52 protein-coding genes (1 of these 52 running past the window's edge) are annotated in these 57,671 nt (G+C 59.2%); 22 read left to right on the top strand and 30 right to left on the bottom strand.

What is annotated here, in order from left to right; genetic code table 11:
* The 7 genes from ACWIKB_RS31220 to ACWIKB_RS31190 form a co-directional block, all read right to left on the bottom strand.
* On the bottom strand, positions 1–112 hold the 5' portion of the coding sequence (locus tag ACWIKB_RS31220) for a DUF2058 domain-containing protein (protein ID WP_475271301.1). Its footprint begins 431 nt before the window's first position; 112 of the gene's 543 nt are visible here — the first part of the coding sequence; the start codon lies at positions 110–112; the stop codon falls past the left edge of the window.
* 28 nt (positions 113–140) lie between these two features.
* Positions 141–974 carry a nucleoside triphosphate pyrophosphohydrolase gene (mazG, locus tag ACWIKB_RS31215; protein ID WP_475271300.1) on the bottom strand — a complete coding sequence of 278 codons (834 nt, stop codon included), beginning with the start codon at positions 972–974 and terminating at the stop codon, positions 141–143.
* Between the two features lie 131 nt (positions 975–1,105).
* Complete coding sequence (gene relA, locus ACWIKB_RS31210) at positions 1,106–3,349, bottom strand: GTP diphosphokinase (protein WP_463258199.1); 2,244 nt, start codon at positions 3,347–3,349, stop codon at positions 1,106–1,108.
* A 125-nt stretch (positions 3,350–3,474) separates the two neighbouring features.
* The gene (rlmD, locus tag ACWIKB_RS31205) at positions 3,475–4,827 is read right to left on the bottom strand and encodes a 23S rRNA (uracil(1939)-C(5))-methyltransferase RlmD (RefSeq protein ID WP_475271299.1); all 1,353 of its coding nucleotides are present in this window, start codon (positions 4,825–4,827) and stop codon (positions 3,475–3,477) included.
* Complete coding sequence (cysM, locus tag ACWIKB_RS31200; protein ID WP_042932649.1) at positions 4,827–5,729, bottom strand: cysteine synthase CysM; 903 nt, start codon at positions 5,727–5,729, stop codon at positions 4,827–4,829. The genes rlmD and cysM overlap by 1 nt, the downstream gene beginning before the upstream one ends.
* A gap of 239 nt (positions 5,730–5,968) precedes the next feature.
* Positions 5,969–7,399 carry a histidine kinase sensor domain-containing protein gene (locus ACWIKB_RS31195; protein ID WP_475271298.1) on the bottom strand — a complete coding sequence of 477 codons (1,431 nt, stop codon included), beginning with the start codon at positions 7,397–7,399 and terminating at the stop codon, positions 5,969–5,971.
* Positions 7,386–8,108 (bottom strand): response regulator transcription factor, encoded by a 723-nt coding sequence (locus ACWIKB_RS31190; RefSeq protein WP_475271297.1) that lies wholly within the window; start codon positions 8,106–8,108, stop codon positions 7,386–7,388. The genes ACWIKB_RS31195 and ACWIKB_RS31190 overlap by 14 nt, the downstream gene beginning before the upstream one ends.
* A 214-nt stretch (positions 8,109–8,322) precedes the next feature.
* Here ACWIKB_RS31190 and ACWIKB_RS31185 point away from each other — a divergent pair, with 214 nt between their 5' ends.
* Positions 8,323–11,073, top strand: coding sequence for a response regulator (locus ACWIKB_RS31185; protein WP_475271296.1), 2,751 nt, complete (start codon positions 8,323–8,325; stop codon positions 11,071–11,073).
* 67 nt (positions 11,074–11,140) lie between these two features.
* Positions 11,141–12,130, top strand: coding sequence for a 2-hydroxyacid dehydrogenase (locus ACWIKB_RS31180; protein ID WP_475271295.1), 990 nt, complete (start codon positions 11,141–11,143; stop codon positions 12,128–12,130).
* Between the two features lie 6 nt (positions 12,131–12,136).
* Here ACWIKB_RS31180 and ACWIKB_RS31175 read toward each other — a convergent pair whose 3' ends face one another.
* A complete protein-coding gene (locus ACWIKB_RS31175; protein WP_475271294.1) occupies positions 12,137–12,577 on the bottom strand; it encodes a hypothetical protein in 441 nt (146 codons plus the stop codon).
* A gap of 134 nt (positions 12,578–12,711) precedes the next feature.
* Between ACWIKB_RS31175 and ACWIKB_RS31170 the strand changes: the two genes are divergently transcribed.
* Both ACWIKB_RS31170 and ACWIKB_RS31165 read left to right on the top strand, forming a co-directional pair.
* The gene (locus tag ACWIKB_RS31170) at positions 12,712–13,146 is read left to right on the top strand and encodes a hypothetical protein (RefSeq protein WP_475271293.1); all 435 of its coding nucleotides are present in this window, start codon (positions 12,712–12,714) and stop codon (positions 13,144–13,146) included.
* Complete coding sequence (locus ACWIKB_RS31165; RefSeq protein ID WP_475271292.1) at positions 13,146–13,550, top strand: META domain-containing protein; 405 nt, start codon at positions 13,146–13,148, stop codon at positions 13,548–13,550. Before ACWIKB_RS31170 ends, ACWIKB_RS31165 begins: the two co-directional genes overlap by 1 nt.
* Before the next feature lie 157 nt (positions 13,551–13,707).
* Here ACWIKB_RS31165 and ACWIKB_RS31160 read toward each other — a convergent pair whose 3' ends face one another.
* Positions 13,708–14,175, bottom strand: coding sequence for a redoxin domain-containing protein (locus tag ACWIKB_RS31160; RefSeq protein WP_475271291.1), 468 nt, complete (start codon positions 14,173–14,175; stop codon positions 13,708–13,710).
* 114 nt (positions 14,176–14,289) lie between these two features.
* Between ACWIKB_RS31160 and arsC the strand changes: the two genes are divergently transcribed.
* The 3 genes from arsC to ACWIKB_RS31145 are packed head-to-tail and all read left to right on the top strand — an operon-like array spanning position 14,290 to position 15,663.
* Complete coding sequence (gene arsC / locus ACWIKB_RS31155; RefSeq protein WP_475271290.1) at positions 14,290–14,643, top strand: arsenate reductase (glutaredoxin); 354 nt, start codon at positions 14,290–14,292, stop codon at positions 14,641–14,643.
* On the top strand, positions 14,640–15,236 hold the full coding sequence (gene wrbA / locus ACWIKB_RS31150) for an NAD(P)H:quinone oxidoreductase (protein ID WP_133840441.1): 597 nt from the start codon (positions 14,640–14,642) through the stop codon (positions 15,234–15,236). Before arsC ends, wrbA begins: the two co-directional genes overlap by 4 nt.
* Position 15,237: 1 nt before the next feature.
* The gene (locus ACWIKB_RS31145) at positions 15,238–15,663 is read left to right on the top strand and encodes a DUF2069 domain-containing protein (protein WP_201205873.1); all 426 of its coding nucleotides are present in this window, start codon (positions 15,238–15,240) and stop codon (positions 15,661–15,663) included.
* A 117-nt stretch (positions 15,664–15,780) separates the two neighbouring features.
* Here ACWIKB_RS31145 and ACWIKB_RS31140 read toward each other — a convergent pair whose 3' ends face one another.
* Together ACWIKB_RS31140 and ttcA are read right to left on the bottom strand one after the other, a co-directional pair.
* The gene (locus ACWIKB_RS31140) at positions 15,781–16,455 is read right to left on the bottom strand and encodes a DNA-3-methyladenine glycosylase I (RefSeq protein ID WP_123407098.1); all 675 of its coding nucleotides are present in this window, start codon (positions 16,453–16,455) and stop codon (positions 15,781–15,783) included.
* A gap of 178 nt (positions 16,456–16,633) precedes the next feature.
* Entirely contained in the window at positions 16,634–17,458 is an 825-nt protein-coding gene (ttcA, locus tag ACWIKB_RS31135) for a tRNA 2-thiocytidine(32) synthetase TtcA (RefSeq protein ID WP_475271289.1), read from the bottom strand.
* Positions 17,459–17,839: 381 nt separating this feature from the next.
* Here ttcA and ACWIKB_RS31130 point away from each other — a divergent pair, with 381 nt between their 5' ends.
* Both ACWIKB_RS31130 and ACWIKB_RS31125 read left to right on the top strand, forming a co-directional pair.
* Positions 17,840–18,442 (top strand): Yip1 family protein, encoded by a 603-nt coding sequence (locus ACWIKB_RS31130; RefSeq protein ID WP_123598032.1) that lies wholly within the window; start codon positions 17,840–17,842, stop codon positions 18,440–18,442.
* Between the two features lie 143 nt (positions 18,443–18,585).
* Entirely contained in the window at positions 18,586–19,080 is a 495-nt protein-coding gene (locus ACWIKB_RS31125; RefSeq protein ID WP_054054846.1) for a SprT family zinc-dependent metalloprotease, read from the top strand.
* Between the two features lie 137 nt (positions 19,081–19,217).
* On the opposite strand, the gene ACWIKB_RS31120 is transcribed toward ACWIKB_RS31125, so the two are convergent.
* Positions 19,218–20,399 carry a CaiB/BaiF CoA transferase family protein gene (locus ACWIKB_RS31120; protein WP_475271288.1) on the bottom strand — a complete coding sequence of 394 codons (1,182 nt, stop codon included), beginning with the start codon at positions 20,397–20,399 and terminating at the stop codon, positions 19,218–19,220.
* A gap of 144 nt (positions 20,400–20,543) precedes the next feature.
* A complete protein-coding gene (locus tag ACWIKB_RS31115; RefSeq protein ID WP_475271287.1) occupies positions 20,544–21,878 on the bottom strand; it encodes a dicarboxylate/amino acid:cation symporter in 1,335 nt (444 codons plus the stop codon).
* Between the two features lie 339 nt (positions 21,879–22,217).
* Between ACWIKB_RS31115 and ACWIKB_RS31110 the strand changes: the two genes are divergently transcribed.
* A complete protein-coding gene (locus ACWIKB_RS31110; protein ID WP_475271286.1) occupies positions 22,218–23,216 on the top strand; it encodes an AraC family transcriptional regulator in 999 nt (332 codons plus the stop codon).
* A 130-nt stretch (positions 23,217–23,346) separates the two neighbouring features.
* Here ACWIKB_RS31110 and ACWIKB_RS31105 read toward each other — a convergent pair whose 3' ends face one another.
* The 3 genes from ACWIKB_RS31105 to ACWIKB_RS31095 form a co-directional block, all read right to left on the bottom strand.
* Entirely contained in the window at positions 23,347–24,693 is a 1,347-nt protein-coding gene (locus ACWIKB_RS31105; RefSeq protein WP_475271285.1) for an ATP-binding protein, read from the bottom strand.
* Positions 24,690–25,367: a response regulator gene (locus ACWIKB_RS31100; protein ID WP_475271284.1), complete on the bottom strand. Its 678-nt coding sequence runs from the start codon at positions 25,365–25,367 to the stop codon at positions 24,690–24,692. Before ACWIKB_RS31100 ends, ACWIKB_RS31105 begins: the two co-directional genes overlap by 4 nt.
* A gap of 120 nt (positions 25,368–25,487) precedes the next feature.
* On the bottom strand, positions 25,488–26,090 hold the full coding sequence (locus ACWIKB_RS31095) for an outer membrane beta-barrel protein (RefSeq protein WP_054054834.1): 603 nt from the start codon (positions 26,088–26,090) through the stop codon (positions 25,488–25,490).
* Positions 26,091–26,236: 146 nt separating this feature from the next.
* On the opposite strand from ACWIKB_RS31095, the gene ACWIKB_RS31090 reads away from it, so the two are divergent.
* Complete coding sequence (locus ACWIKB_RS31090; protein ID WP_475271283.1) at positions 26,237–27,028, top strand: dienelactone hydrolase family protein; 792 nt, start codon at positions 26,237–26,239, stop codon at positions 27,026–27,028.
* A gap of 158 nt (positions 27,029–27,186) precedes the next feature.
* Entirely contained in the window at positions 27,187–27,906 is a 720-nt protein-coding gene (locus ACWIKB_RS31085) for a 4'-phosphopantetheinyl transferase family protein (RefSeq protein ID WP_475271282.1), read from the top strand.
* Between the two features lie 116 nt (positions 27,907–28,022).
* Here the strand turns inward: ACWIKB_RS31085 and ACWIKB_RS31080 are convergent, their stop codons facing one another.
* Both ACWIKB_RS31080 and ACWIKB_RS31075 read right to left on the bottom strand, forming a co-directional pair.
* A complete protein-coding gene (locus ACWIKB_RS31080; protein WP_475271281.1) occupies positions 28,023–29,633 on the bottom strand; it encodes an ATP-binding protein in 1,611 nt (536 codons plus the stop codon).
* Entirely contained in the window at positions 29,630–30,355 is a 726-nt protein-coding gene (locus ACWIKB_RS31075; RefSeq protein ID WP_475271280.1) for a winged helix-turn-helix domain-containing protein, read from the bottom strand. The genes ACWIKB_RS31080 and ACWIKB_RS31075 overlap by 4 nt, the downstream gene beginning before the upstream one ends.
* A gap of 733 nt (positions 30,356–31,088) precedes the next feature.
* Between ACWIKB_RS31075 and ACWIKB_RS31070 the strand changes: the two genes are divergently transcribed.
* A complete protein-coding gene (locus ACWIKB_RS31070; protein ID WP_475271279.1) occupies positions 31,089–33,983 on the top strand; it encodes a ribonucleoside-diphosphate reductase subunit alpha in 2,895 nt (964 codons plus the stop codon).
* 157 nt (positions 33,984–34,140) lie between these two features.
* Here the strand turns inward: ACWIKB_RS31070 and ACWIKB_RS31065 are convergent, their stop codons facing one another.
* The 7 genes from ACWIKB_RS31065 to ACWIKB_RS31035 form a co-directional block, all read right to left on the bottom strand.
* Entirely contained in the window at positions 34,141–39,276 is a 5,136-nt protein-coding gene (locus ACWIKB_RS31065; RefSeq protein WP_475271278.1) for a beta strand repeat-containing protein, read from the bottom strand.
* Between the two features lie 531 nt (positions 39,277–39,807).
* On the bottom strand, positions 39,808–41,154 hold the full coding sequence (flgE, locus tag ACWIKB_RS31060) for a flagellar hook protein FlgE (protein ID WP_475271277.1): 1,347 nt from the start codon (positions 41,152–41,154) through the stop codon (positions 39,808–39,810).
* 31 nt (positions 41,155–41,185) lie between these two features.
* Positions 41,186–41,911: a flagellar hook assembly protein FlgD gene (flgD, locus tag ACWIKB_RS31055; RefSeq protein WP_475271276.1), complete on the bottom strand. Its 726-nt coding sequence runs from the start codon at positions 41,909–41,911 to the stop codon at positions 41,186–41,188.
* A 15-nt stretch (positions 41,912–41,926) separates the two neighbouring features.
* Positions 41,927–42,370, bottom strand: a complete 444-nt coding sequence (flgC, locus tag ACWIKB_RS31050) for a flagellar basal body rod protein FlgC (protein WP_046046514.1) — start codon at positions 42,368–42,370, stop codon at positions 41,927–41,929.
* 3 nt (positions 42,371–42,373) lie between these two features.
* Positions 42,374–42,781, bottom strand: a complete 408-nt coding sequence (flgB, locus tag ACWIKB_RS31045) for a flagellar basal body rod protein FlgB (protein ID WP_475271275.1) — start codon at positions 42,779–42,781, stop codon at positions 42,374–42,376.
* Positions 42,782–43,145: 364 nt separating this feature from the next.
* On the bottom strand, positions 43,146–43,973 hold the full coding sequence (cheR, locus tag ACWIKB_RS31040) for a protein-glutamate O-methyltransferase CheR (RefSeq protein ID WP_475271274.1): 828 nt from the start codon (positions 43,971–43,973) through the stop codon (positions 43,146–43,148).
* Between the two features lie 46 nt (positions 43,974–44,019).
* Complete coding sequence (locus tag ACWIKB_RS31035; protein ID WP_054054814.1) at positions 44,020–44,952, bottom strand: chemotaxis protein CheV; 933 nt, start codon at positions 44,950–44,952, stop codon at positions 44,020–44,022.
* Positions 44,953–45,037: 85 nt separating this feature from the next.
* Here ACWIKB_RS31035 and flgA point away from each other — a divergent pair, with 85 nt between their 5' ends.
* From flgA to ACWIKB_RS31015, 4 genes are all read left to right on the top strand, one after another.
* Complete coding sequence (gene flgA, locus ACWIKB_RS31030; RefSeq protein ID WP_475271273.1) at positions 45,038–45,799, top strand: flagellar basal body P-ring formation chaperone FlgA; 762 nt, start codon at positions 45,038–45,040, stop codon at positions 45,797–45,799.
* 150 nt (positions 45,800–45,949) lie between these two features.
* Positions 45,950–46,276 carry a flagellar biosynthesis anti-sigma factor FlgM gene (flgM, locus tag ACWIKB_RS31025; protein WP_123407131.1) on the top strand — a complete coding sequence of 109 codons (327 nt, stop codon included), beginning with the start codon at positions 45,950–45,952 and terminating at the stop codon, positions 46,274–46,276.
* Between the two features lie 48 nt (positions 46,277–46,324).
* Positions 46,325–46,792, top strand: a complete 468-nt coding sequence (locus ACWIKB_RS31020) for a flagella synthesis protein FlgN (protein ID WP_475271272.1) — start codon at positions 46,325–46,327, stop codon at positions 46,790–46,792.
* Positions 46,793–46,883: 91 nt separating this feature from the next.
* Positions 46,884–47,630, top strand: a complete 747-nt coding sequence (locus tag ACWIKB_RS31015; RefSeq protein ID WP_475271271.1) for a flagellar brake protein — start codon at positions 46,884–46,886, stop codon at positions 47,628–47,630.
* An 81-nt stretch (positions 47,631–47,711) separates the two neighbouring features.
* Here ACWIKB_RS31015 and ACWIKB_RS31010 read toward each other — a convergent pair whose 3' ends face one another.
* The 4 genes from ACWIKB_RS31010 to ACWIKB_RS30995 all read right to left on the bottom strand — a co-directional run bounded on the left by ACWIKB_RS31010 (position 47,712) and on the right by ACWIKB_RS30995 (position 52,910).
* Positions 47,712–49,088 (bottom strand): MFS transporter, encoded by a 1,377-nt coding sequence (locus ACWIKB_RS31010; RefSeq protein ID WP_475271270.1) that lies wholly within the window; start codon positions 49,086–49,088, stop codon positions 47,712–47,714.
* 71 nt (positions 49,089–49,159) lie between these two features.
* Positions 49,160–50,401 carry a glutamine synthetase family protein gene (locus tag ACWIKB_RS31005; RefSeq protein WP_475271313.1) on the bottom strand — a complete coding sequence of 414 codons (1,242 nt, stop codon included), beginning with the start codon at positions 50,399–50,401 and terminating at the stop codon, positions 49,160–49,162.
* Between the two features lie 218 nt (positions 50,402–50,619).
* Positions 50,620–51,309, bottom strand: coding sequence for a sensor histidine kinase (locus ACWIKB_RS31000; protein ID WP_475271269.1), 690 nt, complete (start codon positions 51,307–51,309; stop codon positions 50,620–50,622).
* Positions 51,306–52,910, bottom strand: a complete 1,605-nt coding sequence (locus ACWIKB_RS30995; protein WP_475271268.1) for a response regulator — start codon at positions 52,908–52,910, stop codon at positions 51,306–51,308. Before ACWIKB_RS30995 ends, ACWIKB_RS31000 begins: the two co-directional genes overlap by 4 nt.
* A 303-nt stretch (positions 52,911–53,213) precedes the next feature.
* Here ACWIKB_RS30995 and ACWIKB_RS30990 point away from each other — a divergent pair, with 303 nt between their 5' ends.
* The 4 genes from ACWIKB_RS30990 to tnpC all read left to right on the top strand — a co-directional run bounded on the left by ACWIKB_RS30990 (position 53,214) and on the right by tnpC (position 56,823).
* Positions 53,214–54,584 (top strand): lysozyme inhibitor LprI family protein, encoded by a 1,371-nt coding sequence (locus ACWIKB_RS30990; RefSeq protein ID WP_475271267.1) that lies wholly within the window; start codon positions 53,214–53,216, stop codon positions 54,582–54,584.
* Positions 54,585–54,734: 150 nt separating this feature from the next.
* A complete protein-coding gene (gene tnpA / locus ACWIKB_RS30985) occupies positions 54,735–55,058 on the top strand; it encodes an IS66-like element accessory protein TnpA (protein ID WP_475271266.1) in 324 nt (107 codons plus the stop codon).
* Positions 55,055–55,363, top strand: a complete 309-nt coding sequence (gene tnpB, locus ACWIKB_RS30980; protein ID WP_475271265.1) for an IS66 family insertion sequence element accessory protein TnpB — start codon at positions 55,055–55,057, stop codon at positions 55,361–55,363. Before tnpA ends, tnpB begins: the two co-directional genes overlap by 4 nt.
* Positions 55,294–56,823 (top strand): IS66 family transposase, encoded by a 1,530-nt coding sequence (gene tnpC / locus ACWIKB_RS30975; RefSeq protein WP_475271312.1) that lies wholly within the window; start codon positions 55,294–55,296, stop codon positions 56,821–56,823. Before tnpB ends, tnpC begins: the two co-directional genes overlap by 70 nt.
* Positions 56,824–56,861: 38 nt before the next feature.
* Here tnpC and ACWIKB_RS30970 read toward each other — a convergent pair whose 3' ends face one another.
* Entirely contained in the window at positions 56,862–57,344 is a 483-nt protein-coding gene (locus ACWIKB_RS30970) for a GNAT family N-acetyltransferase (protein ID WP_475271264.1), read from the bottom strand.
* An 86-nt stretch (positions 57,345–57,430) separates the two neighbouring features.
* On the opposite strand from ACWIKB_RS30970, the gene ACWIKB_RS30965 reads away from it, so the two are divergent.
* On the top strand, positions 57,431–57,671 hold a 241-nt coding region (locus ACWIKB_RS30965; protein ID WP_475271263.1), incomplete at its 3' end, for a hypothetical protein.

The raw sequence follows: 57,671 nt of genomic DNA, 5'->3' as shown, positions 1-57,671 counted from the left end.
GGCCTTTATGGACCAGACGTTGCTGCTTCTGTTTGTCTTTGCCGACCTGTTTGGCCTGCTTTTGGTTGACCAGCCCTGCTTTGAGCAACTGGTCGCGAAGGGAAATGCTCATGGTGCTTATTTCTCACTTAGGCAACTGCTCAACCGCAGCTGGGCAAATTCTTTTCCTGACGTTTGGCTTCGCCCCACAGGGCGTCCAACTCTTCGAGGGTGCAATCTTCTATGGGACGGAGGGTGTCGCGCAATGCCTGTTCGATAAAACGGAAGCGTCTTTCGAATTTGCTGTTGGCGCCGCGCAAGGCGGTTTCCGGATCAACCTTCAGATGTCGCGCCAGATTGACCACGGAAAACAGCAGATCACCGACCTCGTCGGCAATCGCTGCCGAGTCGTTATCGGCCATGGCTTCGAGTACTTCATCGAGTTCTTCGCGGACTTTGTCCAGCACCGGCAAGGCATCCGGCCAGTCGAAACCGACCTGCCCGGCGCGCTTCTGCAACTTCGCCGAACGGGACAATGCCGGCAACGCGGCGGGTACGTCATCAAGCAAAGACAATTGTTCGGGCGCGGAAGATTTCTCGGCGCGCTCTTCGGCCTTGATCTCTTCCCAACGCTGCTTGACCTGTTCTTCATTCAGACGCGGGACGTCCAGCGGCGCGTACAGATCGCCGGTGGGGAACACGTGAGGGTGACGGCGGATCAGTTTGCGGGTGATGCTGTCGATGACCCCGGCGAATTCGAAACGCCCTTCTTCCCGGGCCAGTTGGCTGTAATAAACCACCTGGAACAGTAAGTCGCCCAACTCGCCCTGCAAGTGATCGAAGTCACCGCGCTCGATGGCGTCGGCCACTTCGTAGGCTTCTTCGAGGGTGTGCGGGACGATCGTGGCGTAGGTTTGCTTGATGTCCCACGGGCAGCCGAACTGCGGGTCGCGCAGGCGGTTCATCAGGTGCAATAAGTCTTCAAGGCTGTACATCAATTTCTCTCACTGCAAAACCCATTGTGGGAGCGGGCTTGCTCGCGAAAGCAGTGTGTCAGACAACATTGTTGTCGACTGACGCGCCCTCTTCGCGAGCAAGCCCGCTCCCACATTGGATCGGGGGATCATCACGGCGTGCGGTTACGCCGGGTTTCGATGATGTTCGGCAACTGGGAAATCCGTCCCAGCAACCGACCCAACGCATCCAGCCCCGGGATCTCGATGGTCAGGGACATCAACGCGGTGTTGTCCTCTTTGTTCGAGCGGGTGTTGACCGCCAGCACGTTGATCCGCTCATTGAGCAGCACTTGCGAAACGTCACGCAGCAGGCCGGAGCGGTCGTAGGCACGGATGATGATGTCCACCGGATAGGTGAGCACCGGCACCGGTCCCCAGCTGACCTGGATGATCCGTTCCGGCTCGCGCCCGCCCAGTTGCAGCACCGAGGCGCAGTCCTGGCGGTGAATGCTCACACCGCGGCCCTGGGTGATGTAACCGACGATTGCATCTCCCGGCAGCGGCTGGCAGCAGCCGGCCATCTGGGTCATCAGGTTGCCGACGCCCTGGATCTGGATATCGCCGCGCTTACCCGGTTTGTAACCCGTGGCTTTACGTGGGATCAGCTCCAGCTGTTCGTTACCGCGTTCCGGCTCGACCAATTGCTGAGCCAGGTTGACCAGTTGCGCCAGGCGTAAATCGCCGGCACCGAGGGCGGCGAACATGTCCTCGGCGGTTTTCATGTTGGCTTTTTCGGCCAACTTGTCGAAGTCCACCGCTGGCAGGCCAAGACGCGTGAGTTCGCGTTCGAGCAAGGTTTTACCGGCCGCGACGTTCTGGTCGCGTGCCTGCAATTTGAACCAGTGAACGATCTTCGCCCGCGCTCGCGAGGTGGTGACGTAACCCAGGTTCGAGTTCAGCCAGTCGCGGCTCGGAGTACCGTGCTTGCTGGTGATGATCTCGACCTGCTCACCGGTTTGCAGGCTGTAGTTGAGCGGCACGATGCGCCCGTTGATCTTGGCGCCACGGCAGTTGTGACCAATTTCGGTGTGCACGCGGTAGGCGAAGTCCAGCGGCGTCGAGCCTTTCGGCAAGTCGATGGCGTGACCGTCGGGGGTGAAGATGTAAACCCGGTCCGGCTCGATATCGACCCGCAGCTGATCCGCCAGGCCACCGATGTCACCGAGTTCTTCGTGCCACTCGAGGACCTGACGCAGCCAGGAGATTTTCTCTTCGTACTGGTTGGAACCGGCCTTGACGTCGGTGCCCTTGTAGCGCCAGTGCGCGCAAACCCCCAGTTCGGCTTCTTCGTGCATCGCGTGGGTGCGGATCTGCACTTCCAGCACTTTGCCTTCCGGGCCGATCACCGCGGTGTGCAGCGAGCGGTAGCCGTTCTCTTTCGGGTTGGCGATGTAGTCGTCGAATTCTTTCGGGATGTGTCGCCACAAGGTGTGGACGATGCCGAGCGCGGTGTAGCAGTCGCGCATTTCCGGCACCAGCACGCGAACGGCACGCACGTCGTAGATCTGGCTGAATTCCAGACCCTTGCGCTGCATTTTGCGCCAGATCGAATAGATGTGTTTGGCCCGGCCGCTGATGTCGGCATCGACACCGGTGGCGGTCAGTTCATTCTTCAGCTGGTTCATCACGTCGGCGATGAACCGCTCGCGATCCAGACGCCGTTCGTGCAGCAACTTGGCAATCTGCTTGTATTGGTCGGGCTCGAGGTAGCGGAAGGACAAGTCCTCCAGTTCCCACTTGATATGACCGATACCGAGACGGTGAGCCAGCGGCGCGTAAATGTCGAAGACTTCACGGGCGACGCGATTGCGCTTTTCGTCGTCGGCGGTTTTCACCGCACGGATCGCGCAGGTGCGTTCGGCCAGTTTGATCAGCGCGACGCGCACGTCGTCGACCATGGCGACCAGCATCTTGCGCAGGTTTTCCACCTGGCCCTGAGTGCCCAGCACCAAGGATTGACGGGGGCTCAGGCTGGCGCTGATCGCCGCCATGCGCAACACGCCGTCGATGAGTTTGGCGACCACCGGACCGAAGCGCTGGCTGACTGCCGGCAATTCGATCTGGCCTTCGCGCACGCCGCGATACAGGATCGCGGCGACCAACGAGTCCTGATCGAGTTTGAGATCGGCGAGAATCTCGGCGATCTCAAGGCCCGTGCGAAAACTCGAGGTCCCTTCGGACCACAGGTTCTTGGCCGCATTGGCCTGCTGTTCAGACGCACGAGCAAACTCGCACGCTTCCTTCAAGGCTTCGCGATCCAGTGCCTGATCGACAGTGACCGCGTGATCGAGCCAAGCCTCGAGATTGATACTGCCGTCGGTGTTGATCGGCTGGTGTGCTCTCACCTGTACCATCTTGCTTTACCTTCCCTACGACGCAGATTCAATGCGTCAAATCGCTGACCTTCATTGCCCGTGAGCCCGCGCCGGGCTGGTGCGCGGCGGCTGCACGAGCGGCCAGTCGGACCAGACGAGCCGTCCTAGCTCGCTTCAAATAACGCCATGGCCTCGACATGTGCCGTCTGAGGAAACATATCGAGAATCCCGGCACGTTTTAACCGGTAGCCCTGCTTGATCAATTCGACCGTATCGCGCGCCAGAGTTGCAGGGTTGCACGACACATACACCAATCGTTTGGCGCCCAGGGATGCCAGCTTGCGCACCACCTCGAAAGCACCGTCCCGTGGTGGGTCCAAGAGTACCGCACAAAAGCCTTCGCGCGCCCATTCGGCATCGGTCAAAGGCTGGGATAAATCGGCCTGAAAAAACTTCGCGTTATGCAGATTGTTGTTAGCGGCATTCGCGGCAGCCCGCTCGACCATCGCCTGCACACCCTCCACCGCCACCACTTCACGAACGGCTTTAGCCAGCGGCAAGGCAAAATTACCCAAGCCGCAGAACAGATCCAGGACACGTTCATCGGCTTGCGGCTTGAGCCAGTCCAGCGCCTGGGCGACCATCGCTTCGTTGACCCCGGCGTTGACCTGGATGAAATCCCCTGGCCGATACGCCAGGTCCAGATCCCAGGACTCCAGGCGATAACCCAGTGCCTGATCGGCCTCGACCGGTTGCGGCTCGCCGTCGCCATGCAACCACAATTGGGCTTCATGGAACGCACAGAAATCCTTGAGGATCGTCAGGTCGGCTTCGGACAACGGCGCCATGTGCCGCAGCAACACCGCCAGCGACGAACCACTGAACAATTCCACATGCCCGAGTGCCTGGGGTTTGCTCAAACGGCGGAGCATTTCCGGCAAGCGGCTCATGATCGGTTGCAAGGGCTGTACCAGCACCGTGCATTCAGTGATCGCGACAATGTCCTGACTGCCCGCAGCGCGGAAACCGACTTCGAGTTTTTTCGCCTTCATGTCCCAGCGCACCGCCACCCGGGCGCGACGGCGGTAACCGAATTCCGGACCGCTCAACGGCGCTGCCCACTCTTGCGGTTCGACACCGGCGACCTTGGATAATTGCTCGGCGAGCATGCGCTGTTTCAGGGCGAGTTGTTCGGTGTGCGGCAAATGTTGCACGCTGCAGCCGCCACAGCGACCGGCGTGTGGGCACGGTGCCGGGCGACGCAGTTCGCTGGCCTGGAACACTCGTTCAGTGCGCGCCTCGACCACTTTGCCGTGGGCATTGAGCACGCGCGCCTCGATCTCTTCACCGGCCAATGCGCCGATGACGAACCAGGTGCGACCTTCGAAAAACGCGATACCGCGACCGTCATTGGCCAGGCGCTCGATGCTCAAGCGCTGCTTTTTGCCGGTCGGAATTTGCGGGGCCTTGCTGCCGCCCGTGGGTTGGAAGCGCAGGCCTCTCTCTTGCTTGGCCATCAGTTGGGCGCGTCGAAAATGCCGGTCGACAAGTAACGGTCGCCACGGTCGCAGATGATCGCGACGATCACCGCGTTTTCAACTTCCCGGGACAGGCGCAGCATCGCTGCCACCGCTCCACCCGAGGACACGCCACAGAAGATCCCTTCTTCGCGGGCCAGGCGACGTGTCACGTCTTCGGCTTCGCTTTGGGCCATGTCGACGATGCGGTCGACACGATCGGCCTGGTAAATCTTCGGCAGGTATTCCTGCGGCCAGCGACGGATGCCCGGAATCGCCGAGCCTTCCATCGGTTGCAGGCCGATGATCTGCACGTTGTCGTTCTGCTCTTTCAAGTAGCGCGACACGCCCATGATGGTCCCGGTGGTGCCCATCGAACTGACGAAGTGAGTGATGGTGCCCTCGGTCTGACGCCAGATTTCCGGGCCGGTGGTGGTGTAGTGCGCTTCCGGGTTATCCCCGTTGGCGAACTGATCCAGCACCTTGCCACGGCCTTCGGCTTCCATTCGCTGGGCGAGGTCGCGGGCGCCTTCCATGCCTTCCTCCTGGGTGACCAGGATCAGTTCGGCACCATAAGCAGTCATCGCGGCCTTGCGCTCGGCGCTGGAGTTGTCCGGCATGATCAGGATCATCTTGTAACCCTTGATCGCGGCGGCCATAGCCAGCGCAATCCCGGTGTTACCCGACGTCGCTTCAATCAGCGTATCGCCAGCGTGAATCTGCCCACGCAGCTCGGCGCGGGTAATCATCGACAGCGCCGGACGGTCCTTGACGGAACCCGCCGGGTTATTCCCTTCGAGCTTGAGCAAAAGGGTATTGCTGGTGGCGCCAGGCAGGCGCTGCAAACGGACCAGCGGAGTGTTGCCGACGCAATCGGCGATGGTTGGGTACTGCAAGGTCATGGCGTATTCGCAATCCAGACTGCGGGGGCGCCTATCATACCGGCAAACGTTGGCAGGCCATATCACGCAAAGTGTGGTGCTTATGGCTTATGGGAATAAGGGGCGGATTGATGTCATTGGAAGCAGCGCTCGAACAGCACAATAGGTTCAGAGCAATTGCGTCGGCAGTGCAGATACTTTTTCACCGGATGGGAGGGCCTCTTCGCGAGCAAGCCCGCTCCCACAGGGGTTGGTGTTGTTCATACAATTTGTGGGCGACACACTTCCACTGTGGGAGCGAGCCTGCTCGCGAAGGCGTCGTCACTCGCGCCACAAACATCCGCCACTAACCGCATATTCAGCCGCAACCCAGTCCCGGTGTTCTCCGCCCACAGCGTCCCACCCTGGCGCTGCACCGCATTCCTGGCGATGCTCAATCCCAATCCAAACCCGCCATCCCCCGGTCGCGAACCGTCGAGGCGAATGAACGGCGAGAAGATCCGCTCTAGATCAGCTTCAGCCACCCCGCCGCCCTGATCCTCCAGCCACAGATGCCAGTAATCTCCATCATGCCGTCCGTAAAGACTCACGACGCCGCCCTCAGGTGAATGCCGAATCGCATTGCGCACAATGTTTTCCAGCGCCTGAGCCAAGGTGTTCAGATGACCGCGCACCCAGCAGGATGAATCCACCGCGCAGTGCAACTGACTCGCCGGCCAGCCACTTTCATAGCAGGCATTTTCCGTGAGCATGTCCCACAGCGCCTGGACCTGGATTGATTCGTCGGGCAATCGCGTGCGCTCGGTGTCGAGCCAGGCCAGTTGCAGGGTGTCTTCCACCAGTCGTTGCATGCCATCGACTTCACGACCAATACGCTCACGCAATTGCACCAGATCCTGCTCACTTTCGCTGGCCACTCGCAGGCGGCTCAACGGCGTGCGCAATTCATGGGACAGGTCACGCAGCAGTTGTTGTTGCAAGGCCACGGTGCCTTGCAGGCGCTCGGACATATGATCGAAGGCCCGGCCCAGTTCGCCCAGCTCATCCGAGCGATTGGTGGTGTGGCTCGACAGACGCACATTCAACTGGTCGGCGCGCCACGCGTTGGCCTGTTCGCGCAGGCTGTTCAACGGCACTACCAGCAGCCGGTACAAACCGACGCACAACAACAAAGTGAAAAGCCCGGGAATCACGCCGTTGGTGATCACTCGCCAGAACACCCGGTATTGCCCGGGCAAAAACCGTTGCGGCAGTTCGATCACCAGGCTGCCGGCTGCCGGGTTCTTCGGGAAAGGCACACGCAGCCACGGCAAGCCTTGGGTATGGCGACTGGTGGGCCAATCGAGGCCGCGCAGAAAGGTCAGGCGCTGGATTTCCTTGTCCACCAGCGGATAGCTGCTCAAGGACTGCAAGTCACCGCCAATCACCCCGACCCACGTCGTCTCGCGCCGGCCGACACGCTGCAGCCAGGCATCGACGCCAGCGCTCTTGCCTTCATTCCAGGCTTGCTCCGCCTCGGCGGCGTAGCCCGTCAAGGTGCCCCGGGCCTCGTCGGACAGGAACAGGTTTTTCTGTTCCATGTAGCGGCCCCAGGACCAGCTCAGCCAGATCATCAGCAGACAGAACGCCACCAACAGACAAGCGAGTTTCCAGAACAGCGAATGCCGGCCCGGCAGGTCAGACCATTTCATCGACAGCACTCAAAACGTAACCCTTGCCCCACACCGTACGCACTTCCCGCTCGGTGTAGCCGATGGCCTTGAGCTTGCGACGGATCTGACTGATGTGCATGTCGAGGCTGCGATCATGGGCCGCGTACCCGCGCTGCAATACCTGCTGATAAAGGAAGGCCTTGCTCAACACCTCGTCGTTATTGCGATTGAGGGTTTCCAGCAAGCGATACTCGCTGCGGGTCAGGCCGGCGGCTTGCTCGCGGTAGAAGACTTCACACTGGTCATCGTCGAACAACAAGCTATGAACCGGACTCACCACCGCGAAAGGTTCTGGCCGACGATCAAGGGCCACCCGCCGCAGGATCGCTTCGATACGTACCCGCAACTCGGCCATGCTGAACGGCTTGGGCAGGTAATCGTCGGCGCCCAGGCGAAACCCGCTGATGCGATCAGCCTCGGCGCCCAGGGCCGACATCAGCACCACCGGGGTGGCGTGGCTCTGACGCAATTGAGTCAACACGTTCAGCCCATCCAGCCCCGGCAGCAGAATGTCCATCAGCACCACATCGAACGGTTGTCCGCGGGCAATGGCCAGGCCTTCCTGGCCGTTCTGGCACCAGGTCACCTGAAAGCCGCAACGCCCCAAGTGCTCGTGAACATAAGCGCCGAGCACGTGGTCGTCTTCTATAGACAGGATACGAGGATGGCCAGCAGTGATGGGATTCATGACTATCTGCAAATAATTCTCAGTTGGCGATTATTCAAGATTGCCTCGCCAGGGGCAACCCAAGGTTTGCCCGTCAGGCAAAACCTGCCATCCAGCCGACGAATGACGACATCAATTTACGAAGATTGCCCGCAAGCAAATCGCTACACTGCGCAAGTGGTGCGTGCCGGATGCACGTGCGGGTCCAATAAATAGCGGGATGCAGGAGAGATGCGTGCTTAAGAAACTGGGAATTAAAGGCCGCGTGCTGTTGCTGACCTTGCTGCCCACCAGCCTGATGGCGTTGGTGCTGGGCGGCTATTTCACCTGGATGCAGCAATCGGACCTGCAAGCCCAACTCATGCAGCGCGGCGAGATGATCGCCGAACAGCTCGCACCGCTGGTGGCCCCGGCGATGGGCCACAAGAACACCGAACTGCTGGAACGCATCGCCACTCAGTCACTGGAACAGACGGACGTGCGCGCCGTGACCTTCCTCGCCCCCGACCGTACACCGCTGGCCCACGCCGGCCCGACCATGCTCAACGCGGCACCGATCGGCAATAGCTCACAGATGTTGCGACGCAGCGGCAATGACGCCACCCGCTACTTGCTGCCGGTGTTCGGCAAACATCGCAACCTGGCCGGCGACCTGATTCCCGATGAATCCGACCGCCTGCTGGGTTGGGTCGAACTCGAACTGTCCCATAACGGCATGCTGCTGCGCGGTTACCGCAGTTTGTTTGCCAGCCTGCTGCTGATCGGTGCAGGCCTGGCCGGCGCGGCGCTGCTGGCATTGCGCATGGGCCGCACGATCAACCGGCCGATCAGCCAGATCAAACTGGCGGTGGCGCAACTCAAGGACGGTCATCTGGAAACCCGCCTGCCGCCCCTCGGCAGTCAGGAACTGGATGAACTGGCGTCGGGCATCAATCGCATGGCCGGCACCCTGCAAAATGCTCAGGAGGAACTGCAACACAGCGTCGATCAAGCCACCGAAGACGTGCGCCAGAACCTCGAAACCATCGAGATCCAGAACATCGAGCTGGACCTGGCACGCAAGGAAGCCCTGGAAGCGAGCCGGATCAAATCCGAGTTCCTGGCCAACATGAGCCATGAAATCCGCACACCGCTCAACGGCATTCTCGGCTTCACCCACCTGCTGCAAAAAAGCGAGCTGACGCCGCGCCAGCTCGACTACTTGGGCACTATCGAAAAGTCTGCCGACAGCCTGCTGGGAATCATCAACGAGATCCTCGACTTCTCGAAAATCGAGGCCGGCAAACTGGTGCTCGACAACATTCCGTTCAACCTGCGCGACCTGCTGCAGGACACCCTGACCATCCTCGCCCCGGCGGCCCACGCCAAACAGCTGGAACTGGTGAGCCTGGTCTATCGCGATACGCCGTTGTCGCTGGTCGGTGATCCGCTGCGACTCAAGCAGATCCTCACCAACCTGGTCAGCAACGCGATCAAGTTCACCCGCGAAGGCACCATCGTCGCCCGGGCCATGCTCGAAGAAGAGCACGAAGACAGCGTGCAATTGCGCATCAGCATTCAGGACACCGGCATCGGCCTGTCGAGCCAGGACGTGCGGGCGTTGTTCCAGGCGTTTAGCCAGGCCGACAACTCGCTGTCGCGCCAACCCGGCGGCACCGGTCTGGGGCTGGTGATTTCCAAGCGCTTGATCGAGCAGATGGGTGGCGAGATCGGCGTCGACAGCACACCGGGCGAAGGCTCGGAATTCTGGATCAGCCTGAGCCTGCCGAAAACCCGCGACGACGCTGAGGACCTGCCCGGCCCGCCATTGCTCGGGCGTCGGGTGGCGGTGTTGGAAAACCACGAACTGGCGCGTCAGGCGTTGCAGCATCAACTGGAAGATTGCGGCCTGGAAGTCACGCCGTTCAACACCCTGGAAAGCTTGACCAATGGCGTGACCGGCGCGCATCAGACCGAGCAGGCGATTGATCTGGCGGTGCTCGGCATCACCAGCAACGACATGCCGCCGGAGCGCCTCAACCAGCACATCTGGGACCTCGAACACCTGGGCTGCAAAGTCCTGGTGCTGTGCCCGACCACCGAGCAGACGCTGTTCCACCTCTCGGTGCCCAACCCGCACAGTCAGCTTCAGGCCAAACCGGCCTGCACGCGCAAATTGCGTCGGGCTTTGTCCGATCTGGTCAACCCGCGCCAGCAGCGCAGCGAACCCGGTGAACCGGTATCGAGTCGTGCGCCGAAGGTCCTTTGTGTCGACGACAATCCGGCCAACCTGCTGCTGGTGCAAACCCTGCTCGAAGACATGGGCGCCAAGGTGCTCGCCGTGGAAAGCGGTTACGCCGCCGTTAAAGCGGTGCAGAACGAAACCTTCGACCTGGTGCTGATGGATGTGCAAATGCCCGGCATGGACGGGCGTCAAAGCACCGAAGCGATCCGCCAGTGGGAAAGCGAGCGGCATTGCACGCCGCTGCCGATCGTGGCCCTCACCGCCCACGCCATGGCCAACGAAAAACGCGCACTGTTGCAAAGCGGCATGGACGATTACCTGACCAAACCCATCAGCGAACGGCAATTGGCGCAGGTGGTGTTGAAGTGGACCGGCCTGGCCCTGCGCAATCAGGTGCCGGAACGCTCCAGCGATCACCCTGGCGGCAGCGATTTGCTGGTGCTCGATCACGAAGAAGGTTTGCGCCTGGCTGCCGGCAAGGCTGATCTGGCGGCGGACATGCTGGCGATGCTATTGGCCTCGCTGGAAGCCGACCGCGAGGCGATTCGCGTCGCCCGGGAAGCCAACGACCAGAATGCCCTGATCGAGCGGGTCCATCGCCTGCACGGCGCCACGCGTTATTGCGGTGTTCCGCAACTACGCGCGGCCTGCCAGCGCAGTGAAACCCTGCTCAAGCAACAAGATCCGAAAGCCGCGGCGGCCCTCGAAGAACTGGAGCGCTCGATCAATCGCCTCGCCGCCCAGGCACGTATCAGTGCCTGACCCAGGGCAATAGCGCCGGGCAGCAAACGGGATAAGGTAGCCGGGCGAGATTTTCCAGGAGGACAGCATGCGCACGATTCTTTTCAGCAGCCAGACCTACGACCGCGAGAGCTTTCTCGCGGCTGACGTGCCCGCCGGCATCGAGTTGCAGTTTCAGTCGGCGCGCCTGAGCATCGACACCGTGGCACTGGCTGAGCATCACGAAGTGGTGTGCGCCTTCATCAATGACGACCTCAGTGCGCCGGTGCTCGAACACTTGGCCGGCGGCGGCACGCGCCTGATCGCCTTGCGTTCGGCCGGTTACAACCACGTCGACCTGATCGCGGCGAAACGCCTGGGCCTGTCCATCGTGCGGGTACCGGCCTACTCGCCCCACGCTGTCGCCGAACACGCGGTGGCGTTGATCCTGGCGCTTAATCGGCGCCTGCATCGCGCTTACAACCGCACCCGCGAAGGGGATTTCAGCCTGCATGGGCTGACCGGTTTTGATCTGGTGGGCAAGACCGTCGGCGTGGTCGGCACTGGGCAGATCGGCGCGACCTTCGCAAAAATCATGAACGGCTTTGGCTGCAAGTTACTGGCCTACGACCCCTACCCCAATCCCCAGGTCGAAGCCTTGGGCGCGCGCTACCTGAGTTTGCCGCAGTTGCTGGCCGAGTCGCAGATCATCAGCCTGCATTGCCCGCTCAATGAGCAGAGCAAACACTTGATCAACCGCCAGTCACTGGCCCACATACAACCGGGGGCGATGTTGATCAACACCGGGCGCGGCGGTCTGGTGGACACACCGGCGCTGATCGACGCGTTGAAGGACGGGCAATTGGGCTATCTGGGGCTGGATGTGTATGAAGAGGAAGCGCAGCTGTTTTTCGAGGATCGTTCAGACCTGCCGCTGCAAGACGATGTGCTCGCGCGATTGCTCACGTTCCCGAACGTGATCATCACCGCGCACCAGGCCTTCCTGACCCGCGAAGCCCTGGGCGCGATTGCCGCGACAACCTTGCAGAACATCGCGGCGTGGGCAGCCGGCACACCACAGAATCGGGTCGAAGGCTGATCGGGATCAGGGCTTGGGAGCGATCGAGGAAGCCAGGATCAGCAGCCCCAACCAACCGAAGCCGATCAGGCGCTGTTGCAGTGAATGCCCGGGACGCAGCAAAAACCAGACAAAAAACGGTGGCAGTAAAAACGCCATAATCTTCAGCCAACCTTCTACCGGACGCGGCCACGTGTCGGTCGCCGGCAGATTCACCGGCGCACCACGGCGTCGGTGGCGGGACGTTGCGGGCGAAACCTCAGGCGTCACTTCTACTTTCGGCACCGGTTCGACAGTGACGGACGAAACCTCAGGTACATGCTCGTCTCGCGGCAACTGCCCGAAGGACAAAGGTGAAGTCCTGATAGTGGTCGCTTGCTTCGCCACGACCGGCGCGCCGCAGTGAATGCACGAAACCACTTCAGAGCTGATGCTCTGTTTGCATTCAAAACATTCGGTCAAGGCCATTTCCATTCCTTAGGGGTGCAAAAGCGGCAGTGTGCCATGAGTGGGCCAGTGATTTGAACCTGATCGAAGGTCACATGCCCGCGCCATGCTGCGCCGATGCCCGTGCTAGCATACCGCGCATATTTGGAGGACCCATGGTCGAACACGATTTTCGCTATAGCTTGATGAACCCGCAGCACACCCTGACCGAATGCCGCGCCCTGGTGCCGGGGCGTTATCAAGTCACCGGCAACGGCGGCTCGATTCGCAATAATGACGTGCTGGTGGTCACCCTCAAAGGTGCGAAGGACTTGTCCATGCGCCTGACCGTCGAAACCGTCCGCCACCTGATCAACCCGCCCGGCCAATGGGTCGCGGTGGCCAGTGGTCCGGTGTTCGGCGAACTGGCGATCCACACGTGGAAGGTCAACTGCGACAGCTGCGCCAAAGAACTGAGCTTCGAGTTCGCGGTCGACGCCAAGCTGGGTAACAAGGCCGAAAAGCCTGCCGCCACTGCGCGGATTGCCGAGTTGGGCTGGATCACCGCTGGCGAGAAACACCTGTGCCCGAAATGCCAGGAGCCTGTGTGATGAAACACCTTGCTCTGGCGGCCGTGGTTGGCGCCAGTCTGATGGGCTGCGCCGCCGAACCGGTTCAACTGCAACAGAACCGTAGCTACATTCTGGAATGGATCGGTGAACGGCCATTGATGGATTACAGCCACCTGACCATCACCCTCGGTGACGACGGTCGGGCCTACGGCAATGGCGGCTGCAACCACTGGTTCGCGCCGTACACCCTGGAAGGCGACAAGCTGACTTTCGGCAAAGTCGGCAGCACCCGCAAACTCTGTGCACCGGCGTTGATGGAGCAGGAAAAGCGTTTCCTGCAGGCCCTGGAAAACGTACAGCGCTGGGACATCTCCCCGATCGAGCAGATGCGCTTCTGGCCGGCCGAAGGCAAGCCGTTGCGTTGGTGGCTTGAAGAGGGTTGATCCCTTGTGGCGAGGGGGCTTGCCCCCGTTGGGCTGCGAAGCAGCCCTAAACCCAAACGCCTTGTTTTGTCAGGCACAACACCGTGCACATTAGTTTTGCGACTGCTGCGCAGCCGAACGGGGCAAGCCCCCTCGCCACAGGTGAACGATCAACAACTCAATTCGTGGCTTTCAACTCTTCCAACTTCGCCATCACCCCCGCCGCTGTCTGCTCGCCCATCAACTGTTCCCGCACCTTGCCCTTGTTATCGATGATGTACGTCACCGGCAACGCTTCGCTGCGAGGTAAATCAAACAGCTCGGCCGGGTCCTGAGCCAGCACGGTGAACTTGATCCCCAGTTTCTCACTGGCACCTTTGAGCTCTTCACCCTGCACATTGTCGAAGTTGACCCCGAACACCCCGATCTTCTTGGCCTTGAGTTCTTCGGCCAGGGTATTCAACTGCGGGATCTCGGTTCGGCACGGGCCGCACCATTCAGCCCAGTAATTGAGCACAAACCATTGTTTGTCGAGACGCCCGGCCGCCACTTTGTGGCCATCCTGGTCAATGCCATAGTCGTTGCCGCAGCCCCCCAGCATCAGCGCCCCGATGATCGCCAATGCCACTGCCAATCGCCTTGTCATGTCGTGATCCTTGTTCAAAATTGAATGCGCCTGCGACCCATCGCCTCCCGAGGTTCTGGATTGCGCGCTGCACAGTTAGAATAGCCGTCACCTTACGCAAGATGCGACCCGCACATGACCGATCTGACGCTTTATCACAACCCGCGCTGCTCGAAATCCCGCGGTGCGCTCGAACTGCTCCAAGCCCGTGGCCTGACCCCGACCGTGGTCCGCTACCTCGAAACGCCACTGGACGCCGCGCAACTCCAGGGCCTGCTGAAAAAGCTCGGCATCAACGCCCGGCAATTGCTGCGCACCGGTGAGGATGAGTACAAAACCCTCAACCTGGCCGACGCCACCCTCAGCGAGGCGCAATTGATCGCGGCCATCGCGGTGCATCCGAAACTCATGGAGCGGCCGATTCTGGAAGTCGGCGACAAAGCCGTCATCGGCCGTCCGCCGGAGAAAGTGCTGGAGCTGTTGCCGTGAGCGCGCCATACATTCTGGTCCTGTATTACAGCCGCAGCGGCTCGACCAATGAAATGGCCCGGCAGATTGCCCGGGGTGTCGAACAGTCCGGGATGGAAGCGCGCCTGCGCACCGTGCCGCCGATTTCCACCGAGTGCGAAGCGGTGTCACCGGACATTCCGGACGAAGGCGCACTCTACGCCAGCCTCGACGACCTGAAGAACTGCGCCGGCCTGGCCCTCGGCAGCCCGACTCGCTTCGGCAACATGGCGGCGCCGCTCAAATATTTTCTCGATGGCACCAGCAACCTGTGGCTGACCGGCGCGCTGGTGGGCAAACCTGCCGGCGTGTTCACCTCCACCGCCAGCCTGCACGGTGGCCAGGAAACCACCCTGCTGTCGATGATGTTGCCGTTGCTGCACCACGGCATGCTGATCACCGGCCTGCCCTACAGCGAGTCGGCATTGCTGGAAACCCGTGGCGGTGGCACGCCGTACGGCGCCAGCCATCACGCCGGGGCCGACGGCAAACAGGGTTTGAATGAGCATGAAGTCGCGCTGTGCCGGGCCTTGGGCCTGCGCCTAGGGAAGACCGCACAGAAGCTGGAGGGCTGACATGGCGAAGAAGCCGAAGATTCTGCCCTCGATCGAATGGCTCGAACCACGAGTCCGGGCGATGCGGGTGGTCAGCCTGGTGTGCTTTTTCGGCCTGGTGGGGCTGTTGTGCGCCTACTACCTGCTGGTCGCCGACCTGCATGGCGCGCGGCCGTGGGTGATTTTGCTGATCGAACTGGTGCCGCTGCTGTTGCTGGCGCCGGGGATGATTGTCGGCAGCGCTCGTGGGCATTCGTGGATGTGTTTCGTGGTGAACCTGTATTTCATCAAGGGCGCGCTGGCCGCGTATGACCCGAACCGGCAGTTGTTCGGGTTACTGGAGATGGGCGCTAGCCTGGCGGTGTTTTGCTCGGCGTTGCTGTATGTGCGGTGGCGGTTTCAGTTGAATCGCAAGCTGGCTGGCGAGGGCGAGATTTCGGTCGCCTGATCTGGCGCCTTCGCGAGCAAGCCCGCTCCCACATTGGATCTTCAGTGGACACATTATTTGTGGACACCACAGATCCTCTGTGGGAGCGGGCTTGCTCGCGAAGGGCGCGACCCGGTCTCAATGATTCACTGTATACGCCAGCATCATCGAAATCTGGCTCATCGCCCGCCCGCCACTCTGTTCATGCCACTGGTTGAACACGTCCTGCACCAACGCCAGGTCCCGCTGGCTGGTCGGCACCTTGTCGACGATCTTCTGTGCATTCAACCCAGCCACCACATCGTAACTCGGCACAAATGTGTCCTTGCCGACCATGCGCAGGAAGCGCGGCGCCGACAATCCACCCAGTTGATGACCGCGCTTTTTCAGGAAGGTCCACAAGCCGACAATATCGGTCACCGGCCACTCGGCGATCAGTTCACCGAAGCTGCCCTTTTCATGGGCCACATCCAGAATGAACTGCGCATTGCGCGGCACGCTCTTGAGCTTACCCAGGTGGCGAATGATTCGCGCGTCCTGCATCAGGCGCTCCAGATGTTCAGCGCTCATCAGCACGACTTTTTCCGGGTCGAACTTGAAGAACACTTCTTCGAAGGCCGGCCACTTGGCGTCCACCAGGCTGTGCTTGAGCCCGGCGCGGAACACCCGCAGGGCCATGGTCGAGAGGTAACGGTCATCGCTGATCTTGCGCAATTGCGCCGGGGTCTTGGGAACCGGCAGATGGGCTTCCAGTTCAGCCGCCGAACCGAAGCGGTTCAGACAGTACTCGTGTAGCCACTTGTAATCGCGCATGCCCTCTCCTGAGGATTGAAAACGAAAAACCTGTGGGAGCGGCTGTGGCGAGGGGGCTTGCCCCCGTTGGGCTGCGAAGCGGCCCCAAAATCGCCGGCATGATGGAGATTTTGTGAGTGCTACGCACTCAAACGGGGGCAAGCCCCCTCACCACAGGCCCGCTCCCACAGGGGGTTGTTCAGAGGTTGACTACGTTAACGAAGCGCGAAGCTGCGGTTTCGTCGATGCGCAGGTTGGTGAAGTCAAACAGATTACGGTCCGCCAGTTGCGACGGCTGCACATTTTGCAGGCTGCGGAAAATGCTTTCGGTGCGGCCCGGAGTCTTGCGTTCCCATTCTTGCAGCATGTCCTTGACCACCTGGCGTTGCAGGTTTTCCTGGGAGCCGCAGAGGTTGCACGGGATGATCGGGAATTGTTTGAAATCCGAATAGGCCTGGATGTCTTTTTCGTTGCAGTAGGCCAACGGGCGGATCACCACGTTGCGCCCGTCGTCGGCGCGCAGTTTCGGCGGCATGGCCTTGAGCGAGCCGTTGAAGAACATGTTCAGGAAGAACGTCTCGACGATGTCATCGCGGTGGTGACCGAGGGCCATCTTGGTCGCGCCGATTTCGTCGGCAAAGGTGTACAGCGTGCCACGACGCAGGCGCGAGCACAGCGAGCAAGTGGTCTTGCCTTCCGGGATCAGTTCCTTGACCACCGAATAGGTGTCTTTCTCGACGATGTGGTACTCGACGCCCAGCGCCTTGAGGTAGGCCGGCAGCACGTGTTCGGGAAAGCCCGGCTGCTTCTGGTCCATGTTCACGGCCACGATGTCGAACTTGATCGGGGCGACCTTCTGAAAGTGCATCAGCACATCGAGCAGGGTGTAACTGTCCTTGCCACCGGACAGGCAGACCATGACCTTGTCGCCGTCTTCAATCATGTTGAAATCGGCAACAGCCTCACCGGCCTGGCGGCGAAGGCGCTTTTGCAGTTTGTTCTGGTTGACCGTGAGAGTGCCCATGACGCGAGATCCGTGAGGTGTGACGAAAGGCCGGCATTTTACGCAAAAACCTGCCATCGGCGAAGTACCCACCATCCCCGTAGGAGCTGTCGAGTGAAACGAGGCTGCGATCTTTTGATCTTGTTTTTAAATATCAAAGTCAAAAGATCGCAGCCTCGTTTCACTCGACAGCTCCGACAGGGGATTGGTGACAGACCCTGCGGCGATTACCAGGGTTGTTTACAGCGCGATTTGCTCTAACGCCCTGCAACCAGCGCCGGTAAGACCTTTCTATACTGCGACATAAGGTCGCACACATATCCAGACCTTTACTTACTTGGCCACTTTGGCCCGTAGGCGCTCCGCTGGGGGGCGATGGTAAAAACAAGAGGAGTGACTGGCATGATCCATCACGTAGTGGGGCTCTTCACCCACCCCGACCAGGAATGGAAAGACATCCGTGGCGACCAGGAGGAAAGCATCAGCCACATGTACCTCACCCACACGCTGATTCTGGCGGCCATCCCGGCTGTGTCCGCATTTATCGGCACCACCCAGGTTGGCTGGGTCATTGGCAGTCGGGCGCCGGTGATGCTGACCACGGAAAGCGCGCTATGGATGACGATCATGTCATACGTGGCGATGCTCGGCGGCGTGGCTGTAATGGGCGCATTCATCCACTGGATGGCCCGTACCTATGACGCCAACCCGAGCCTGGCCCGTTGCGTCGCATTTGCCACCTACACCGCGACACCGCTGTTCGTGGGCGGGTTGGCGGCGCTGTATCCACATATGTGGTTGGGGATGATCATCGGCACGGCTGCCATCTGCTACACGGTGTACCTGCTGTATGTGGGGTTACCGACTTTCATGAACATTCCATCGGACGAGGGATTCCTGTTTTCAAGCTCGGTGCTCGCCGTCGGGCTGGTGGTGCTGGTGGCGATCATGGCGTTTACCGTGATTGTCTGGGGACTCGGCGTGGGGCCGGTCTATACGAATTAGTCTTTTCATAGAACAAGATCTGCCAACACAGGCCGCCGCAAGGCGGCCTTCTCATTGGCGCAGGGGACGACCATTCGGCGCCTTACTGATTCGCAAGGCCCCGGGGTTGCGGCATACTCGACGTCTCTGGAGATCCATCAAGCATGCCCGAGCAACTCAATACCCGCGTCGAAGACTGTTTCCAACAAGCCGAATCCTTTTTCAAACGACCTTTCAAACGCCCCGTGGTGAGCCTCAAGCTGCGCGGGCAAAAAGCCGGTGTCGCGCATCTGCACGAGAACCTGCTGCGCTTCAACCCGCAGCTGTACCGGGAAAACACTGAAGATTTCCTCAAGCAAACCGTGGCCCACGAAGTCGCGCACCTGATCGCCCACCAACTGTTCGGCGACAGCATTCAACCTCACGGCGAAGAGTGGCAACTGATCATGCGCGGCGTGTACGAACTGCCGCCCAACCGGTGCCACACCTACGACGTCAAACGCCGCAGCGTGACCCGCTACATCTACAAATGCCCGTGTGCCGACAGCGATTTCCCGTTTTCGGCGCAGCGGCATAGTCTGGTGCGGCAGGGGCGGCGGTATTTGTGTCGGCGGTGTCGGAGCACGTTGGTGTTTAGTGGGGAGATGCGGGTCGAGTAGTCAGATTTGTAGTGCCGGGGCCGGCCTCTTCGCGAGCAAGCCCGCTCCCACAATGGTTCTGTGTTGTTCGCTCAATTTACGTTCGCTGAAGATCCCCTGTGGGAGCGGGCTTGCTCGCGAAGGCATCTTATCAGGCGCTACACAACTACCTTGGCACGCCGCAATTCCTCGATCCGCTGCGCACTAAACCCCAACTCCCCCAACACCTGATCCGTATGCTCACCCACCGCCGTCCCGATAAACCGCGGCTCCGGCAACCCATCCGAAAATTTCAACGGACACGCCATCTGCTGCTGAGTCGAACCATCCCCACGAGGCACCTCCGTCACCAGCCCCCGGGCCTTTAACTGCGGATGCCGCACCGCCTCGCCCAGGCTCAACACCGGTTCGACACACGCATCGACTCCGGCAAACAGCTCGCACAGTTCGGCAAAGTCATGCTTCTCGAATTCCATCTTCAACTCATTCTTCAGCGCCTGTTGCTGCTCGGGTTTGGGCGACAAGCCCTGGGGCGCCAACTCCGGTCGTCCCAGCGCCGAACACAGTTGCTGCATGAATGCCGGTTCCAGGCTGCCCACCGATAACCAGCGGCCATCCCGGGAACGGTAATAGTCGTAGAAGCTGCCGCCATTGAGCATTTGCTCTTCGCGCCCGGGCTCCACGCCGCACGCCAGATACCCGGCGCCGGCCATGGCGTTGAGGCTGAAAGCGCAGTCGGTCATGCTCACGTCCAGATGCTGTCCCTGCCCCGTCTGCTGTCGGGCGATCACCGCCGCCAGCAGGCCGATCACCCCGTGCAACGAACCACCGGCGACATCCGCCACCTGCATGCCCAACGGCACCGGACCGCTGTCGGCGCGGCCGGTGTAACTCGACAGCCCCGCCAGCGCCAGGTAGTTGATGTCGTGGCCGGCGCGATCCTTGTAGGGACCGGTCTGACCATAGCCGGTGATCGAGACGTAGATCAGCTTTGGATTGATCGCTTTCAACGCTTCATAACCCAGGCCCAAGCGCTCCATGACGCCGGGGCGAAACTGCTCCAGCACAATGTCGTGATCCTGCAGCAGTTGCTTGATCACCTCCAGCGCCTCGGGCTGCTTGAGGTCCAACGCCAGGCTGCGCTTGTTGCGGTTCAGATAAGCGTGGCTGGCGGAGACGCCTTGGTCGTGCGGCGGCAGTACCCGCAGCAGGTCCATGCGGGTCGGCGATTCGATGCGCAGCACCTCGGCGCCCATGTCCGCCAGCAACAAAGAGGCGAATGGCCCCGGCAGCAGTGTCGAGAAATCCAGAACCTTGAGTGATGCCAATGGACCGAGCATGGGTGTTCTCCGTAAACGATGCTTCCAGACTAGGCAGCCGATGGCATTGCAGCAATCACCTGATGTGTCAGCGCCTGTGACCGTTTAGCTCAAACCGCAGGCATGAAAAAACCCGCCGAAGCGGGTTTTTTCATTACAGCAGTCTTATTTGACGTTGCTTGGGGTTGGGCCTTCGGCCACGCCCAGGTCGTCTTCTACGCGTTCGTCGGAGATCCCGCGACCGCCAGAAGCCAGCTCGGCTTGCATCACGTCGGTGTCCAGCTCCTTGACCCACTTGGCCACGACCAGGGTCGCAACAGCGTTACCGACCAGGTTGGTCAGGGCGCGGGCTTCGGACATGAAGCGGTCGATGCCGAGGATCAGCGCCAGACCGGCAACCGGCAAGTGGCCAACGGCCGACAGGGTGGCAGCCAGTACGATGAAGCCCGAACCGGTCACGCCGGCAGCGCCTTTGGAGGACAGCAGCAACACCACCAGCAGGGTGATCTGGTGCGTGATGTCCATGTGGGTGTCGGTCGCCTGAGCGATGAACACGGCGGCCATGGTCAGGTAGATCGCGGTACCGTCGAGGTTGAACGAGTAACCGGTCGGGATCACCAGCCCCACGACGGATTTCTTCGCGCCCAGACGCTCCATCTTGATCAGCATGCGTGGCAGTACCGATTCCGAAGAAGAAGTACCCAACACGATCAGCAGCTCTTCACGGATGTAGCGAATCACTTTCAGCACGCTGAAACCGTGAGCGCGAGCGATACCGCCCAACACCACCAGCACAAACACAAGGCAGGTGATGTAGAAGCACAGCATCAGCTGGCCCAGTTGCACCAGCGAACCGACGCCGTAGGCACCGATGGTGAACGCCATGGCGCCCAGGGCACCGAGTGGCGCGAGCTTCATGATCATGTTGATGATGTTGAACATCACGTGGGCGAAGCGATCGATGAAGTCCAGGATCGGCTTGCCGTAGGCACCCAGGCGATGCAGGGCGAAACCGAAGATCACCGAGAACATCAGCACTTGCAGGATATCGCCGGTGGCGAACGCGCCGAAGATGGTAGCCGGGATGATGTTCAGGATGAAGCCGACGACGCTTTGATCAGCACCGGCCGCGACGTAGGCAGCGACTTTGGAGGCATCCAGAGTGGCAACGTCGATGTGCATGCCGGCACCCGGCTGGACGATGTTGACCACCACCAGGCCGACCAGCAGTGCAATGGTCGAAACGATTTCGAAGTACAGCAGCGCGTAACCACCGGTCTTGCCCACCGATTTCATGCTCTGCATGCCCGCGATGCCGCTGACGACGGTGCAGAAGATGATCGGGGCGATGATCATTTTGATCAGTTTGATGAACCCGTCACCCAGTGGCTTGAGGGCCACACCGGTCTGCGGGTAGAAGTGACCGACCAGGATGCCGATGGCGATGGCAACGATCACCTGGAAATACAGGGATTTGTACAGTGGCTGACGAGTCGTCATTGCAAAGTTCCTCAAGAGTGCCCCATCACAACATCCATCTGTTGCCCGTGACACTTCATTTGCGAACCCTCCTGCACTGGAGGGATTTGTTTTGTCGAGCTGCGCAACGGCAAGCATCTGACCGTTGTATCGCAAAGCCCGTGCCACCTTCGCCGAATTCCCTGCAAGCCTTTTGACATCAAGGGCTGCAGGGTTTTCCTTGTCACTGATCGGTTACAACAATGTGGCGGTTTTCCGCCGTTCATCCCGACCTCGTCCTACAATTTGGCGGATATCCGCCTTGTTCATCGCCAAGTCGTGCGGCTACCATCCGCTGCTTACTGGACGGACCTGCCTGCTATGCGTGAACGCACTATCGCCAGTCATTTCGCCCGCGCCGCCCTCGGTGGTGCGCGTCGGCGTGGCTATGATTATTCAGGCCTGTTGTTACAACTGGGGATCAGCCCCGAGTTGCTCGACGAGCCGCGGGCACGCATTGCGCCAGAGCAATTCACCCGGCTGATCCAGAGCCTGTGGCTGGCGCTGGACGACGAATACCTGGGATTTGGCCAGGCACCGAGTAAACCCGGCAGTTTCGCCATGATGTGCCATGCCATCATCCACTGCCGCAACCTGGATAAAGCACTTCATCGTGGCTTATTGTTTTATAGCCTATTCCCCGAGGCTCCGCGTCTGACGCTGAGCCGCGAAGGCGAGATGATTCGCTTGAGCCTGGACGATTCGCCGTTGTGGGACCCGGATCACTTTCTCAGCGAAAGCCTGCTGATGATCTGGCATCGCCTCGGCAGTTGGCTGATCGGCCAGCGCATTCGCCTGGAGCAGGCCACCTTCAGCTACCCGAAACCCGAGCACGGCGCCGAATACGATTTGCTGTTTCCTTGCCCGCAGGTGTTTTCGACGGCCCAGAGCAGCCTGCTGTTTCACAGTCGCTACCTGAGCATGCCGTTGTTGCAGGACGAACGAACCCTCAAGTATTTCCTCGAACGCTCCCCTGCCGACCTGTTGTCACGCCCGGACGACGGCGACAATTTGAGCAGCCAACTGCGCCGTTTACTCAGCCGCGACAGTGCTCGCTGGCCAGACTTGGAAGCCGTGGCCGCGCACCTGCACATCAGCCCGCAAACCTTGCGCCGGCATTTGCGTGAAGAAGGCAGCAGTTTTCAGGAATTGAAAGACCAGTTGCGTCGGGACATTGCGATTTATCATCTGGGTCGGGCGGATCTGTCGTTGCAACAGATTGCCGAGCAACTGGGGTTTTCCGAGCCTTCGGCGTTTCACCGGGCGTTCAAGAAGTGGACTGGATTGACGCCGGGGGCTTATCGGGCGCAGGAGAACTGAAGGCACCTTCAGACTTTGTGGTGGATATGCCGGCCCCTTCGCGAGCAAGCCCGCTCCCACAGGGGAATGCGTTCCAAATGTGGGAGCGGGCTTGCTCGCGAAGAGGCCCGAAAGAACACCATCAATCCGATCAAACCACCGGAAAATGAATCCGGAACGCCGCCCCGCCCAACGCCGAATCCCCCAACGTCAACTTGGCGCTGTAGCTCTCGATGATGTCCTTGACCACCGCCAAGCCAATCCCCTGCCCCGGATGCTGGCGATCCAGCCGTTCACCTCTTTGCAGAATCCTCGCCCGCTGATCCGGCGGCACACCCGGCCCGTCATCTTCAACGCACAACTCGATCCCGCTGAGGGTTTCACGCACGCTGATGCGCACTTCGCTCAGGCACAGGCGATAGGCGTTTTCCAGTAGGTTGCCCATCATTTCCAGCAAGGCGCCCTGCTCAATTGGCACATAACACTGCTCGGGCAAATCGAAGGCCACCCGCACCCGCTTGTCGCGGTAAACCTTGTCCAGCGTATCGCACAGGCTTTGCAGCACCGGGCGCAGGCGCACCTGATGGCGCACCAGGCCGCTTTTGCGCAGGCTGGCGCGCTGCAATTGATAGCTGATCTGCTGGCTCATGCGTTCGATCTGCGATTGCAGCACCCAGGCTTGATCTCGATCCTCGGGGCGCTGGGCCATGTCCTCGCTGACACCCTGCAATACGGTCAACGGGGTTTTCAGGCTGTGGGCCAAATCGTCGAGGGAATCGCGATAACGGCTGCGCTGTTCACGCTCACTGTGCAACAAGCGGTTGAGCGAGCCGGTCAGGCGCAGCAGTTCACGGGGATGTTCTTCACTAAGGCTTTCCCGGGTGCCGCTTTCGATCTCGTCCAGTTCCTGACTCAGCCGGCGCAATGCCTGCAAGCCCCAGGTCAGACCAATCCACAGCAATGCCAACAGCACCAGTAATGCGGCGCCGAAACCGAGGTAGAGATTTTCCCGCAGGCCTTCGACGGTGACTTCGTACTCATGCACCGGTTGCAAAGCGACGATGCTGAACGCCGCGCTTTTGCCTCCCAGCAGTTTGACTTCGACGTCGTAGACGAAGAACTCCTGGCCGTTGGCCTCGCGAATCCGCGCGAACTCGTTTCCGCGCCCGTCATAGCGCGGCTTGTAGTTGATGTTTTCTTCCTGGGTGGCTTTCGAGCGCCAGACCAGATGCCCTTCGCGGTCGTAGATGTAGCCGAGCAAACGGCTGTCGGTCAGGTTGAAGCGCTCATCGGGCAACTGCAAAGGCATCTGCAAGCGATTGCCTTCCACCCGTGCGGCGGAGATCAGCGTGGTGACGTCCGAGGCCAGGCGTTGCTCGATGGAATCCTGCAACGCCAGGCTGAACGCGCCCTGCATCGCTGGCAGCAACGCCAGCATGAACAACACCGCCAACAGCGTGGCGGCGAGCATCAGGCGGACGCGAAGGGAACGAATCAAGTGCAGCGCTCATTGAACAGGTAACCGAGACCGCGCACGGTATCGATCGGTTTGAACCCGGCCGGGCCTTCAAGTTTGCGGCGCAGGCGGCCGACCAGCACTTCAATCACATTCGGATCACGCTCGTCGTCGTCCGGGTAGAGCTGTTCCATCAAGCGATCCTTGGCCACCACCTGCTGGTGATGGCGCATCAGGTACTCGAGGATTCGGTACTCGTAAGCGGTCAGCGCCAGCGGCTGTTCGTCGAGGGACGCCTGTTTGCGATTGAGGTCAAGCATCAGCGGCCCGGCGACGATGGTCGACTGGGTAAAACCGCTGGAGCGGCGCAGCAAGGCATTGAGCCGGGCGTCCAGCTCTTCGAACTGAAACGGCTTGACCACGTAGTCGTCGGCACCGGCGGCCAGGCCTTCGACCTTATCCTGCCAGTTGCCACGGGCAGTGAGGATCAAGATCGGAAAGGTCTTGCCCTGGGAGCGCAGCTGACGAATCAGATCGAGCCCGCCCATGCCCGGCAGGCCGAGGTCGATCACCGCCAGGTCATGGTTGAACTGCTCGGTCTGGTACAGCGCCTCTTCGGCGTTGGCCACGGACTCGACCACGTGGCCACTATCCGTCAGGCGGGTTTGCAGGTGATGGCGCAACAGCGCTTCATCTTCGACGACCAGCAGTTTCATAACGCTCTCCCGGGCAAAACAACATCTCCAGAGGCATGCGCACATGCCTCGATGGCCAACATGGCAACGCCGGATCACCCTTTTAAGGTGACCCGGCGCAGGTCTGTCGCGAACCGCTTATCAAAAAGCGTAGTTGGCAGACAGGTACGTCTGGGCGCTGCTGTTCAAGGCCAGCGACCCTTGTTTGCTGCCACCGCGCTCGCTCATTTCGGTACTGGCATTGCTGCGCAGGTAACGGTAACCCAGCTCGACCGAGGTGTTTTGTGAAACTTGCTGCAACACACCGACCTGGCCGCCGAGGGCGTAACCGATGTCGCTGTCGCGGCTGAAGCCGGGGGACTCCTGAGTCATCTTGGTGATACCGGCCGTGGCACCGCCGAATAATTTGGTGCTTCCGCCCACCGGGTAGAACAGATCGTAGCTGCCCAGCAGGTTTTCCTGACGCAGTTTAATGCCATTGTGCGAGCCAGACACATTGTCGTAAGTGGCGTAGTAACGGCCCTGGCTGTTTTGCTGGCCCAGGCGCACACCCCAAGTGGTGTCCTTGCCGATTACGCCGTCGGCGTTCGGGCTGTTGAGGTTGTCGTTCAAGGCGTGGGACTTTTTAACCTTGTCGCTGGTTTGGCCGAGCGTCAGGCCGGCGAAGGTTTCGTCGGTGGCGTGGGCAGCGGCGCTGGCGCTCAAAACGGTGAAAGCCAGAAGCAGTTTTTTCAATCCAGTCATAGGAAGTTTCCTTATGCGCTATCGCTTTTTGGGTACGGGGCAAGGTTACTCACCCAGCCCTGAACTCCCCCTGAACGCACTCTGAACCTAAGCTGAATCAAATCGACTAGGCTGATTTGAAGACCTTCCTTGCAGGAGAACCGATCATGCGCACGTTCCTCGCCCTCGCCTTGCTGGTCTTGAGCGGGCTGACCCAGGCTGCGATCAAGACCCAGGAAATCCCTTACCAGAGTACCGACGGAACGCAGATGATCGGTTACTACGCCTACGACGACGCCATTAAAGACCCGCGCCCGGGCGTTGTGGTGGTGCATGAATTCTGGGGGCTCAACGATTACGCCAAGCGTCGCGCCCGGGACCTCGCCGGTCTGGGTTACAGCGCGTTGGCCATCGACATGTATGGCGGCGGCAAGAATACCGAGCATCCGAAGGACGCCATGGCGTTCATGCAAGAAGCGTTGAAGGACAGCGCGGTGGCCAGCGCGCGCTTTCAGGCCGGGCTCGATCTGTTGAAGCAACAGCCGCAGACCGATCCGAATAAACTCGCGGCCATCGGTTACTGCTTCGGCGGTGGCGTGGTGCTGAATGCGGCACGCCAGGGTCTGCCGCTGAAGGGCGTGGTGAGTTTCCACGGTGCGCTGGCGACCAACACGCCAGCCACACCGGGCAGCGTGAAGGCGAAAATCCTCGTCGAGCATGGCGCCAAGGACAGCATGATCACTGCGGACAACGTCACCGCGTTCAAGTCTGAAATGGACAAGGCTGGCGCTGACTACAAGTTCGTCAGCCTCAAGGACGCCAAGCATGGGTTCAGCAATCCGGATGCGGACCGGTTGAGCCATGGCGATCATGGCGGGCCGGATATTGGCTACAACAAAGCGGCGGATGAGAGTTCGTGGGCGGATATGAAGGCGTTCTTCAAGAAGATCTTTGGTTAAGCAGGTAGACCGTAGCGCGGCGGCTATTCGCGAGCAGGCTCGCTCCCACAGGGGTACGCGTTCCAATGTGGGAGCGAGCCTGCTCGCGAATAGCCGCCGCGCCACCGATCTAACCTTTGCACTACCCAGCCCCCGAACAACCCGGCAAAATGCCCGACATGAATCCAGCCCTGCCCGCCTGCTGCACCCCCCTCGACTCCCTCTGGCCGCTGCCGTTCGTGCTGCCCGATACGGTGCTGCTGAGCACCCACTTCGACACTTCGCAACTGGCCAGCGATGACTTCCAGCGCAGCGCCATCTCGCCGCCGGCGAGCATCCAGCGTTCGGTGGCCAAGCGTCAGGCGGAGTTTCTCGCCGGGCGAGTCTGCGCGCGGGCAGCGTTGCAGCAACTGGAAGGCTTGAGCTTTATCCCGGCGATTGGCGAAGACCGCGCGCCGGTCTGGCCGGCACACATCACCGGCTCGATCACCCACAGCACCGGCCGGGCCGCGGCGATTGTCGCCAACAAGGCGCAATGGCGCGGCCTCGGCATGGACCTGGAGAACCTCCTCAACTTCGAACGGGCCGAACGCCTGGCCGGGGAAATCCTCACGCCGCCGGAATTGCAGCGCATGGCGGCGGGGCCAAGCGACCAGTTGGCGTTGCTGGTGACCCTGACCTTTTCGGTGAAGGAAAGCCTGTTCAAGGCGCTCTACCCGATCGTTCAGAAGCGGTTTTATTTTGAACACGCGGAAGTGCTGGAGTGGACTGAAAGCGGTCAGGTGCGATTGCGCTTGCTCACCGATTTGTCCAGCGAATGGCGCAACGGGACAGAGCTCGAAGCGCAGTTTGGGGTGCAGGATGGGCAGTTGTTGAGTTTAGTCAGTATCAAGGCTTGAAGTCTTCGGTGGCTGGAAGGGCCTCTTCGCGAGCAAGCCCGCTCCCACGTTTTGAAATTCATTCCAATGTGGGAGCGGGCTTGCTCGCGAAGGCGGTCCACCAGCCACCACAATATTCAACGCTTCTCCTGATTCCTCGGCCAACTCAAACTGAAACACGCTCCACCCAGGCTTTTGCTCTTGCTGATCAGCGCCCGCCCGTCATGCCAGTGCACAATCCGCCGCACAATGGACAACCCCAGACCATGCCCTCCGGACGCTCGGGTCCGGCTGTCATCGAGGCGCAGGAACGGCGTGAAGATTCTCTCCCAGGCCACTTCCGGCACACCCGGCCCGTCATCCTCGACATCCACCCGACAACGCAACTGCCCCACCTGATAACTGACGGTCACCCGCGACTGCGCATGGCGCATGGCGTTGCTGACCAGGTTCTGCAAGGCGCGGTGCAGGTAACGCGGTTCGGCTTCGACCCAGGCATCGTCGCAATCGGCGGCCGACAGGCATAACCCGCGTTGCACCGTGACTTCCGCGCGCAACGGCGCCAGCTCTTCAATCACCTGATTGACCAACGCATCCAGATCGACCCGCTGAAAATTCAGCGCCGGTGAGCCTTGTTCCAACCGCGCGTAGGTGAGCATCTCGTCCACCAGTTTGTCGAGGTCCTCGATGTCGTGGTCCATGCCTTCGCGGTACTTTTCCAGGGCCTGGGGCGTGGTGGCCGAGCCGATCATTTCCAGACCAAAACGCAGGCGCGCCACGGGGGTGCGCAGTTCGTGGGACACCGCACGCACCAGTTCACGCTGAATTGCCAGCAACTGCTGCAAATGCTCGGCCATGCCATTGAACGCCGACGCCAGGCGCCCGACCGAGTCCGCGCCACGCGCCGGCACGCGGGTTTCCAGGCTGCCCTTGGCGATGCGCGTAGCGGCAGCTTCGAGGCCGCGCAAACGGCGCTCCAGTTGCCGTACCAACAGATAGACGATCAAACCGATCAGTGTCAGGCCCAGCGCCGCGATCAGCACCAGCCATTCCGGTGGATAAGGATTCATCTGGAACAGCGGGCCAATCTCCAGCACCCACGGCGTGCCGACCATGCCGGCAAACACCCGAATCGAATCGCCGCCCTTGCCCAACGCCATCACCGTGTCACCTTCGGACACCCGGCGACTCTGATCCTCGTCCATGTCCGCCTGTTCGACCGTGACCAGTCGCAGGTCGAAACCAAAGCCCTTGTCTTCTTTCAATTGCGCCAGGCGCTTGGGTTGCTCGGCCACCGGGTAGCGCACCAGTTCGTCGGCCAGCAGGTAAATGGTCGCCCGGGCCAGTTGTTCGCTGATCTGCTGCACTTCGCCGGTGAGTACCAGTTGCTCCTTGTCACTGACCAACCGATAAACCTTCGCCGCATGGGGGCCGGTCTGCTCGACCAAGGCCTGGCCACGCAGCACACGGGTGCGCTGGGTCAGGTCGAGGTCGGTCTGGGAGAACGTCTGCAACGCCAGGGGAATGCCCAGCAGGCGCTCCCAGACCAGTAATGCGCGGTGGCGCTCGGTCTCGTTCATCGGCTGGAGGTTGTCGGCCATCAGCGAGAACGTGCCGTGGGCCAGACGTTCGCGGTATTGCTCGCTACGCACCTGGTTGAGCAGGTGCAGCGCCAGCACGCCAAGCACGGCCACGAGGATCAGTGCCGCGCACATGCCGCCGTAGATGCGCAGGAAGATCGAATTCACAGCGGCAGGTCTACGCAGGCTTCCGGCACGAACAGGTAGCCTTTGCTACGCACAGTCTTGATCAGTCGTGGATGATCGGGGTCGTCACCGATTTTCGGCCGGATGCGCGAGATGCGCACGTCGATGGAGCGGTCCTGGCCGTCGTAGCCGATGCCGCGCAGGGCGGTGAAGATTTCTTCCCGGGACAAAATACGTCCGGCGTTGGCCACCAGCAGCCAGAGCAGATCGAACTCGGCGCTGGTCAGTTCGATGCCATTGTCATTGAGCCAGGCTTCGCGCAGCGCGTTGTCCACCACCAGCGGGCCGAACTGCAGGCGCCGGAGTTTTTCCGGGGCCACTTCCGGTGCTTCGCTGCGGCGCAACAAGGCCTGGATGCGCGCCAGCAGCAAGCGCGGGCGCACCGGTTTGCAGACGTAGTCGTCGGCGCCCAGGTCCAGGCCCAGAATCTGATCGGTGTCGTCAGTGCGGGCGGTGAGCATCAGGATCGGGCCGTCGAACTTGTCACGAACCTTGCGGCAAATACTCAGCCCATCTTCGCCGGGCAACATCAGGTCCAGGATCACCAGGTCCGGCTGCTCCTTGATGATCCGCGCGGCGGCCAGCGCGCCATTGCCTTCGATCGACACACGCAGGCCATTGGCTTCCAGGTAATCGCGAGTCAGTTCGGCCAGACGCTGGTCGTCTTCGACAATCAATACCTGCCAGGCTTCTTGCTGCTCCACGGTGACCTCTGCTTGCCAACAACACTAATAAGGAAGGATCCCCCCATCTTTTTGTAATGATTGGGGAGGATAAGAATGCGTGTGTACGGCCGATTGTATAAACGTCGCCCGGAGAGAAAACAAGTCGGCAAATGCGTTCGGACAACGAGGTTTTTTGTGATAGGGTTCGCGCCCTTAAAAAACCGCCCGGACTGTTTTCGATTGTGAAAAAACCATGACAAACGGTCTACTCCAGTAGGGTCGCGGCCTACACGCTGTTTCCACGTTTCACACACAATTTACGCACAGGCTTATCCACAGGTAGTACGTTGCAATCACCCCCCAAAACGCATTATCTTGTACCTCGGCGCTGAAAAAACCCTACATGTAGGGTTTTAGCCCAAAAACCAAACACAAACCAGACACCGATTTCAAGCGCTTTTATTGCCTTTGTCTGGTTGAACCAAACGTATTTTCAGAAGCCCAAACCGCACGAGCGGATGGCTGCTGTTTTTGAGCCCAAAAAGGCAAAAACGGTACGGGTGTTGCAGTCCCCAACTGTCGCCCCACAGGAATTCGGTTTTCAGCCCACGGCTTGAAACCAAAGACTTCGGCAAGGAAGCGGTGCTCAAAAGGCCCCTTCCAGAACTGTCCCGAAGTTGTATACCCGGCCCTCGCCGGTTGTAGTGCTTCAGGACGGAACGGTGGGCACCGTGATGGTGCCCAAACAAACATAGAGAACGTGGAGACACCCATGCAAACCGACACAACTCGCGAGAACCCGCAGGGCACCTTGCCGCAGGCCGCTGATTCGACTTCGGATCTGTCCGCCACCGCGCCTGGCCAACTGCGCGTGATCAAGCGTAACGGCACTGTCGTTCCTTACACCGATGACAAAATCACCGTCGCCATCACCAAAGCGTTTCTCGCAGTTGAAGGCGGCACCGCTGCCGCCTCGTCGCGAATCCACGACACCGTTGCCCGCCTGACCGAACAAGTCACCGCAACCTTCAAGCGTCGCATGCCTTCGGGCGGCACCATCCACATCGAAGAAATCCAGGACCAGGTCGAACTGGCCCTGATGCGTGCCGGCGAGCAGAAAGTGGCCCGCGACTACGTGATCTACCGCGACGGTCGTTCGAAAGAACGCGCTGCCCACGCGCCGACCGAAGAAGCCGTCAACGCTCACCCGTCGATCCGCATCACCCGCGCCGATGGCACCTTTGCTCCTCTGGACATGGGCCGCCTGAACACCATCGTCACCGAAGCGTGCGAAGGTCTGGAAGAAGTCGACGGCGACCTGATCCAGCGCGAAACCCTGAAAAACCTGTACGACGGCGTGGCCCTGACCGACGTCAACACCGCTCTGGTGATGACCGCCCGTACCCTGGTCGAGCGTGAGCCGAACTACTCGTTCGTCACCGCCCGCCTGCTGATGGACACCCTGCGTGCCGAAGGCCTGAGCTTCCTGGAAGTCGCCGAGAGCGCGACCCACCACGAAATGGTCGACCTGTACGCCAAGGCCCTGCCTTCGTACATCGCCAAGGGTATCGAATTCGAATTGCTGAACCCGATCCTGGCCACCTTCGACCTGGAAAAACTCGGCAAGGCGATCAACCACGAGCGCGATCAGCAGTTCACGTACCTGGGCCTGCAGACCCTGTACGACCGTTACTTCATCCACAAGGACGGTATCCGCTTCGAACTGCCGCAGATCTTCTTCATGCGCGTGGCCATGGGCCTGGCGATCGAAGAGAAGAACAAGGAAGACCGTGCGATCGAGTTCTACAACCTGTTGTCGTCCTTCGACTACATGTCGTCGACTCCAACACTGTTCAACGCCGGCACCCTGCGTCCACAGCTGTCCAGCTGCTACCTGACCACCGTGCCGGATGACCTGTCGGGCATCTACCACGCGATCCACGACAACGCCATGTTGTCCAAATTCGCAGGCGGCCTGGGCAACGACTGGACGCCGGTTCGTGCCTTGGGTTCGTACATCAAGGGCACCAACGGCAAATCCCAGGGCGTTGTTCCGTTCCTGAAAGTGGTAAACGACACCGCCGTAGCCGTTAACCAGGGTGGCAAGCGCAAAGGCGCTGTGTGTGCTTACCTGGAAACCTGGCACATGGACATCGAGGAGTTCATCGAACTCCGTAAGAACACTGGTGATGATCGTCGTCGTACCCACGACATGAACACTGCCAACTGGATCCCTGACCTGTTCATGAAGCGCGTCTTCGATGACGGCAAGTGGACCCTGTTCTCGCCATCCGAAGTTCCGGACCTGCACGACCTGACCGGCAAGGCCTTCGAAGAGCGTTACGAGTACTACGAAGCCCTGTCCGAGTACCCGGGCAAGATCAAGCTGTTCAAGACCATCCAGGCCAAAGACCTGTGGCGCAAAATGCTGTCCATGCTGTTTGAAACCGGCCACCCTTGGCTGACCTTCAAAGACCCGTGCAACCTGCGCAGCCCGCAGCAGCACGTGGGCGTGGTCCATAGCTCGAACCTGTGCACCGAGATCACCTTGAACACCAACAAGGACGAGATCGCTGTTTGCAACCTGGGCTCGATCAACCTGCCGAACCACATCACCAACGGCAAGCTGGACACCGCCAAGCTGGAACGCACCGTGAACACCGCCGTTCGCATGCTCGATAACGTTATCGACATCAACTACTACTCGGTGCCACAAGCGAAGAACTCCAACTTCAAGCACCGTCCGGTCGGCCTGGGCATCATGGGCTTCCAGGATGCGCTGTACCTGCAGCACATTCCTTACGGTTCCGATGCAGCCGTCGAGTTCGCCGACAAGTCCATGGAAGCGGTCAGCTACTACGCGATCCAGGCTTCCTGCGACCTGGCCGACGAGCGCGGCGCCTACGAGACGTTCCAGGGTTCGCTGTGGTCCAAAGGCATCCTGCCACTGGATTCGCAACAGATCCTGATCGAGCAACGCGGCCAGAAGTACATCGACGTTGACCTGAACGAATCCCTGGACTGGGCACCGGTTCGTGCCCGTGTGCAGAAAGGCATTCGTAACTCCAACATCATGGCCATCGCACCGACCGCCACCATCGCCAACATCACCGGCGTATCGCAGTCGATCGAACCGACCTACCAGAACCTCTATGTGAAATCGAACCTGTCGGGCGAATTCACCGTGATCAACCCGTACCTGGTTCGCGACCTGAAGGCTCGCGGTCTGTGGGACTCGGTCATGATCAACGACCTGAAGTACTACGACGGTTCGGTTCAACAGATCGAGCGCATCCCGCAAGAACTCAAAGAGCTCTACGCGACTGCCTTCGAAGTGGACACCAAGTGGATCGTTGACGCGGCCAGCCGTCGTCAGAAGTGGATCGACCAGGCGCAGTCCCTGAACCTGTACATCGCCGGCGCTTCGGGCAAGAAGCTGGACGTGACCTACCGCATGGCTTGGTACCGTGGCCTGAAAACCACTTACTACCTCCGTGCCCTGGCCGCGACCAGCACCGAGAAGTCGACCATCAACACCGGCAAGCTGAACGCTGTTTCCAGCGGCGGTAACCACGGTGAAGATTCGGTCCTGGCTGCTCCAGCCGGTCCGGCGCCAGTGCCTAAGGCCTGCGCGATTGACGAGCCGGATTGCGAAGCTTGCCAATAAGCTGAACCGGTAGGCGCTGAAAAGCGCTTACCTGAAACCCCCGATGAGCCTCTGGCTGGTCGGGGGTTTTCTTTTGTCTGGGGAAAAATCCAGGTGAAAAAAAACGGCGAAACCTGGAGTGCAGGTTTCGCCGTTTTTGTTATTTACCGCCTAACCGTCAGACCATCGACAGCTCGGACGCTGCCTGGCCTACCACCGGAATGGTGAACGACTCACCGTTGTTGGTGTAGAACTTTTCGATGGTGTTGGCACCGGTATTCCAGTCTTTGAGGAACACACCAGAGTTCAGGTTACCGCTTTGGAAGTCAGCACGGTTGAAGATGTAGACACCAAGGTCATTGGTTCTAAGCACAACATCACTGAACGTCTGAATGTTCTTCAGGGTGACAATGTCGTTACCCGAAGTACCGTCATCGAAAATCGCCACCATGGTTTTCGAAGAAACGAAGTACTGATCGCCCCCTTCACCGCCATAGCCATCACCCGAACCGCTCATGTACAACTTGTCGGCACCCGCTCCGCCATGCAGTTCATAGCCTTGACCGATCGCGATCAGCTCGTCATTCCCGTCCCCTCCGTCGGCAATCCCCGAAATAACCGTGATGCTGTCATCGCCGGCATCACCGTAGTAGATCGAGCCGGCATCACGCACATAGCCAATGATGTAGTCATTACCGTTACCACCATGAATGATATCGGCCTGATTGACGGTCGAGAACGTGCCTGTCAGAGCGCCGGTATCGGTGAAGCTATGACCGTACAGGATGTCGTTGCCGTCACCGCCGTCGATGATGTCGTTACCGTCTCCGCCCTCGATAATGTTGGCCATGGCATTACCCGTCAGCGTGTCGTTGAACACGGAGCCGACCAGGTTATCAATGTTGCCGAGCACATCACCCTCGGCATCGCCTCCGGTGCCCGCACCGGTCAGCAGATTGACCTGAACTGCGGCAGAGCTGTTGACGTACCACGCAGCGTCACCGCGCCCCACGCCAGTCAGGACATCCGCACCGCCACCGCCGACAAAGCTTTCTTTCGCACCGGCACTGCCGGTGAAGGTGTCGGCATAGCTCGAACCCTGGAAGGCTTCGATGGAGGTGTATACATCGCCTGCTGCCACGCCCGTCAAAAACGGAGCACTCAGGTCAAGGGTGACGCCCGAGCTTTCATAGGCAAAAGTCAGGAAATCGACACCTGAACCGCCATCGAACCGATCCGCGCCAGCACCGCCAATAAAGATATCGCCAGCGTTTGATCCGGTGATCTGTTCGATACCGCTGTAGGTGTCCCCTGCTGCGGATCCCCCACCGGCAACGCCGGTTTTGGTACTGATAACCGCCGAGTTGCTGTCGGCATAACTGACGGTGTCAAAACCCGCTCCGCCTATCAGTTGATCCGCACCCGCGCCACCGAACAGGAGGTCATTGCCGACGCCGCCGGTGATGATGTTGTCACCAGCGTTGCCGCGACCGGTGAAGTTGCCCGTGCTGGTATAGGTCAGACGCTCCACTTCCTCGTTCAGGGTGTAGCTGGCCTGAGTGGTACGTACCTCGTCGTCCCCCCCTTGCGCCAGTTCGTTCACTTGGACTGTAGAGGTGCCATTGGCAAAGTAGATATCGTTGCCCTGTCCGCCGCTGAAGGTGATCGTCCCGGCCGTGGCGGTGAACTGATCGTCGAACGCCGTGCCGATAATGTTCTCGAAGTTACTGAACACATCCCCTTGTGCATCGCCTCCCACACCCGTCCCGCCGTTATTGGCGACCGTGATGACGATGGCCTGGGCAGAACTGGAGTAATCCAACTTGTCGGTGCCACCGGCACCGTCAAGGACATCGGCCTGAGCACTGGAAATGAAGGTATCGCCGTAAGACGAGCCACGGAACGCCTCGATCCCGGAAAAAGTGTCCCCGGCAGCGATCCCGGTGTGCACACCGGTCTTGAGGTTCAGTGTCACGCCGACGCCGGTGTATTCGTCTTCGTAACTAACGGTGTCAGTGCCCGCACCACCGATCAATTGATCCGCACCAGCGCCGCCCATAAGCAGGTCATTGCCTGTACCGCCAGTAATGATGTTGTCGCTCGCGTTACCCACACCTTTGAAGTTGCCAATCCCCACACCGGTATAGGTCAGACGCTCGACACCGGCATTCAGCACGCCAGTGGCCTGATTGGTGCGTACTTCGTCATCGCCGCCGTCGAGGGTTTCGATGACGGTCAGGGTGGCAGTGCCGTTCACGATGTAGACATCATTGCCCGCACCGCCGCTGAAGGTCATCGCACCCGCGGTGACGGTGAATTGATCGTTCTGGGCCGTACCAATAATGTTCTCGAAGTTACTGAACACATCGCCCTGCGCGTCACCGCCCACTCCGACGCCGCCACCATTGGCGACGGACATGATGAGGGCTTGCGCGGAACTGGAATAATCCAGTTTGTCGATGCCGCCGGCACCATCGAAGGTATCGACTGCGGCGCTGGCGACGAACGTATCGCCATAGACTGAACCACGGAACGCCTCGATACCGCTGAACGTGTCGCCCAGTGCCAGGCCGGTATGCTCACCGGTCTTCAGATTGAGGGTTACCCCAGCCCCGGTGGTGTCATCTTCATAACTGACGGTGTCAGTCCCGGCACCACCGATGAGCTGGTCAGCACCCGCGCCCCCCATGAGCACATCGTTGCCTGCGCCACCGGTAATGATGTTGTCACCAGCATTACCACGACCGGTGAAGTTGCCGCTGCCGGTATAGGTCAGACGTTCGATTTCCGCACCCAGCGATCCGCTGACCTGACTGGTACGCACCTCGTCATCGCCACCACCTGCCGTTTCGATGGCATTGAGAACACCCGTGCCGTCGACGATGTAAACATCGTTGCCTGCCCCGCCATTGATGCCAATCGTTCCAGCGTTTACGGTGAACCGGTCAGCGTAAGCCGAGCCGATGACCCACTCCATATTGCTGAATTGGTCGCCTTGAGCATCCCCACCCAACCCTGTGCCGACGCCACTGGAGACGGAAATGTTGATGGCCTGGTTCGAACCTGAGTAATCCAGTCTGTCGCTACCGGTTCCGCCATCCAGGATGTCGGCGGCCTCACTGGCGAAGAAGGTATCGCCATACGCCGACCCCCGAATGGACTCGATGCCGTCGAAGGTATCCCCCAAGGCCAGACCTGTGTGCACGCCGGTCTTAAGATTGAGGGTGACACCGACACCGGTGTTTTCATCCTCATAACTCACGGTGTCCATGCCGGCTCCGCCGATAAAACGATCCGCGCCGGCTCCCCCGATGAACACATCATTACCAACGCCACCGGAAATGGTGTTGTCACCTGCATTGCCACGACCGGTGAAGTTGGCTGTGCCGGTGTAAGTCAGGAATTCAACATTCGCGGCTAGTGTTGCATTGACTTGGTTGGTCCGAACCTCGTCGATACCACCACCAACGGCTTCGACAATGATGCCGTTGGCATTGCCATTGATGACGTAAACGTCATTGCCTGCACCGCCATTAAGCACCAACCCACTGCCGTTGAGGGTAAACGTGTCGTTGAAAGCCGAGCCGACAACAGTGTCCACGTTGGTGAACGAGTCGCCCTGGGCATCACCGCCGATGCCGGTGCCAACCCCAGCAGCGGACAACACAATGTTGATCGCCTGCTCAGACGTCGAGTAACTCAGGGTATCGTTGCCCTGGAGGCCGTCGAAGGTATCGGCTGCGGCACCACTGACGAAGGTGTCGCCGTAGTTCGTGCCCTTGTAGAGTTCGATCCCGCTGAAGGTATCGCCCAAGGCAACGCTGGTGTGAACACCGGTCTTGAGGTTCAGCGTCACGGGAATGGCATTCACCACATCTTCGTAGCTGACCGTGTCAAAACCGGCGCCGCCGATAAGCTGGTCGGCACCGACGCCGCCAATTAACAGATCGTCGCCCGCACCGCCCGTGATGATGTTGTCACCGGTGTTGCCGACACCTTTGAAATTGCCCGTGCCGGTAAAGGTCAGGCGCTCGACGTTGGCCGCCAGCACCATGTTGTTTTGAGTGGTACGAACCTCGTCGTCACCACCACCAGCGGCTTCGACAATGATGCCGTTGGCATTGCCATTGATGACGTAAACGTCATTGCCTGCACCGCCATTAAGCACCAACCCACTACCGTTGAGGGTGAACGTGTCGTTGAAAGCCGAGCCGACAACAGTGTCCACGTTGGTGAACGAGTCGCCCTGGGCATCACCGCCGGTGCCGGTGCCAACCCCAGCAGCGGACAACACAATGTTGATCGCCTGCTCAGACGTCGAGTAACTCAGGGTATCGTTGCCCTGGAGGCCGTCGAAGGTATCGGCTGCGGCACCACTGACGAAGGTGTCGCCGTAGTTCGTGCCCTTGTAGAGTTCGATCCCGCTGAAGGTATCGCCCAAGGCAACGCTGGTGTGAACACCGGTCTTGAGGTTCAGCGTCACGGGAATGGCATTCACCACATCTTCGTAGCTGATCGTGTCAAAACCGGCGCCGCCGATAAGCTGGTCGGCACCGACGCCGCCAATTAACAGATCGTCGCCCGCACCGCCCGTGATGATGTTGTCACCGGTGTTGCCGACACCTTTGAAATTGCCCGTGCCGGTAAAGGTCAGGCGCTCGACGTTGGCCGCCAGCACCATGTTGTTTTGAGTGGTACGAACCTCGTCGTCACCACCACCAGCGGCTTCGACAATGATGCCGTTGGCATTGCCATTGATGACGTAAACGTCATTGCCTGCACCGCCATTAAGCACCAACCCACTACCGTTGAGAGTGAACGTGTCGTTGAAAACCGAGCCGACAACATTTTCCACGTTGGTGAACGAGTCGCCCTGGGCATCACCTCCGGTGCCGGTGCCAACCCCACCAGCGGACAACACAATGTTGATGGCCTGCTCAGACGTCGAGTAACTCAGGGTATCGTTGCCCTGGAGGCCGTCGAAGGTATCGGCTGCAGCACCACTGATAAACGTGTCGGAGTAATTCGTGCCTTTGAATATTTCGATATCGGTAAACGTATCGCCCTTGGCTGCACCAGTATGTACGCCCGTCTTGAGGTTCAGTGTCACAGGGATGGCGTTGACTACATCCTCATAACTCGCGGTATCGATACCCGCACCGCCATTGATCTGGTCAGCCCCCTCACCGCCTATCAACAGATCATTGCCGGCGCCGCCATTCAAAACATCATCGCCGGCCAGGCCCCGTATCTGATCATCACCTGCAGTGCCCGCCAGGGTATCTGCTGCGTTGGTACCATTTATAACTGCCATTACATCTTCCTTGTGTGTGTCAGAAACTACGCAGAAACGCCAGGCACTCTGGGGTTAACCCTCTCTGAGCGTGCACTGGGCGTGGATTACTTGTTGGATTGAACAGGCAAGACAGCAGCCTCGGTGCGGTGGCGATTGGCTGCGCTTATGCGCAGCGCCAACGCCCTGACCGATAGACGGCAGAAACTTGATAACGCGGAAAAAACACACCCGTGCCGCTCGGACGACAGCACTCTATTGATGTCAGTTGCAACGCCAGGACCAGCGCACTGACAGCTTTACGATTCTTCACAGGTATTCCATCCCTAGCGTTTTTTATGACATCCATGTCAGCGCAGCCTGTTGCCGCACTGTGAGGCAGACTGTACAAAAGTTTGACGGCTCTACCCCTCTTGCTCGCAGATACAGCAAGTTACGCACCAAAAGACCCGATGATTGGTAAACAGGCGAATCCACGCCGTATCACCGTGCACAAAAAAACCGACGCCCTGGGAGGGGGGTCGGTTTTTTTATGGAGCCGGGTAAAACCAATCAGGTCATCTGAATGATGGTCTGCATAATGGTGCTCTGGGTGGAGATGGTCTTAGCGTTCGCCTGATAGTTGCTCTGCGCCTTGATCAGGTCGACCAGTTCGTTGGTCAGGTTGACGTTGGACTCTTCCAGAGAGTTGGAGGCAATCGAACCCAAGGTCCCGGTTTCCGGGGCGTCGTAGCCTGGGATACCTGAGGCGAAGGTTTCTTTCCAGCTAGTGCCGCCAACCGCTTGCAAGCCTTGTTCGTTAGTGAAGCTGGCCAGCGCAACCTGGCCGATGGCCTTGTTCTGGTTATTGCTGAAGTTGGCGAACAGGGTGCCGGTGCCGTCGATGGTGAGGTTAGTGATCTGCCCGGTGGCGTAACCGTCCTGAGTCGGGATCGAGCGGGTGGTGTCAGCGTTGTACTGAGTGGTACTGGCCATGGAGATGGTCACGCCGTTCGGGTTGGCGGCGGCGCCGTTAGCCTTCCAGGTACCGCCGGTCACGTTGCCTGGGATCCAGCCTTTCATTGTCAGGTTGCTGCTGAGAATGACGCTAGGCGGGACCGTCGTCGGATCTGGCGTGCTGACCTGAGTCAGCTTGCCATTGGCGTCGAACGACAGGGTCGAGGCTACCGCAGGGGTGGTTTTCGGGTCGCTGCCGGTAGCGTCCGGGTTGCGGCCGTCTACCAGGGTGTAAACCTTCCAGGTGTTATCCCCGGTTTTCACCAAGTACTGATCCATGGGGTGCATATTGCCCTGGCTGTCATAGATCGGGGTACTGAACGACTTGGTGTAGGACGCCGTGTTGGTTGGATCGAACGGAATACCGGGGGGGGTGGTCACGGCCGAGTCATTAATCGTCGGGGACGTCGAATTCAGGTTGATCGTCGAAGTCACCAAAGAAGTGGTCTTCGGCGCAAGGTTCGAGGTGTCGAGCTTTAGGTCGGTCAACACGCCGTTGATGATCTTGCCATTGGCATCCACACCGTAGCCTTGCAGGCGGGACGTCTGGTCGGTGTTGGTGATGAAACCGTCCTTGTCGACCTTGAACGTACCCGCACGGGTGTAGGACGTCGAACCGTTATTGCTCAGGGTGAAGAAGCCCGAACCATTAATGCCCATGTCCAGCACGTTGCCGGTGTTGTTGACGTCACCTTGGGTGAACTGCTGGGAAACGTTAGCCAGGCGCACGCCGCTGCCGACTACCTTGCTGCCGCTGCCGAGTTTGGTCGCCGAGTAGACGTCTTCAAACTCTGCACGGGAGGATTTGAAACCGGTGGTCGCGACGTTGGCGATGTTGTTACCGGTCACGTCCAGTTGTTTGTTGGCTGCATAGAGACCGCTAAGGCCGATATTGAAAGACATATTCCACTCCTTTGTGCCGGGTTAGTCGGCTCTATATACCAATGGTTTGAACTTTGGACAGGGCGACCGGGCCCAGGCCTGCGAGGTTAAGCATCAGCTCGCCGCCGGTCTGGCTCAGGGTCACGCTGTTGACGGTCGCCGGCAGGTAAACCGCCAGGTCCGTCGCCGTGCCGTTGATCGGTGCACTGGCCTTGATGGTGTAAGCGCCGACAGGAACCGGGGTGCCGCTCGAATCCTTGCCATCCCATGTGAAGCTGGAACTGCCGACCGCGCGGGTCCCCAGATCAATGGTTCTGACTGTTTTGCCAGTGCTGTCGGCAATGGTCACGGTGCCGCTGGCGATCGACGAGGTCAGGTTCACCGAGCCGTTAACAGCCTTGGTCGGATCATCGACCTGGATATTGTTGGTCTGCACGATCACGGAACGACCGACCAGGGACGAAGCCTGCAACGCTTGGGAAGAGCTGTAGTTGCCGGCAATCGAACTGACCGTGGTGTTCAGCGTGGTGATGCCTTCCAGGCTACTGAACTGGGCCAACTGGGCGACGAACGCACTGTTGTCCTGCGGGTCCAGCGGGTTCTGGTTTTTCAGCTGGGTGACCAGCAATTGCAGAAACGCATCCTTGCCCAGGGTCTGACCGCCGGTCGCAGCGCCGGCCACGGAGCCAAGGCCACCCGTGGTGCTACTGGTTTTGACGGAAGAGTTCGCCAGGATGTCGTTGATGCTGAGGCCGTTGGTGGAATCGGTAACACTCATCTGAGTCGCCCCTTATCACTGACCGAGGGTCAGGACCTTCTGCATCATGGTTTTGGCGGTGTTCATCATTTCGGCGTTGGTCTGGAACGAACGGCTCGCGGAAATCATGTCAGCCATTTCTTCGACGACGTTGACGTTCGGGTAGTAGACGTAGCCCTTGGCGTCGGCAGCCGGATGGTTCGGCTCATAGCGCGCTTCAAGGTTGCTCTGGTCTTCGACCACGCCCAGCACTTGCACGCCTTGACCGGCGGCGTCCTGATTCTGGAACAGCGAGTCGCTGCCGCCGCTCTGGCCGCCCTGGAACATGGTGGCGAACACCGGGTGACGGGCACGATAAGTCTGGTCGATGCTCGACGAGACGGTTTCGGCGTTGGCGATGTTCGAGGCAACGGTGTTCAGGCGAGTGGTCTGGGCACTCATGCCGCTACCGGCGATGTTGAAAACACTGGCAAGAGACATGACTTACTCTCCACGCAGGGCTGAAACCAGCCCTTTGAATTTGCTGTTGAGCAGGGTGAAGCTGGCCTGGAAGCCGACCGCGTTTTCCGCGTAGTTCGACTGTTCCAGTTGCGCGTCCACGGTGTTCTGGTCGATCGACGGTTGCATCGGCGTGCGATACAGCAGCGACTCGTCGCCATTGCCCAGGCCTTCGGCTTCAATATGACGGCTGTTGGTCATGTTCAAGGCGAAAGCACCGTTCTTGGTTTTCTCGTTCTGTGCGGCAAGCACTTTGGAGAAGTCCAGATCCCGAGCCTTGTAGTTCGGGGTGTCGGCGTTGGCGATGTTGTTGGCCAGGACTTCGGCACGCTGGGCGCGGAAGCCCAGGGCTTGTTCGTGGATACCGAGCGCTTTATCGAAGCTGATGCTCATGTCGGGAAACCTTCGGGTGACCTGATTTTTCGTAACATGAACATAGCAAGCGGCGTGCCAATTCAAAAAAGCCCATAAACCGGGGCTTTGCTGGCATCGGCAAGGCGGCAATGCCAGAAAAGCGGCAACGGGTTTCCGCCGTCTGCCGCTTTTCTGCCGCTTTGCAACGGGCAACACCGATTCAAATGTAGGAGCGAGGCTTGCCCGCGAAAGCGGTGAGCCAGACAACATCATCATTGACTGCCCCACCGCATTCGCGGGCAAGCCTCGCTCCTACAGGTATTGCGGCGCCCACGGCAAACAAGCAGGCAAAAAAAAACGGGAGCCCCTGAGGACTCCCGTTTTTTTTGCTTGCCGCTTGGCATCACTTCGCCTGGTAAATAATCCCCGGGCTGCACTGGACCATTTGGTAATGATCCGGCAAACCGTTCAGCGCTTCGGAAGCGCCGAGGAACAGGTAACCACCTGGCTTCAACGTGCTGTGGATGCGCAACAGGATGTCTTTCTTCACCTCGGCGGAGAAGTAGATCAGCACGTTGCGGCAGAACACGATGTCGAACTTGCCCAGGGCCGCGTAACTGTCCAGCAAGTTGAACGAGCGAAACTCCACCCGGCTCTTGATCGGCGCCTTGATCGCCCAGCGCCCCGGCCCTTTCGGATCGAAGAAACGCTGCAAACGCTCGGGCGACAGGCCGCGACCGATTGCCAGGCTGTCGTACTCGCCGGTCTTGCAGTTGGTCAACATGGTGCCGGACAGGTCGGTGGCAACGATCTGCACACCCATCTTCAACTGGCCCATGTTGGTCCGCTCGAACTCATCGATCGACATCGACAACGAATACGGTTCCTGGCCCGACGAGCACGCCGCCGACCAGATTCGCAGGCGTTGACCGGGAGCAGCCTTGATGGCTCCGGGCAGTACCTTGTTCTTCAAGACTTCAAACGGATAGGTGTCACGAAACCACAGGGTTTCGTTGGTCGTCATGGCATCCACCACCATCTCGCGCAAACCACTGCGCGGTTGGGTCTGGATGCGCTGAACCAGCTCACCCAGGGACTTGATGCCCTGCTGTTCCATCAGTTTGTTGAGACGGCTCGAGACCAGGTATTGCTTGTTTTCACCGAGCAAAATGCCACAGGCTTTTTCCAGGAAGACCCGGAACTGTTCGAAATCCAAATTACCCGTAGACAAAGATACCGCCTCTTAAATCGTGTTGACCGCCAGGGGCAAAAGGCCCCTAGCTGATATCTGCTGCTTTGATCCGGTCGACTACCCGGGATGCCAGGTCATCAGGACGGAATTTGGCAAGGAAGTCATCGGCACCGACTTTCTTGACCATCGCCTGATTGAACACACCCGACAACGAAGTATGCAGGATGATATGGAGCTTTTGCATGCGCGGGTCAGCGCGGATCTCGGCCGTCAGGGTGTACCCGTCCATCTCCGGCATCTCGATGTCGGAGATCATCATCAGGAACTCTTCTTCCGGCTTCTTGCCCTCATCGACCAGTTTGCGCAGGTATTCCAGCGCTTGCCGACCGTCGTTCAGCGCCACCACTTCGACACCGATCGTTTGCAGGCAACGCGTGACCTGCTTGCGCGCCACCGACGAGTCATCGACCGTCAGCACACGCAAGGACAACGCCTTGTGCTGGGTTTCGACATCGACCACACCCACCGAAATCGCTTCCGGCGTCGGCGCCACCTCCGCGAGGATCTTCTCGACGTCGATGATTTCGACTAACTGATTGTCGACCCGAGTCACAGCCGTGAGGTAATGATCGCGCCCAGTGCCCTTGGGTGGCGGATGGATCTCCTCCCAGTTCATGTTGACGATGCGCTCTACCGACCGGACCAGGAAGCCCTGGGTCTTGGTGTTGTACTCCGTGATGATCACGAAGGGATTGCTTTGATCTTTAAGTGCACCGGCACCGGTGGCCATCGCCAGATCAAGGATCGGGATGGTCGCCCCACGAATATTTGCCACACCGCACACGACGGGACTGGACTTGGGCATCAGAGTCAGTTTGGGGCATTGCAGCACCTCACGAACCTTGAACACGTTGATCCCGTACAGCTGCTGCCCGTCGAGACGGAACAACAACAGCTCCAGGCGATTCTGCCCTACCAGTTGCGTGCGCTGGTTTACCGAATCCATTACACCAGCCATGCCCAGACTCCTACACCAACAACGCTAAGTTGTGTTGCGACGCACATTCATCACTAAACGGCACGGCGCTTGCTTTTTAACCCGTATGAACGAACAAACGACATTTTTCCGACACCTGACATCAAACTACCGCAAATTGCTTTGCGTGGTGTCGGCTGTTTGCCTGTTGCCCCTTGGCAGCCCTGCCGTTGCTGACGCGGTTACCTTGCCTGACATGCTTATCGGCGTCACTCAGGGCTTTCTTGAATTCACCGTAGAAGACTATCTGGCCACCAGTCAAACGGAAGGTCGCTACGAAATCGAGGTAAAACAACTCGATCCGCGACTGCGCATGCCCATGTGCGACAAGGAATTGACAGCCTCGCTGGAGAGCCCGGCCACCCCGATTGGCCGGGTAACCGTCAAAGTCCGCTGTGAGGGGAGCTCCCCCTGGACAGTGTTCGTACCCGCTCAAGTGCGCCTGTTTCGAGACGTTGTCATCACCACTCGCCCACTCAAGCGCGCCGGCATTATCGAACCCGGCGACGTCGCACTACGCGAACGAGATATCAGCCTTATCAACCAGGGCTATTTCACCTCCGTCGACCAGGCCATCGGACAGAAACTTACCCGACCAACGGTCGGTGATCAGGTCATTACGCTGGTCCATCTGGAACAGGCAGAAGTCGTACGCAAAGGTGACCAGGTGGTGATTACCGCCCGCAGTGGTACGCTCAGTGTGCGCATGCCGGGCGAAGCGCTGTCCAATGGCGGCCTGGCCGAGCAGATACGGGTTAAAAACCTCAATTCCATGCGAGTCATCAAGGCGCAAGTCACCGCGCCCGGCCAAGTGGAAGTGTCCATGTAGAGGCTAAGCTATGGCGCTCTGGCAGGCTGTTACCTAAACTGTGCCCATGCAGCGCTGGCGCATGCAGCTCATTGCATAAATGAGCCTAAAGTTTTCGCAGGTATTGCCGAAAACATGGCAAGCGTCCAAATACCCAGAGGTTTTTTTATCATGGTCATCGATTTCAGCCGTTTAAACAGCTCCTCGTCACTTACGGGCAGTACACGTACCAGCGTTGCCAAGGAAACCGCCGACGCCGGCAAATCCGCGCCGCTGAATACCCCGGCCGAACAGGCCAGTACCGTCAAAAGCGGGGAATCGGTACATCTCAGCAATGAGGCTCAACAGTTGCAGAAGGTCACTGACAAGCTGCGCGATCAGCCTGCCGTCGACAACGCCCGTGTGGCCGAGTTGAAAGCAGCGATTGCCGATGGCAGCTATAAAGTCGACAGCAGCCGTGTAGCCAGCAAACTGCTCAACTTCGAAGCCCAGCGCTAGGCCATCGCCTGCGCCAGGCTTTTGGACGCTTAAAACCCAAGGCCAGCCATGCACGACACTAATCTACTGCAACTGATCACCGACGACTTTGCTCCAGCGCAACGCTTGCTGGAGTTACTGCAAACCGAGTCCCTCGCCTTGCACGGTCGCGACATGCCGCTGCTCGAAGAAATTCTGGCGCAGAAACAGGCATTGATCATTTTGCTCGAACAGCATGGCCGCAAGCGCAGCGAAATCCTCGCCAGCCTCAACCTGCCCATCACTCGCAGTGGCCTGGAGCAACTCGCCGCCCATTCGAGCATTGGCGATCAGTTGCTGGAACAAAGCGATGTACTGACCGATCTTCTGGCTCAATGCCAGGCGGCCAACGTCAAGAATGGCCAGTCGATTCTGATGCAGCAGGCCGCCACGGCCAATCAGCTGAAAATCCTCACCGGGGGCGAACCTCCAGCGCTCTATGATGCCCGCGGGTCAACCGCCAAGATGGCAAAGCCACGCCCGCTCAGCCAGGCTTGATACCTCGCCAATGAGCACGCCCTATCAAGACGCGAAACATACTGGCAGAATGCCCGCCAGTAGTCATATTTTGTCTGGAGATTGATGAACCGTGTTCAATGCCTCAAGCGCGGAAGACGCTCCGCAACCACCCAAGGTGCTCACCACACCTCTGGAGATCTCCGGCAACCTTCGGCAGCTGCAAGACAGCCATGACCCGCTGATCATCACGTTCCATGAGCGCAGCCAGCGCTTCCAGAGCTATCTGGTGGACCTTGATCGTGACAGCAACATGATCGCCCTGGATGAAATGATCCCCCGCGACGGTGAACGCTACCTGCTGGCCGGCGAACCCTTCAAGGTCGAAGGCTTTCACGACGGCGTGCGCATTGCCTGGGAAAGTAACGGTCCACTGACCATCGACGAGTCCGGCGGTGGTCGTTGCTACCGTGGCGCGCTGCCTTCCGAGGTTGTGTACCACCAACGTCGCAATGCCTTTCGCGCCGCGTTGAAGCTGGCGCAACTGGTCAATGTCGAGCTGGGTGGTGAAAAGCTCAAGGCACCGATCGGCGGCAAGTTGCTGGACATCTCCGCCACGGGCTGCAAGCTGCGCTTCGAAGGCGACATCACCTCCAGCCTGCAACTGGGCCAGGTCTACGACCGCTTTGTCGCCGCCCTGCCCTTTGGCAGCATGACCGCCCCGGTTGAACTGCGTTACCTGCACTTCGAAGAAAGAATCTCCACCACCTTCGCCGGCGTACGCTTTCACAACATGAGCGGCCTGGTGCAACGGCAGGTCGAGCGCTTCGTCTATCAGCTGCAACGCGAAGCCCGACGTTTCGACAAAGATGACATGTGATTTCTCGGAATAAAGTGCCGGCGCTTCAATAAAAAACGGGCAGTCCCTTGCGGTGACTGCCCGTTTTTTTATGCCCCGATTTTAAGGCCTGGCCTCGGTGAAGCTTTGTTCGCGACCGGTGTCAGGGTCTTCCGGATCCTGTGGTTCTTGCGGGGACGGATCTGTTTCAGGTTCGGGCTCTGGCTCAGGTTCGATCGGATTCTGCATCTGATCCTGCACCACTTGCTCATCGACCCGTGGGTCAAGAGCTGCCACCAGTGGCGAACTCGACATGCTGTCGGGCATGGCCACGTGATGCAGCGGTGCATCGTCGACCACATGCAGATTGGTCACCGCTTTCGGGCGAATCCGCCACACCAGCACCAGCGCGAAGAAACTGAAGAAGGCATACAACATGTGGCTGCCGAACAGCTTCATCAGCACCCCGGCCACCAGCGGTCCGATACTGGCGCCGACACCGTAGGTCACCAGCAGCATGGCCGTCAGGGACACCCGGCGATCACCCTCAACGTGGTCGTTGGAGAACGCCACGGCCAACGGATACAGGCAGAACTGCACCAGTGAGCAGAGGAACCCGGCGATGAACAACACCTCCAGCGGCACCTCGGTCATGATCGCCAATGGCAACGCGGCAACCGCCAGGCACAAGGCAAAGCAGCGGATCAGCAGCGCCCGGTCATAGCGATCGGACAACCAGCCCAGCGGCCACTGCACCACCAGTCCGGCAAAAATGCAGCTACCCATGAACAGACCAACCTGTTCCGTGGACAGCCCCTGCTGCGAGGCATACAGCGGCGCCAGACCGTAGAACGAGCCGACGATCAACCCGGCGCCCAGCACCGTGCTCAACGACTGCGGCACGCGTTTGATGAAGAACCGTGGCTCCATCGGTGCCGGATGCAGAGGCGCCGGGTGAATGCGTCGAGTCAGGGCCACCGGCACCAGACACAAGGCGAAGCACAGGGCGACCAGCATCAGCAGCTCCAGGCCCAAGGCCGGGTGCAGGACCAGAATCAGTTGCCCCAACACCAGCCCCAGATACGAGGCAATCATGTAGCCGCTGAACACCAGCCCACGCTGCTTGGCTTCGGCCTGCTCATTGAGCCAGCTCTCGATCACCATGTATTGGCACATCATGCCGAGGCCGACGATGACCCGCAGAAACAGCCACGCAGGCAACCAGTCAATCAAGCCGTGGCCCAACACCGCGGCGCCGACAATCCCGGCGCACGCGGCATAGGCACGTATATGCCCGACCCGGGCAATCAGCCGGTGGCCAATCTTGCCACCCAGCACCAGGCCGAAATAGTTGGCCGCCATCAGCGCACCGACCCACAAGCTGTCGACATGGTCAGCGGCCAGGCGCAAGCCCAGATAGGTACTTAACAAGCCCGAGCCGATTAACATCATCAGCGAGGCGAAATACAGCGCTCGAAAGGATTTCCAGATTTGGCGCATCGGCGTTCCGAGCGGCTCCTTGCAGTGGGGATCGGGCTATCGAGAAACGATAGCCCGAAGACGACGGGGCGTCAGGCCTGGGCTGCTAAAACACGCCGCTCCCAGGGAGTAATTTCATCGAAGAAGCTGGTCAACTCCATGGTCTTCGAAGCGATGTAGCCTTCGATGAACTCCTTGCCAAACAGTTCCTTCGCCAATTGACTACGTTTCAGACGCTCGAGGGCAGCGTGCAAGGTACATGGCAACGAAAGATTATCCGGCACCACGAATTCGCCCTGGATGGCCTCGCTCGGTTCCAGCTCGTTTTCGATGCCGTACAGCCCTGCGGCGAGGCTCGCGGCGATCGCCAGGTACGGGTTGGCATCGGCGCCAGGCAAGCGGTTCTCCACACGACGGGCCACCGGCGAACTGGCCGGAATGCGCAAACCCGCCGCCCGGTTGTCGTGGGACCAGCAAGCATTATTCGGTGACGCAAACGGGTGGCACAAGCGCTGATAGGAATTCACATTCGGTGCAAACAACGCTGTGAAGTCTGCCATGCCGGCCTGCTGACCACCGATGAAATGACGGAAGGTCGCCGTCGGCTCACCGGCCTTGTCGCTGAACACGTTACGGCCGCTGCCGATCTCGACAATGCTCTGGTGAATATGCATCGAACTGCCCGGCGTGTGGGCCAACGGTTTGGCCATGCACACCACCATCAGGCCGTGCTTGAGCGCGACCTCTTTGAGCAGATGCTTGAACAAAAAGGTCTGGTCGGCCAGCAGCAACGGATCGCCGTGCAGCAGATTGATCTCGAACTGACTGACGCCCATCTCGTGCATGAAGGTGTCGCGAGGCAAACCCAGGGCCGCCATGCATTCATAGACTTCACTGAAGAACGGGCGCAAGCCGTTATTGGAACTGACGCTGAACGCCGAATGACCGTCTTCACGACGGCCGTCCAGGCCCAGCGGCGGCTGGAAGGGTTGCGTCGGGTCGGTGTTGGGGGCGAAGACAAAGAACTCAAGCTCGGTCGCCACAACCGGCGCGAGACCGCGTGCGGCGTATCGTGCGATCACGGCTTTGAGTTGGCCACGAGTCGATAGAGAAGAGCTCTCCCCAGTCAGTTCATCCGCATCGCAAATAGCGAACGCCCGAGGTTGCTTGCTCCAGGGCAAGCGATGAATCTGCGCAGGGTCCGCTACCAGCGCCAGGTCGCCATCATCGCTGCCGTAAAAGCGCGCCGGCGGATACCCGCCCATGATGCATTGCAGCAGCACACCCCGCGCCATCTGCAACCGTCGACCTTCGAGGAAACCCTCGGAGGTCATTACCTTGCCCCTTGGCACGCCGTTCAAATCCGGCGTAACACATTCAATCTCATCAATGCCCGTCAATCGCTGCGCGAGTGAACGCTGGCCATCGGTTGTCATGACGCAATCCTTGTTGTTGTGCGAGCCGCGAACGGCGACCCGTACAAAATAGGCTCCGGCCGTTCGGAATATCAAGCACTCCCGAACAAAAAACCAACCGATGTCGGGGGATCACGTCACGGCAGGTACAGGCTAAAGACACCGCCGCCCAACGGGCCGCCAGTGCTGATGCGGGTATAGCCACCGACACCGTTGCGCTGATGCAATGCCGCAATCCGTCCGGCGAAGTACAAACCGAGGCCAGTGCTGCCAGTGCTTTGGTTGATGCCCTGAACGTAATCGGCCTGGCGCTCAATCATTTCAGGCGGGTAGCCCTCCCCATCGTCATTGATGGTGATCACCAACTGACCAGCCTCGTCGCTGACCGTGATCAACAGCGCGTCCCTGGCATAGCGAATCGCATTGTTGATGCAGTTGGCCAGCACCGAAGCGATCAGCTCACGGTCGAAAAAACCCAACGGGCTCAGGGGATCCACTTCGTAGGTCGCCATGATGCCGCGACTGGCGAACACCTCCTGATGTGCAGCCAGTTGCGCTTCAATGAAGTCATCCAGCTCATGGTAAGCCGGCTGCAACGGCATCTGGTTGACGCCGAGTTTGTAGAGTCCCAGCAACTGCACCAGCATGCCGTTAAGGTGGGCGAATTCGAAGTCGATGACGCCCTGCTCTTTGGACTGCTGCTGATCAGGCAAACGCGCCAGCCATTGGCTGTGGGCCTGCATCAACATCGCCAGGGAATTCTTCATGTCGTGCACGGTTGAGGCAATCACCGTAGAGAAATCGAGTGCCTGTTCGCTGTCGTTCATTCGCCAAACGCCTTGCTTCGCAGCTTCTGATAACGGGAAAAACGTGCGTCGGTATCGGGCATCAGACCCACCGTTTTCAGGCAAGCCCGGCACTCTTCGAGTTCCGTCGACGGGACACTGGGGTCGGTGCCATGCAGCAGCGACTGCGCCATGTTCAGCGCGATGCTGATGTTCTTCGGTTGCAGCGCCAGGGCTTTGCGGAACACGTCCCGCGCTTCCACCAGGTTGCCAGTCTTGTACACGCGCACACCTTGGCGGTTGAGGTCGGCGGCGGCGTTACCGGCATTGAGAATAGTCGGGTCGTCGGTCAATTTGGCGATGCCTTGCATCACTGTCGGATCGTCGCCGTAGATCTCCGCACAGTTTTTCAGCATCGAAGCACCCGCGCTGGCCTGCCCGAGCATTTGCAGCTGCTTGGCCACCAGCAGCGCCGCTTCGGCACTCATGAATTGCTCCATGCCATCGAGGCGCATCATCGCTTGTTCGGTGAGCTTCTCTGCGGTCTCGGCATCGTTAAGCAGCAGGCTGGTGGCCTTCATCAGCCGTGCACGAATCTGCAGGCCGGGGTCAGAAGGGTTCTCCTTCGCCACCGCGCTGAGCGTCGTATTGATTTCCAGTCGAGTCCGAGTGTCCAGGCCCTTTTCACTGCCCTTGCTGATCAATGCGTGAGCCAGGCCGAGGTTGCTTTCAGCATCCTTGAAGCGCGACTGGGCGCCTTGGGCCACCGCCTGCCGATAGGCTTTGGAGGCGGTGTCGAAATCTTCGTTAGTCATCGCCAGCTTACCCAGCAACGCTTGCCGGCGAACCGCCAGTGGCGACAGGCGAATGGCTTCCTCCAACACGCGTTGGGCGCCCTTGGTGTCGCCTTCGGCTACCAGCACATCGGCCATGCCGTCATAGAGCGCCGGCATCATCGGGAACACTTTCAGCGCTTTTTCATAGACGCCTTTGGCTTGGCTGACCTGGCCGCGCTTGAACAGCAGCTTGCCCAGCCCGGCAAACGCCCAAGGCAACGGTCGATCAGCGATGATGCTGTCGTAGAGACGCTCCAGCGCCTCGTTCTGGTTCAGGTCGCGCAAGGCATCGGCGCGATAACGCAGGCACAGCGGCGAGTAACGGATGTCCTGCTTGCACAGGGCGATACAGGCGTTGAGCACTTCCACCGGTTTGCCGCGATCGAGAGCCTGCAGGATCGGCTTGAGCAACGTCTTGCGCTGTACCAGTCGCTCCAGTCGTTGGGCCAGGCCCGAGCGGTTAAATGGTTTGGTCAGGTACGCATCGGGCTCATGTTCCAGAGCGCTGAGCACCATCGCCTGACTGGTCTCGGCGGTGACCATGACAAACACACTCTCATGGCTGATCAGCTTCTCGATCATCAGGTCTTCGAGCACCTGTTGACCGTTTTTCTTGCCATCGCCCAGGTGAAAATCCTGCAGGATAAAATCGTAAGACTTCTGCGCACACATGCGCAGCGCCTGCTCACCGGTATCAGCGGTGTCGACATCCTTGATGCCCAGTTCTCGCAGCATGGACCTGACGGAGCTGCGGAAATCCGAGAAATCATCGACGATCAGAAAACTCTTTTGGTGATACGACAGCATCGAAGATTTCCAGGCAATTTAAGAAGAACAACCCAAAGGCAAATACACGGATACGCTTAGCTTCGCTGCCCCTTTCGGCGCGCAGATGATAGCTGGAGGCCAAAGGCTATCAAGCGATTTCTCATAAACCCGCAGATTGCCGCAAGTAAAGAGAACCTCAACCGTTCGGGTTATCGGCCAGTAGTGGCGTTCCCTTGAAGCGGTAGGCGTATAAACGTGCATTTGGCTGCAGCGGTGCTGACCTTGATGCACACTTGACGGCATCGCGACGTACTTACTCCATGAACTCAAGGCCTTATTACTGTGTACATCAAAGGACGCTGTATTTTGTCCGCTTGTGCTCTGCTGGCTACTCAGCATGCACTGGCGACTGGAATGGACTGTACAAAAGCGGCAAGCACCGTTGAGAAAACCATCTGCGCGAGTGCGGCGCTGTATGAACTGGATACTCAGATGGGAGCGGCTTACCGAGGCTTGGTTAAGGCGCAGCCTGAACTGAAGACAGCCCAACGCGCCTGGCTGAAAACGCGTGATCAGTGTGCCGCCGATGTGGATTGTCTCGATCAGCGTTACCGCGAGCGTCTTCAGTCAATTCAAAAGCAATTGAATGAAACCGTCGCCTACCAGCCAGTTGAAATCGACAGGTTGGTACTAGAAGACTTGAGACAAGCTATACAGACGGCCAACAAAACTGATCCAGAGTTCCCGTTGGAACGGGCACTTGATTCTTTTGCCATCAAGACGGGCACCACGACTTTTTCAAACGTGGCGGATGACGATAACGCCCTTGAAGAAGCGCATTTCCCGAAGATTATTCCCGTGGGGGTCGCCCAGGACGAGTGGCAGGCCCTCACCGCCTCTAAAGTTGAGAGCGCTGGTGAGAACGGAAATAGCTCATATACCTTGATGGACCTGGACGGTGATGGGTTGCGCGATCTTGTCGTCGACACCTACTCAGGTGGCACCGGATTGTTTTCTTATATAGAAACGTTTCGCCGGACTGGAGGCGTATTTGTCAGGAGAACAGGTACTGCCGATTCTGACTCCAGTTCTGAGAGCTCTCTTTTTTCTCTCAATGGTCGCGGTGCGAACCAGTCCGTCTACTGGATAAACGTACGTGGTCGTGTTTATGCCGCCTACCGAAATAGCTATTACGGTGTTGATCAGCTCTACCTTCTTGATCCGCTGAAGATTACCGGTGCGGTTCCTATTGTGAGCGTCAATTACCGCTATCAACTGTCTGTGCCCAAGACTCAAAAAGATGATGCCAGCGGTACCAGCATTAAGCTGGATGCGGTGCTACATAAAGCACTGATTCAGGCATTGGCCAACGTGAGCACAACCGAAGCGAAAGATGTCGGTAATCAGCGCACTCCTCTGTGCCCCATTCCTCCAGCAGGAGAGGGTGATGGTGCTTACTACAGTTATGGCCCGGGGCACTACAGCTTCGAAATTGTCGGAGATACGTCTGTTGTGATTGCAGGGCAGTGCTATATCGGAAGATTGATGGACTGGTTTGGTGGGTACAGCGCCAAGGATGGACTGTATGCGCAGCTCGACGTGCGAAAACCAGACCTGGAAAGTGCCGAACACAGTTATACGGTCAACGGGCGACGTCGTATGACCGGTGTAACCACCTCGATTGGCAAGTTTGAAGGAGACAATGGTGGCTAGCGAGTTGCCGCGAACGTTGTAGTTTGCGAGCACGAAAAAGCCCCATCAGTGTAAGCGTCCGGCGAAGTCACCTACCCGATCCCAGCGATAAGGGCGATGTTGTCCACTTAAAAATACGTGGACACTATCGCCCCTACCATCAGAATTACCATGCGCCAAAGAACCTCTTATCCCAAACCCTTTAAAGCCCAGATCGTCCAAGAATGCCTGCAACCTGGCGTATCGATGACCAGCGTGATCCTGCGTCACGGCATTAACGCCAACCTGGTTCGAAAGTGGATACCTGCTTATCGTGATCATCAGGCGCCAGCGTTACCTGCTTTTGTTCCGATGAAACTTGCGTCCGCAACCCGGCCCAATCAGCAGATGTCGGTCAGCATCGAGGTTCCTTTCGGGCAGCAAAAACTTACTGTGAAGTGGCCATCCTCAGATCCTGACGGGTGTGCTCGTTTTGTCCGTAAGCTTGCCAAGTGATCCGCATCGACGCCATCTGGCTCGCCACCGAGCCCATGGATATGCGCGCAGGTACCGAGACCGCGTTGGCCAGAGTGATTGCAGTATTCGGTGCGGCGAAGCCGCACTGTGCTTATCTCTTTGCCAATCGACGTGCTAACCGAATGAAAGTCCTGGTTCATGACGGGATTGGTGTTTGGCTGGCTGCACGGCGGTTGAACCAAGGCAAATTCCACTGGCCAGGCATTCAGCAAGGCTGCGAGATGGAGCTAGATATCGAGCAACTTCAGGCCTTGGTATTAGGTCTGCCTTGGCAGCGCAGTTGATGTCGAAGGTCGACACCACGGGCAGAAAGACCCAGCGCGATCAAACCATCATCGAACAGCTGACCCACGAGACCGCCATCCTTAAGCGGCACAGGTTTGCCAAGCGCAGCGAGCAGATCAGCCCTGAGCAAGGCAACTTGCTCGACGACCTGCTCAACACAGATCTTGAGGCTATCGACGCCGAGTTGAAGACCCTCCGACCAGCTCCCGCTCCAGAAGAGAAACGCCAGCAACCCAAGCGCGCGCCGCTACCACCGCAGTTTCCACGCACCGTAATTCATCACGAACCGGTAAACACCCAGTGCGCCTGCGGCTGCCAACTTCAGCGCATCGGCAAGGACGTCAGCGAGAAGCTGGATTACACGCCAGGCGCGTTCACCGTCGAACAGCATGTGCGTGGAAAATGGGCCTGCCGGCAGTGCGAGACGCTGATCCAGGCCCCGGTGCCGCCGCAGGTGATCGACAAGGGAATACCTAAAGCAGGTCTGCTCGCTCATGTAATGGTGGCGAAATTCGCCGACCACTTGCCGCTGTACCGGCAGGAGAGAATCTTTGGCCGCGCCGGCTTAGCCATCGCGCGTTCAACTCTCGCGCAATGGGTTGGACAGACCGGTGTACAGCTTCAGCCATTGGTTGATGCCTTGCGAGAAGCTGCTCTGGCCCAACGAGTTGTCCATGCCGACGAAACTCCGGTGCAGATGCTTGCGCCCGGAGAAAAGAAAACTCACCGCGCTTATGTCTGGGCTTACTGCACCACGCCGTTCTCGGCGCTTAAAGCCGTAGTTTATGACTTCAGTCCGAGCCGCGCCGGTGAGCATGCACGTAACTTCCTCGGCTCGTGGAACGGCAAGCTGGTGTGCGACGATTTTGCTGGCTACAAAGCCGGTTTCGAGAAGAGCATGACCGAAATTGGTTGCATGGCCCACGCACGCCGCAAGTTTTTCGATCTGCACGTGGCGAATAAAAGCCAGTTGGCAGAACAGGCACTGCATTCGATTGGCGGCTTGTATGAAGTTGAACGCCAAGCGTGCGACATGAGTGATGCGGATCGCTGGCGGATACGGCAAGAAAAAGCTGCGCCGTTAGCGAAAGCGCTGCACGACTGGATGTTGGCCCAGCGCGATCTTGTGCCCAACGGATCAGCGACGACCAAAGCCTTGGATTACAGCCTTAAACGCTGGGTCGCACTGACGCGCTACCTGGAAGATGGGGCCGTGCCCATCGACAACAACCCAGTCGAGAATCAGATCCGGCCGTGGGCGCTCGGGCGTTCAAACTGGTTGTTTGCCGGGTCGCTTCGCAGCGGCAAACGAGCGGCGGCGATCATGAGTTTGATCCAGTCTGCGCGGCTGAATGGTCATGATCCGTACGCGTATCTGAAGGATGTTCTCACGCGCCTGCCGACGCAGCGGGCGAATGAGATTACCGACCTACTGCCGCACAGGTGGATGCCCATCTAACGGTGCAACCTCTGACGGGGCACCGTATCAAGATCTGCCTAGTCGCCCAAATTAACGGCATTACCGTTAATCCGGACATAATAATTATCTAATTCACCGCTTTCGACGAACACGAAGCCATGGCGAGTGTAAAAACGATTTGAAGCGCTTTCCTTGAGAGCACCAACCTTGATGGGACGCCCGATCTCATCAGCCTCTCTGAAAATCTGAGTAAGAATTTCAGAGCCGATTCCTGCTCCTTGAGCACTGGGTATCACATACAAGTGGTCAAGCAGAAGCTCGCTCTGATGGTCTTTGATAACGACAAAACCGACCAGATCACCTGATACTTCTATGCGGCGTGTGCTGTTCGCGTCGAACCCACCAAGAAATCGTTCGCGCGCACGATCTGGGTTAAATCGTCCAAGCCGTTCAAGGCTCTCGCGCATGGCCTCAATCCTGATAGCTACCAGATCTTCCAGGTCGTTATTGGAAGCTGCGCATAAAACGACAGCGGAGTTTTGATCAGCGGAGGCTGGCATAACAAGCACCCTAAACATGGCCGGTCAGTCATTATAGAGAACAGAATCCGCATAACCACTACAGCCTCGGTTCAATGGAGGCGATGGTGGCTCCATATCAGCTTCAGGGGGATGTGTTCGCCGGACGCTTACTTTGCGGGCACGAAAAAGCCCCGCCAGTTGATTCTGGTGGGGCTTTTTATTTTGTCTTTTACCAGGCACTTCCCTGCGGGCAAAAACAAAACCCCTACCTGCATACGCAGATAGGGGTTTCGGAATTTAATCTTGACGATGACCTACTCTCACATGGGGAAACCCCACACTACCATCGGCGATGCATCGTTTCAC

It is taken from the genome of Pseudomonas sp. 5Vm1k (assembly GCF_056161485.1).
This window is presented reverse-complemented; position numbering and strand designations above follow the sequence as displayed.

Coding starts and splice junctions, on each gene's coding strand:
- mazG (WP_475271300.1), bottom strand. CDS start 974: ATGTACAGCCTTGAAGACTTATTGCACCTGATGAACCGCCTGCGCGAC.
- relA (WP_463258199.1), bottom strand. CDS start 3,349: ATGGTACAGGTGAGAGCACACCAGCCGATCAACACCGACGGCAGTATC.
- rlmD (WP_475271299.1), bottom strand. CDS start 4,827: ATGGCCAAGCAAGAGAGAGGCCTGCGCTTCCAACCCACGGGCGGCAGC.
- cysM (WP_042932649.1), bottom strand. CDS start 5,729: ATGACCTTGCAGTACCCAACCATCGCCGATTGCGTCGGCAACACTCCG.
- ACWIKB_RS31195 (WP_475271298.1), bottom strand. CDS start 7,399: ATGAAATGGTCTGACCTGCCGGGCCGGCATTCGCTGTTCTGGAAACTC.
- ACWIKB_RS31190 (WP_475271297.1), bottom strand. CDS start 8,108: ATGAATCCCATCACTGCTGGCCATCCTCGTATCCTGTCTATAGAAGAC.
- ACWIKB_RS31180 (WP_475271295.1), top strand. CDS start 11,141: ATGCGCACGATTCTTTTCAGCAGCCAGACCTACGACCGCGAGAGCTTT.
- ACWIKB_RS31175 (WP_475271294.1), bottom strand. CDS start 12,577: ATGGCCTTGACCGAATGTTTTGAATGCAAACAGAGCATCAGCTCTGAA.
- ACWIKB_RS31170 (WP_475271293.1), top strand. CDS start 12,712: ATGGTCGAACACGATTTTCGCTATAGCTTGATGAACCCGCAGCACACC.
- ACWIKB_RS31165 (WP_475271292.1), top strand. CDS start 13,146: ATGAAACACCTTGCTCTGGCGGCCGTGGTTGGCGCCAGTCTGATGGGC.
- ACWIKB_RS31160 (WP_475271291.1), bottom strand. CDS start 14,175: ATGACAAGGCGATTGGCAGTGGCATTGGCGATCATCGGGGCGCTGATG.
- arsC (WP_475271290.1), top strand. CDS start 14,290: ATGACCGATCTGACGCTTTATCACAACCCGCGCTGCTCGAAATCCCGC.
- ACWIKB_RS31145 (WP_201205873.1), top strand. CDS start 15,238: ATGGCGAAGAAGCCGAAGATTCTGCCCTCGATCGAATGGCTCGAACCA.
- ACWIKB_RS31140 (WP_123407098.1), bottom strand. CDS start 16,455: ATGCGCGATTACAAGTGGCTACACGAGTACTGTCTGAACCGCTTCGGT.
- ttcA (WP_475271289.1), bottom strand. CDS start 17,458: ATGGGCACTCTCACGGTCAACCAGAACAAACTGCAAAAGCGCCTTCGC.
- ACWIKB_RS31130 (WP_123598032.1), top strand. CDS start 17,840: ATGATCCATCACGTAGTGGGGCTCTTCACCCACCCCGACCAGGAATGG.
- ACWIKB_RS31125 (WP_054054846.1), top strand. CDS start 18,586: ATGCCCGAGCAACTCAATACCCGCGTCGAAGACTGTTTCCAACAAGCC.
- ACWIKB_RS31120 (WP_475271288.1), bottom strand. CDS start 20,399: ATGCTCGGTCCATTGGCATCACTCAAGGTTCTGGATTTCTCGACACTG.
- ACWIKB_RS31115 (WP_475271287.1), bottom strand. CDS start 21,878: ATGACGACTCGTCAGCCACTGTACAAATCCCTGTATTTCCAGGTGATC.
- ACWIKB_RS31110 (WP_475271286.1), top strand. CDS start 22,218: ATGCGTGAACGCACTATCGCCAGTCATTTCGCCCGCGCCGCCCTCGGT.
- ACWIKB_RS31100 (WP_475271284.1), bottom strand. CDS start 25,367: ATGAAACTGCTGGTCGTCGAAGATGAAGCGCTGTTGCGCCATCACCTG.
- ACWIKB_RS31095 (WP_054054834.1), bottom strand. CDS start 26,090: ATGACTGGATTGAAAAAACTGCTTCTGGCTTTCACCGTTTTGAGCGCC.
- ACWIKB_RS31090 (WP_475271283.1), top strand. CDS start 26,237: ATGCGCACGTTCCTCGCCCTCGCCTTGCTGGTCTTGAGCGGGCTGACC.
- ACWIKB_RS31085 (WP_475271282.1), top strand. CDS start 27,187: ATGAATCCAGCCCTGCCCGCCTGCTGCACCCCCCTCGACTCCCTCTGG.
- ACWIKB_RS31070 (WP_475271279.1), top strand. CDS start 31,089: ATGCAAACCGACACAACTCGCGAGAACCCGCAGGGCACCTTGCCGCAG.
- ACWIKB_RS31065 (WP_475271278.1), bottom strand. CDS start 39,276: ATGGCAGTTATAAATGGTACCAACGCAGCAGATACCCTGGCGGGCACT.
- flgE (WP_475271277.1), bottom strand. CDS start 41,154: ATGTCTTTCAATATCGGCCTTAGCGGTCTCTATGCAGCCAACAAACAA.
- flgD (WP_475271276.1), bottom strand. CDS start 41,911: ATGAGTGTTACCGATTCCACCAACGGCCTCAGCATCAACGACATCCTG.
- flgC (WP_046046514.1), bottom strand. CDS start 42,370: ATGTCTCTTGCCAGTGTTTTCAACATCGCCGGTAGCGGCATGAGTGCC.
- flgB (WP_475271275.1), bottom strand. CDS start 42,781: ATGAGCATCAGCTTCGATAAAGCGCTCGGTATCCACGAACAAGCCCTG.
- ACWIKB_RS31035 (WP_054054814.1), bottom strand. CDS start 44,952: ATGGCTGGTGTAATGGATTCGGTAAACCAGCGCACGCAACTGGTAGGG.
- flgA (WP_475271273.1), top strand. CDS start 45,038: ATGAACGAACAAACGACATTTTTCCGACACCTGACATCAAACTACCGC.
- flgM (WP_123407131.1), top strand. CDS start 45,950: ATGGTCATCGATTTCAGCCGTTTAAACAGCTCCTCGTCACTTACGGGC.
- ACWIKB_RS31020 (WP_475271272.1), top strand. CDS start 46,325: ATGCACGACACTAATCTACTGCAACTGATCACCGACGACTTTGCTCCA.
- ACWIKB_RS31010 (WP_475271270.1), bottom strand. CDS start 49,088: ATGCGCCAAATCTGGAAATCCTTTCGAGCGCTGTATTTCGCCTCGCTG.
- ACWIKB_RS31005 (WP_475271313.1), bottom strand. CDS start 50,401: ATGACCTCCGAGGGTTTCCTCGAAGGTCGACGGTTGCAGATGGCGCGG.
- ACWIKB_RS31000 (WP_475271269.1), bottom strand. CDS start 51,309: ATGAACGACAGCGAACAGGCACTCGATTTCTCTACGGTGATTGCCTCA.
- ACWIKB_RS30995 (WP_475271268.1), bottom strand. CDS start 52,910: ATGCTGTCGTATCACCAAAAGAGTTTTCTGATCGTCGATGATTTCTCG.
- tnpA (WP_475271266.1), top strand. CDS start 54,735: ATGCGCCAAAGAACCTCTTATCCCAAACCCTTTAAAGCCCAGATCGTC.
- ACWIKB_RS30970 (WP_475271264.1), bottom strand. CDS start 57,344: ATGCCAGCCTCCGCTGATCAAAACTCCGCTGTCGTTTTATGCGCAGCT.